At 71.2% G+C, this 56,805-nt stretch carries 46 protein-coding genes, 2 tRNA genes, 1 other RNA gene and 2 pseudogenes (1 of these 51 only partly in view); 23 read left to right on the top strand and 28 right to left on the bottom strand.

The annotated features are described in order from the left end of the window. The 3 genes from ACFQUZ_RS29940 to ACFQUZ_RS29930 all read right to left on the bottom strand — a co-directional run. On the bottom strand, positions 1–510 hold the 5' portion of the coding sequence (locus ACFQUZ_RS29940; protein WP_377448212.1) for a hypothetical protein. It extends 99 nt beyond the left edge of the window; only the first 510 of its 609 coding nucleotides appear in the window; it begins with the start codon at positions 508–510; the stop codon falls past the left edge of the window. An 88-nt stretch (positions 511–598) separates the two neighbouring features. After that, positions 599–2,071 carry an ATP-binding protein gene (locus tag ACFQUZ_RS29935; RefSeq protein ID WP_377448210.1) on the bottom strand — a complete coding sequence of 491 codons (1,473 nt, stop codon included), beginning with the start codon at positions 2,069–2,071 and terminating at the stop codon, positions 599–601. Positions 2,072–2,215: 144 nt separating this feature from the next. After that, positions 2,216–2,303, bottom strand: a tRNA-Ser gene (locus ACFQUZ_RS29930). An 82-nt stretch (positions 2,304–2,385) separates the two neighbouring features. Between ACFQUZ_RS29930 and ffs the strand changes: the two genes are divergently transcribed. From ffs to ACFQUZ_RS29885, 9 genes are all read left to right on the top strand, one after another. Further along, positions 2,386–2,475: signal recognition particle sRNA small type (ffs, locus tag ACFQUZ_RS29925), an RNA gene on the top strand. A gap of 95 nt (positions 2,476–2,570) precedes the next feature. Further along, positions 2,571–5,216, top strand: coding sequence for a DNA polymerase III subunit gamma and tau (locus ACFQUZ_RS29920; RefSeq protein WP_377448209.1), 2,646 nt, complete (start codon positions 2,571–2,573; stop codon positions 5,214–5,216). A gap of 143 nt (positions 5,217–5,359) precedes the next feature. After that, positions 5,360–5,668, top strand: coding sequence for a YbaB/EbfC family nucleoid-associated protein (locus ACFQUZ_RS29915; RefSeq protein ID WP_377448226.1), 309 nt, complete (start codon positions 5,360–5,362; stop codon positions 5,666–5,668). A gap of 7 nt (positions 5,669–5,675) precedes the next feature. Then, complete coding sequence (gene recR / locus ACFQUZ_RS29910) at positions 5,676–6,269, top strand: recombination mediator RecR (protein WP_377448207.1); 594 nt, start codon at positions 5,676–5,678, stop codon at positions 6,267–6,269. A 231-nt stretch (positions 6,270–6,500) separates the two neighbouring features. Beyond that, entirely contained in the window at positions 6,501–8,180 is a 1,680-nt protein-coding gene (locus ACFQUZ_RS29905) for an ABC transporter substrate-binding protein (RefSeq protein WP_377448205.1), read from the top strand. A 123-nt stretch (positions 8,181–8,303) separates the two neighbouring features. Next, on the top strand, positions 8,304–9,311 hold the full coding sequence (locus ACFQUZ_RS29900) for an ABC transporter permease (RefSeq protein ID WP_377448203.1): 1,008 nt from the start codon (positions 8,304–8,306) through the stop codon (positions 9,309–9,311). Between the two features lie 31 nt (positions 9,312–9,342). Continuing rightward, positions 9,343–10,299: an ABC transporter permease gene (locus ACFQUZ_RS29895; RefSeq protein WP_377448201.1), complete on the top strand. Its 957-nt coding sequence runs from the start codon at positions 9,343–9,345 to the stop codon at positions 10,297–10,299. A 26-nt stretch (positions 10,300–10,325) separates the two neighbouring features. Then, the gene (locus ACFQUZ_RS29890; protein WP_377448199.1) at positions 10,326–11,312 is read left to right on the top strand and encodes an ABC transporter ATP-binding protein; all 987 of its coding nucleotides are present in this window, start codon (positions 10,326–10,328) and stop codon (positions 11,310–11,312) included. Then, positions 11,309–12,559 (top strand): ABC transporter ATP-binding protein, encoded by a 1,251-nt coding sequence (locus ACFQUZ_RS29885; protein WP_377448197.1) that lies wholly within the window; start codon positions 11,309–11,311, stop codon positions 12,557–12,559. The genes ACFQUZ_RS29890 and ACFQUZ_RS29885 overlap by 4 nt, the downstream gene beginning before the upstream one ends. Positions 12,560–12,652: 93 nt before the next feature. Here ACFQUZ_RS29885 and ACFQUZ_RS29880 read toward each other — a convergent pair. Further along, positions 12,653–12,895 (bottom strand): annotated as a pseudogene (locus tag ACFQUZ_RS29880) (hypothetical protein); the annotation flags it as partial. Between the two features lie 23 nt (positions 12,896–12,918). Further along, positions 12,919–13,563, bottom strand: a complete 645-nt coding sequence (locus ACFQUZ_RS29875; protein ID WP_377448195.1) for an HNH endonuclease family protein — start codon at positions 13,561–13,563, stop codon at positions 12,919–12,921. A gap of 85 nt (positions 13,564–13,648) precedes the next feature. Here ACFQUZ_RS29875 and ACFQUZ_RS29870 point away from each other — a divergent pair, with 85 nt between their 5' ends. Then, the gene (locus ACFQUZ_RS29870; RefSeq protein WP_377448194.1) at positions 13,649–15,178 is read left to right on the top strand and encodes an MFS transporter; all 1,530 of its coding nucleotides are present in this window, start codon (positions 13,649–13,651) and stop codon (positions 15,176–15,178) included. Between the two features lie 66 nt (positions 15,179–15,244). Here ACFQUZ_RS29870 and leuA read toward each other — a convergent pair whose 3' ends face one another. Further along, a complete protein-coding gene (leuA, locus tag ACFQUZ_RS29865; RefSeq protein WP_377448224.1) occupies positions 15,245–16,930 on the bottom strand; it encodes a 2-isopropylmalate synthase in 1,686 nt (561 codons plus the stop codon). Between the two features lie 380 nt (positions 16,931–17,310). Next, positions 17,311–18,606, bottom strand: a complete 1,296-nt coding sequence (locus ACFQUZ_RS29860; RefSeq protein WP_377448192.1) for an MFS transporter — start codon at positions 18,604–18,606, stop codon at positions 17,311–17,313. 75 nt (positions 18,607–18,681) lie between these two features. On the opposite strand from ACFQUZ_RS29860, the gene ACFQUZ_RS29855 reads away from it, so the two are divergent. After that, positions 18,682–19,674 (top strand): helix-turn-helix domain-containing protein, encoded by a 993-nt coding sequence (locus ACFQUZ_RS29855; protein ID WP_377448191.1) that lies wholly within the window; start codon positions 18,682–18,684, stop codon positions 19,672–19,674. Between the two features lie 8 nt (positions 19,675–19,682). Here ACFQUZ_RS29855 and ACFQUZ_RS29850 read toward each other — a convergent pair whose 3' ends face one another. Then, positions 19,683–20,474, bottom strand: coding sequence for a hypothetical protein (locus tag ACFQUZ_RS29850; RefSeq protein WP_377448189.1), 792 nt, complete (start codon positions 20,472–20,474; stop codon positions 19,683–19,685). Positions 20,475–20,680: 206 nt separating this feature from the next. Between ACFQUZ_RS29850 and ACFQUZ_RS29845 the strand changes: the two genes are divergently transcribed. Continuing rightward, positions 20,681–21,946: an aspartate kinase gene (locus ACFQUZ_RS29845; RefSeq protein ID WP_377448187.1), complete on the top strand. Its 1,266-nt coding sequence runs from the start codon at positions 20,681–20,683 to the stop codon at positions 21,944–21,946. 3 nt (positions 21,947–21,949) lie between these two features. Further along, on the top strand, positions 21,950–23,008 hold the full coding sequence (locus ACFQUZ_RS29840; RefSeq protein WP_377448185.1) for an aspartate-semialdehyde dehydrogenase: 1,059 nt from the start codon (positions 21,950–21,952) through the stop codon (positions 23,006–23,008). A gap of 92 nt (positions 23,009–23,100) precedes the next feature. Here ACFQUZ_RS29840 and ACFQUZ_RS29835 read toward each other — a convergent pair whose 3' ends face one another. From ACFQUZ_RS29835 to ACFQUZ_RS29820, 4 genes are all read right to left on the bottom strand, one after another. Next, a complete protein-coding gene (locus ACFQUZ_RS29835) occupies positions 23,101–24,549 on the bottom strand; it encodes a diguanylate cyclase (RefSeq protein WP_377448183.1) in 1,449 nt (482 codons plus the stop codon). A 324-nt stretch (positions 24,550–24,873) separates the two neighbouring features. Next, positions 24,874–25,503, bottom strand: coding sequence for an O-methyltransferase (locus tag ACFQUZ_RS29830; protein ID WP_377448181.1), 630 nt, complete (start codon positions 25,501–25,503; stop codon positions 24,874–24,876). A 146-nt stretch (positions 25,504–25,649) separates the two neighbouring features. Then, positions 25,650–26,933: an MFS transporter gene (locus ACFQUZ_RS29825; protein WP_377448179.1), complete on the bottom strand. Its 1,284-nt coding sequence runs from the start codon at positions 26,931–26,933 to the stop codon at positions 25,650–25,652. Positions 26,934–27,007: 74 nt separating this feature from the next. Further along, the gene (locus ACFQUZ_RS29820) at positions 27,008–27,916 is read right to left on the bottom strand and encodes a hypothetical protein (protein WP_377448178.1); all 909 of its coding nucleotides are present in this window, start codon (positions 27,914–27,916) and stop codon (positions 27,008–27,010) included. 121 nt (positions 27,917–28,037) lie between these two features. On the opposite strand from ACFQUZ_RS29820, the gene ACFQUZ_RS29815 reads away from it, so the two are divergent. Next, entirely contained in the window at positions 28,038–28,421 is a 384-nt protein-coding gene (locus ACFQUZ_RS29815; protein WP_377448176.1) for a hypothetical protein, read from the top strand. A gap of 89 nt (positions 28,422–28,510) precedes the next feature. Here the strand turns inward: ACFQUZ_RS29815 and ACFQUZ_RS29810 are convergent, their stop codons facing one another. The 4 genes from ACFQUZ_RS29810 to ACFQUZ_RS29795 all read right to left on the bottom strand — a co-directional run bounded on the left by ACFQUZ_RS29810 (position 28,511) and on the right by ACFQUZ_RS29795 (position 31,492). Next, entirely contained in the window at positions 28,511–29,440 is a 930-nt protein-coding gene (locus ACFQUZ_RS29810; RefSeq protein WP_377448174.1) for a diacylglycerol/lipid kinase family protein, read from the bottom strand. Positions 29,441–29,610: 170 nt separating this feature from the next. Next, positions 29,611–30,093, bottom strand: coding sequence for a hypothetical protein (locus ACFQUZ_RS29805; protein WP_377448173.1), 483 nt, complete (start codon positions 30,091–30,093; stop codon positions 29,611–29,613). A gap of 304 nt (positions 30,094–30,397) precedes the next feature. Further along, positions 30,398–30,474 (bottom strand) — tRNA-Pro (locus ACFQUZ_RS29800). Positions 30,475–30,598: 124 nt separating this feature from the next. Further along, entirely contained in the window at positions 30,599–31,492 is an 894-nt protein-coding gene (locus ACFQUZ_RS29795) for a metallophosphoesterase (protein WP_377448171.1), read from the bottom strand. Between the two features lie 25 nt (positions 31,493–31,517). Between ACFQUZ_RS29795 and ACFQUZ_RS29790 the strand changes: the two genes are divergently transcribed. After that, complete coding sequence (locus tag ACFQUZ_RS29790) at positions 31,518–31,973, top strand: GatB/YqeY domain-containing protein (protein ID WP_377448169.1); 456 nt, start codon at positions 31,518–31,520, stop codon at positions 31,971–31,973. Between the two features lie 166 nt (positions 31,974–32,139). Here ACFQUZ_RS29790 and ACFQUZ_RS29785 read toward each other — a convergent pair whose 3' ends face one another. After that, entirely contained in the window at positions 32,140–34,590 is a 2,451-nt protein-coding gene (locus ACFQUZ_RS29785) for a transglycosylase domain-containing protein (RefSeq protein ID WP_377448167.1), read from the bottom strand. 405 nt (positions 34,591–34,995) lie between these two features. Here ACFQUZ_RS29785 and ACFQUZ_RS29780 point away from each other — a divergent pair, with 405 nt between their 5' ends. Further along, positions 34,996–35,292 (top strand): WhiB family transcriptional regulator, encoded by a 297-nt coding sequence (locus tag ACFQUZ_RS29780; RefSeq protein ID WP_377448166.1) that lies wholly within the window; start codon positions 34,996–34,998, stop codon positions 35,290–35,292. Here the strand turns inward: ACFQUZ_RS29780 and ACFQUZ_RS29775 are convergent. The 4 genes from ACFQUZ_RS29775 to ACFQUZ_RS29760 form a co-directional block, all read right to left on the bottom strand. Then, positions 35,279–36,430: an ArsA family ATPase gene (locus tag ACFQUZ_RS29775; RefSeq protein ID WP_377448222.1), complete on the bottom strand. Its 1,152-nt coding sequence runs from the start codon at positions 36,428–36,430 to the stop codon at positions 35,279–35,281. The two genes, ACFQUZ_RS29780 and ACFQUZ_RS29775, sit on opposite strands and share 14 nt — an antisense overlap. Positions 36,431–36,523: 93 nt before the next feature. Continuing rightward, the gene (locus ACFQUZ_RS29770) at positions 36,524–37,495 is read right to left on the bottom strand and encodes an ArsA-related P-loop ATPase (RefSeq protein WP_377448164.1); all 972 of its coding nucleotides are present in this window, start codon (positions 37,493–37,495) and stop codon (positions 36,524–36,526) included. A 27-nt stretch (positions 37,496–37,522) separates the two neighbouring features. Beyond that, positions 37,523–38,167 carry a hypothetical protein gene (locus tag ACFQUZ_RS29765; RefSeq protein ID WP_377448220.1) on the bottom strand — a complete coding sequence of 215 codons (645 nt, stop codon included), beginning with the start codon at positions 38,165–38,167 and terminating at the stop codon, positions 37,523–37,525. A 555-nt stretch (positions 38,168–38,722) separates the two neighbouring features. Continuing rightward, a complete protein-coding gene (locus ACFQUZ_RS29760) occupies positions 38,723–39,127 on the bottom strand; it encodes a GntR family transcriptional regulator (protein ID WP_377448163.1) in 405 nt (134 codons plus the stop codon). 384 nt (positions 39,128–39,511) lie between these two features. On the opposite strand from ACFQUZ_RS29760, the gene ACFQUZ_RS29755 reads away from it, so the two are divergent. From ACFQUZ_RS29755 to ACFQUZ_RS29725, 7 genes are all read left to right on the top strand, one after another. Further along, positions 39,512–39,877: a hypothetical protein gene (locus ACFQUZ_RS29755; protein WP_377448218.1), complete on the top strand. Its 366-nt coding sequence runs from the start codon at positions 39,512–39,514 to the stop codon at positions 39,875–39,877. A 96-nt stretch (positions 39,878–39,973) separates the two neighbouring features. Next, positions 39,974–40,129, top strand: a complete 156-nt coding sequence (locus tag ACFQUZ_RS29750) for a hypothetical protein (RefSeq protein WP_377448161.1) — start codon at positions 39,974–39,976, stop codon at positions 40,127–40,129. An 8-nt stretch (positions 40,130–40,137) separates the two neighbouring features. After that, positions 40,138–40,599 (top strand): RidA family protein, encoded by a 462-nt coding sequence (locus ACFQUZ_RS29745; protein WP_377448216.1) that lies wholly within the window; start codon positions 40,138–40,140, stop codon positions 40,597–40,599. Between the two features lie 32 nt (positions 40,600–40,631). Then, positions 40,632–41,468, top strand: a complete 837-nt coding sequence (locus tag ACFQUZ_RS29740; protein WP_377448159.1) for an MBL fold metallo-hydrolase — start codon at positions 40,632–40,634, stop codon at positions 41,466–41,468. Continuing rightward, positions 41,384–45,130, top strand: a complete 3,747-nt coding sequence (locus tag ACFQUZ_RS29735) for an adenylate/guanylate cyclase domain-containing protein (protein ID WP_377448157.1) — start codon at positions 41,384–41,386, stop codon at positions 45,128–45,130. Before ACFQUZ_RS29740 ends, ACFQUZ_RS29735 begins: the two co-directional genes overlap by 85 nt. A 132-nt stretch (positions 45,131–45,262) precedes the next feature. After that, entirely contained in the window at positions 45,263–46,963 is a 1,701-nt protein-coding gene (locus ACFQUZ_RS29730) for a protein kinase (protein ID WP_377448155.1), read from the top strand. Between the two features lie 83 nt (positions 46,964–47,046). Further along, entirely contained in the window at positions 47,047–47,595 is a 549-nt protein-coding gene (locus ACFQUZ_RS29725) for a GNAT family N-acetyltransferase (protein WP_377448153.1), read from the top strand. On the opposite strand, the gene ACFQUZ_RS29720 is transcribed toward ACFQUZ_RS29725, so the two are convergent. From ACFQUZ_RS29720 to ACFQUZ_RS29690, 7 genes and pseudogenes are all read right to left on the bottom strand, one after another. Next, positions 47,549–48,727: an acyl-CoA dehydrogenase family protein gene (locus ACFQUZ_RS29720; protein WP_377448151.1), complete on the bottom strand. Its 1,179-nt coding sequence runs from the start codon at positions 48,725–48,727 to the stop codon at positions 47,549–47,551. The two genes, ACFQUZ_RS29725 and ACFQUZ_RS29720, sit on opposite strands and share 47 nt — an antisense overlap. 15 nt (positions 48,728–48,742) lie before the next feature. Continuing rightward, complete coding sequence (locus ACFQUZ_RS29715; RefSeq protein WP_377448149.1) at positions 48,743–50,707, bottom strand: biotin carboxylase N-terminal domain-containing protein; 1,965 nt, start codon at positions 50,705–50,707, stop codon at positions 48,743–48,745. 7 nt (positions 50,708–50,714) lie between these two features. Beyond that, complete coding sequence (locus tag ACFQUZ_RS29710; protein ID WP_377448147.1) at positions 50,715–52,292, bottom strand: acyl-CoA carboxylase subunit beta; 1,578 nt, start codon at positions 52,290–52,292, stop codon at positions 50,715–50,717. Positions 52,293–52,314: 22 nt separating this feature from the next. Then, positions 52,315–53,454 carry an acyl-CoA dehydrogenase family protein gene (locus ACFQUZ_RS29705; RefSeq protein WP_377448145.1) on the bottom strand — a complete coding sequence of 380 codons (1,140 nt, stop codon included), beginning with the start codon at positions 53,452–53,454 and terminating at the stop codon, positions 52,315–52,317. Next, entirely contained in the window at positions 53,451–55,229 is a 1,779-nt protein-coding gene (locus ACFQUZ_RS29700) for an acyclic terpene utilization AtuA family protein (RefSeq protein WP_377448143.1), read from the bottom strand. Before ACFQUZ_RS29700 ends, ACFQUZ_RS29705 begins: the two co-directional genes overlap by 4 nt. A gap of 95 nt (positions 55,230–55,324) precedes the next feature. Continuing rightward, positions 55,325–56,104 (bottom strand): annotated as a pseudogene (locus tag ACFQUZ_RS29695) (TIGR03084 family metal-binding protein); the annotation flags it as partial. Positions 56,105–56,119: 15 nt separating this feature from the next. Then, the gene (locus ACFQUZ_RS29690; protein WP_377448141.1) at positions 56,120–56,719 is read right to left on the bottom strand and encodes a TetR/AcrR family transcriptional regulator; all 600 of its coding nucleotides are present in this window, start codon (positions 56,717–56,719) and stop codon (positions 56,120–56,122) included. Positions 56,720–56,805: the final 86 nt, after the last annotated feature.

Raw genomic sequence — 56,805 nt, 5'->3', positions numbered from 1 at the left:
GGCCCGGTCACCCTTGCGGGCCAGCAGCCCGTCGAGTCGGTACGACCCGGCCGGCGCGGTGAGTCGGCGGGCCCGCGGGTAGGCGTCCCGCACCCGCTCCACGGGCGTGCCGGCGCGGATGCCTTCCGGCGTGCGGGTCTGCCCGTTCGCCCAGAGCAGCACCAGCCGATCCTCGGCGAAGACCGGGTCCGCCGTCGGCACGCCGGCCAGGCGGCGTCCGCACGGCGTTGGTTCGCGATCGAGTACGCCGCGACGAGACAGTTCCTTCTCGGTGACGCCGAACGGGATACCCCGCAACCCGGCGAGGCTGACAACGCCGGCCGGGCCCGGTGGCCCGGGGACTGTTGGCGGAGCGGCAGGAGCTGCCGGCCGGTCGGGCTCGGCGTCGAGCGGTGGCCCACCGGGACCAGCGGTTGACGTTGTCGATCTTGGTCGACCGGTCGAACTGCTGGTGACCATCGCGGCGACCACCAGCACCATGGCAAGAAGCGCCACTTTGCGCAGTTTCATCGGAATTCCCCCGAGTGCCTAACGGGTCGGAGGCAAAAAGGTTGCTTGGCGTTGCGTATCCGTATTCGTGGCTTTTGCGCGACGATCATCAGTCGCGGCCGTACAGCATGGGCAGGTCGACCAGCAGGACGTCACCGGCGTCGGCGGCGGTCTCGCGGGCCTTGTCGTTGAACCCCGCACCGCTGAAGCAGAGCAGCCGGGTTCGGGCAGTGTCGTACCGTTCGGTTCGTTGGAGGAGTTCCCTGACGTGGCGCAGCCGGTCGATGTGCGCGGCGCCCATGGTGTCGTTCCACTTGGCCTCGCCGATGGCCAGCAATGGTGGCCTCCCGCTCTCGGTGATGCCGACCACCGCGACGTCGACCTCGTGGCCGGTGCGGGTCGCGGGGTCGTGCACGATCCCGTGTCCAACCTTGGCGGGAAGTCCGCCGAGGGCGTCGGGGTCGGCGTGGTGCAGCGTCCAGTCGCGACAGACCTGCTCGAAGTGTGGACCGAGGACGTTGCTCACGAACCGACGGCGACTCGCCCGCCAGACCCGACCAGCCGCACCAGGCCGCTCCAACTGGTCCCACACCGGACGCATGATGGCGTGGTAGAAGCGGATCAGTGGCTCCGCGATCCGGTAGGTGGGTCGGTTGTCGCGAAAGACGTCCGCGTCCCGGTGCAGCAGGCCCGCGTCCTCCAGCACATTGATCGGATGGGCGATATCGGTGGCTCGTCGCCCAAGGTAGCTGGCGATCCCACCGCGGGTGGCGTTGCCATCTGCCACGGCGGCGAGGACAGAGAGGTACAGCGCCGTGTCGCGCAGGTCCGGTTCCTCGGCGAGCAGGTAGCGAGCCTCGCGAAACAGTGGAGTCTCGGGATTGAGAACGGTCCGCACCACCCAGGCGTCGAAGTCCTTCAAGTCCGTTGGACTGTCGCTCCGGGCGAACTCGCGCCGGTACGCGGGAGTGCCGCCGACAACAGCGTTCACCTGGAGGGCCAGGCGTGGATCGGTGATGTCCCAGAACTCGGCCGCCAGTTGATGGTCGAGGGCGCGGACGACCAGTTCGAGCCCGGCTCGGCCGCGCAGCGGGGCGTTGCCGGACAGGATCCGGCCCATGAACGACATCGCGGAACCGCACAGCAGCAATCGGGCGCGGGAGGCGGTGCGTTGCTCGCGCAGCGTCCGTAGCGCCTCCTGGATGATGGACGGCAGCTCTGGATTCGCTCTGGCCAGGTAGGGGAATTCGTCGATCACCACCGGCGTGGGTCGTTCCGCGCCCAGGGAGAGGATCGCGTCGATCGCCTCCGACCAGTTGGCGAAGTGGTGCGGGGCCGGGGGCCGGCTGTGGGCGGTGAGCGCGGCGCTGAACCGGCGGAGGGACTCCGCGTCTGTCGCCTCGGTCGCGCCGAAGTAGAAGCCACCGGCCGCCCGGCAGGCCGCGTCGAGAAGGTACGTCTTGCCCTGACGCCGTCGACCCGAGACCACGCCGAGGGTGGCTCCGGCCGCGGCGTCGGTGATGAATCGGCCCAGAGCCGACCACTCGTGCTCTCGGTCGAACATCTCGGCGGGCTTGCGCACGCTGGGGCTCCTAGCGCCGAAGATATAGGTGTACGATTTGGTTAACTGTACTCCTACTTTTGCCGTGTCCCCGGGATCAGTCCTTGAGTGCCGACAGAGACGGCACGAGGGCCGGCCCCGGACGGAGCCGGCCCTCGTTTGGCCTGGCGGAGGATACGAGATTCGAACTCGTGAGGGTGTGAACCCAACACGCTTTCCAAGCGTGCGCCCTAGGCCTCTAGGCGAATCCTCCGTCGGACAGGATACAGGTACCTCGACCCACCAACACCGCACCACCCGTCTTGATCCACTTCACCACCGGGTAGAGTGGGCCACACCTCCCGTGCGGCGGTATCTCGTGAACCTCCCCAGGGCCGGAAGGCAGCAAGGATAAGCGAGCTCTGCCGGGTGCACGGGAGGCCTTTCTGTCTCCGGAGCGGGTTGCGGCGGGCCGCCTCCGCGCGGAGGGTGGTCACCTGGGCCGGGGCGGCGCAGAATGGCCCGGTCGAGAGGAGGCGCAGTGGCGCTGGCGCTCTACCGCAAGTACCGACCGCGCACGTTTGCCGAGGTTATCGGGCAGGATCACGTCACCGAGCCGCTGTCGCAGGCGTTACGCAGCGGCCGGCTGCACCACGCCTATCTCTTCTCGGGCCCTCGGGGGTGCGGCAAGACCTCCAGCGCCCGCATCCTGGCCCGGTCGCTCAACTGCGAACAGGGACCCACCCCCGAACCCTGCGGCGTCTGCGAGTCCTGCCGCGCGTTGGCCAACGACGGGGGCGGCTCGATCGACGTGATCGAGATCGACGCGGCCAGCCACGGGGGCGTCGACGACGCCCGGGAGTTGCGCGAGCGGGCCTTTTTCGCCCCAGCGAGCAGCCGGTACAAGATCTATGTGATCGACGAGGCGCACATGGTCTCGTCGGCCGGCTTCAACGCGCTACTCAAGCTGGTCGAGGAGCCGCCGGACTACGTCAAGTTCATCTTCGCCACCACGGAGCCGGAGAAGGTTCTCGGCACGATCAAGTCGCGGACTCACCACTACCCCTTCCGGCTGATCCCGCCGGGCGTGCTGCGGCCGTACCTGGAACAGCTCTGCGAGGCGGAGGGGGTGAACGTCGATCCGGCGGTCTACCCGCTCGTGGTCCGGGCTGGCGGGGGTAGCGCCCGGGACAGCCTGTCGGTGCTTGATCAGCTCATCGCCGGCGCCGGCCCGGAGGGGGTGACCTACCCGCGGGCGGTGGCGCTGCTCGGGGTGACCGACTCCGCGCTGCTCGACGAGATGTGTGACGCGTTGGCCGCCGGTGACGGTGCCGCGGCGTACGCGACGGTGGACCGGGTGGCGGACGCCGGCCACGACCCGCGGCGGTTCGCCGCCGACCTGCTGGAGCGGTTGCGCGACCTGATCGTCCTGCAACAGGTGCCGGAGGCCGCCACCAAGGGACTGATCGACGGCCCGGCCGACCAGGTGGAGCGGATGGCGGCCCAGGCCCAGCGGCTCGGCCCGGCGACCCTGTCCCGATGCGCCGACATCGTGCACAACGGTCTCGTGGAGATGCGCGGCACCACCGCCCCCCGGCTGCTGCTCGAACTGATCTGCGCCCGGATGCTGCTGCCCGGGGCCGACGACTCCACGGGGGGCCTGCTGCAGCGCCTCGAACGAATGGAACGCCGGCTCAGCCTGTCCGCTCCGGACGGGTCCGCGGCGGCACCCGCCGCGCCGCCGCCCGCCCGCGCCGCGCCGATCGATCCACCCGCGCCGCCGGCTGCCGGCACCGCGCCGGTCGATCCACCCGCGCCGGTACGCCCCACGGGCGGGCCGCCCACCGGCGAAGCGGCGCCGGCCGGCGTACCGCCGAACGGGTCCGCTCCCGGGTCGGCGTCGGCGGCCCGGGCGGGAACCGCCGCGCCCGCGGAGTCGGCTGCCCGGACGGAGTCCGCGGTCGGTCCGTCGGGCGGGCCGACCGGGTCCGGGCCGGGACCCGCGGTCGCCGCCCGTAGGCCGGTCTCCCCGGCGGCCGTCATGCCCGATCCGGTGACCCCGGATCCGGTGGTCGACCAGGCGCCGGGTGAGCTGGACGCGGCGGCCGTCCGGCGCGTGTGGGGCGAGATCGTCGCCATGGTGAACCGCAGCAACAAGCGGATCGCCGCACTCGTCCGCGACGCCACGGTCCGGGACCTGACCGGGGACACCCTGACCCTCACGTTCCGCTATCCGGTGCACGCGCAGATGGTCGCGGGTCAGGCGGAGGTGCTGGTCGATGCGCTCTACGAGGAACTGGGCGGTCGCTGGCAGGTCCGCTGCGAGGTGGCCGGCGAGCAGCGGGAGGCCGCTGGCCGACCGCCAGCCGCACCGAACGGTGGCGGACCGGCCGGTCGCCCGGTTCCGCAGGCCGGGAGCGACCCGGGTCGCGATCGCTCGGTCGGCGGCCGGACCGCCGGACCTCCGGGGGCGCCAGCGGGCGGATCGACGCCGGCTGGATCCGCGGCGGTGTCGCCGACCGAATCGGCGGGCTCGTCGGGATCGGCTTCGGCACCGACGGAGGATGACTGGCCCACCCCGGCCCGACCGGGTGGGTCGTCCTCGGGCGGAGCCTCGCCGACTGCCAGTGCCGACGCCGGTGCGGCCGACGACTGGCCCACGCCGGTCCGGCCCGGGGGCTCCGGCACGTCGTCCGGGTCGGTCGCCGGTAGCCCCGGCACGACGCCGGGGTCCGTCGCCGGTGCCCCGGCGGCCGTCCGTCGCGCCGCCGCCCCGTCGGGTGCGGCCAGCGCAGGTACGGTGACGATGCCTCGGACCACCGATCCGCTGCGTACCGGGAATGCCGAACCGACCGTCAAGCGGCCGGTGAGTGGCGGTCTCGCCGCGGCCCGAGCGGCGGCCGCCGCCCGCGGCTCGCGCGCTGGCGGCACGACGCCGGCCCGCGCCACCCCGGCCTCCGGCGCGGCGGTCGCCGACCAGGAGTGGGCTGGCGAACCGCCGTACGACCCCGAGTACGACGGTCCGGCGTCACCGGCCGCGGGTTACGAGGGGTTCGATCCCGGTGACGAGCCGCTGGACGAGGTGGTCGACGAGCGGACCGCCCGGCAGACCAGCGAGCAACAGGCGGTGCAGCTGCTGGAGCAGGCGTTTCGGGCCGAACGGATCGGCGAGGTGGACGCGCGGTAGCCGGCGGATCGGTGACGTACCCGACGGCTAGTGTGGGCGGCGGCCGAGCGACCGACGGTCCGACCTCAGGATTCCGACGACTCAGGATTCCGACGACCCCCAGGACAAGGAGCAGTGCCATGCGCCCCGGTGGACAGCCCAACATGCAGCAGATGCTGAAGCAGGCCCAGAAGATGCAGGAACAGCTCGCCGCCGCCCAGGCCGAACTGGCCGAGGCAGAGGTGACGGGCACCGCCGGTGGTGGACTGGTCACCGTCACCATGGCGGGTAGCGGCGAGGTCAGGTCGATCAAGATCGACCCGCGGGCGGTGGACCCGGACGACGTGGAGACCCTCGAAGACCTGGTGGTGGCGGCCGTGCACAACGCCAGCGAGGCGGTACGCACGCTGACCGAGGAGAAGATGGGTCCGGTGACCGGCGGCATGGGCGGCCTCGGCCTGCCCGGGTTCTGAGCCGTCCGTGTACGAGGGCGCGATCCAGGACCTGATCGACGAGCTGGGCCGGCTGCCGGGCGTCGGCCCGAAGAGCGCCCAGCGGATCGCCTTCCACATCCTGTCGGCGGATCCGGCCGACGTGACCCGCCTGGCCACCGCGATGCGCAAGGTGAAGGAGTTGGTCCGGTTCTGCACGACGTGCTTCAACGTCTCCGAATCGGATCAGTGCCGGATCTGCCGCGACCCCCGGCGTACGGACGAGGTGCTCTGCGTGGTGGAGGAGCCCAAGGACGTGGTGGCGATCGAACGGACCGGCGAGTTCCGGGGCCGCTATCACGTGCTCGGTGGTGCGATCAATCCGCTGGAGGGGATCGGGCCGGACAACCTGCGGATCCGGGAGTTGCTGGCCCGATTGGGCGGCGGCGAGGTTCGCGAGCTGATCCTGGCGACCGACCCCAACACCGAGGGGGAGGCGACCGCGACGTACCTCGCGCTCATGGTGAAGCCGATGGGTATCGCCGTCACCCGGTTGGCGAGCGGCCTGCCCGTGGGTGGCGATCTGGAGTACGCCGACGAGATCACCCTGGGACGGGCTTTCGAGGGTCGCCGGGCGGTCTAGGTCACCCGCGGTCTGTGACAGGGTCGCGACGAAATGCGCCAGCACCGTTATACGTTTGATATTGTCCAAATCAGACATTCAACTCATGCCACAACAAAGATCATCGCTAGGTGTCGGCTTGGTAGAGATTCACCAACCGGCGTTCCGTTCTTGGTCTTGCTGCCGTTACCGTGCCGCTCACGGACCGAGCCAGACCCCGGCGGCGGTCATGCGCAGGACATGAGGTGAGAGATGCAGGCGAGAAGGCTCAAGACGGTAATCGCCGTCGCGGCCGTTGCGGCGCTTGCGGCCGGAGGGGCCGGCTGCGCGGAGAGCGAGCGGGACTCGGGTGGCGGTGAGGCCAAGACGGGCGGCACGTTCGTCTTCGGAGGCGCCGGTGACCCGAAGAACTTCGACCCGATCTTCAATGATGACGGCGAATCGTTCCGGCCGGTCCGGCAGATGTACGAGACGTTGATCGCGCACAAGCCGGGCACGGCCGAACTGGCGCCCGGGCTGGCGGAGAGCTGGGAGAACAGCCCGGACGGCAAGGTCTGGACGTTCAAGCTCCGTAAGGGTGTCAAGTTCCACGACGGCACCCCGTTCAACGCCGAGGCGGTCTGCGCCAACTTCGATCGCTGGTTCAACATGAAGGGCGCCGCGGCCCAGAGCCAGATGATCTATTACGCCGACGTCTTCGAGGGCTTCGCGAAGAACGAGGGCGACGCGACTGGACAGCCCGTCTACAACAAGTGCGAGGCCTCGGACGAGGCGACCGCCGTCCTGACGCTTAACAAGTACAAGGGCGCCTTCCCCGGCGCGTTCGCGCTGACCTCGCTCTCCATGTCGAGCCCCGAGGCGCTCAAGAAGTACGAGGCCGACAAGGTCACGCAGAGCGGTGACTCGTTCTCGTACAGCCCGTACGCCAACGAGCACCCGACCGGCACCGGTCCGTTCAAGTTCGGTGGCTGGGACAAGGCCAAGAACGAGATCACCTTGGAGCGCAACCCCGACTACTGGGGCGAGAAGGCCAAGGTCGACAAGATGATCATCAAGATCATCAAGGACGAGAGCACCCGCAAGCAGGAACTGCGGGCCGGCACCGTGCAGGGCATCGACTTCCCGGCCCCCGCGGACCGCAAGGCGCTCGCCGACGAGGGCTTCCAGGTGCTGAACCGCCCGGCCTTCAACATCCTCTACCTGGGGATCAACCAGAAGAACAACCCGAAGCTGAAGGACCTGCGGGTTCGGCAGGCCATCGCGCACGCGCTCAACCGCGAGCAGCTCGTGCAGACCAAGGGCCCCAGCGGGGCCGCCGTGGCCAGCCAGTTCATGCCGGACACCGTGCTCGGCTACGCGCCGGACGTGCAGAAGTACGACTACAACCCGGACAAGGCCAAGCAGTTGCTGGCCGAGGCGGGCGCCACCGGGCTGACCCTCAACTTCTACTACCCGCCGGACGTCACCCGGCCGTACATGCCGAACCCGCAGGAGATCTTCACCGTTCTCGCGAACGACCTGCAGGCCGTCGGCATCAAGGTCAACGGCGTTCCGCGGCCGTGGAACGGCGGCTTCAAGGACGACGTGCAGAAGGCCGGCAAGCACGACCTGCACGTCCTCGGATGGACCGGTGACTACAACGACCCGGGCAACTTCGTCGGCACCTTCTTCGGCCGTGGCAAGGCCGAGTTCGGCGACGAGGCGATGACCGAGATGTTCGCCGCCATCAGCAAGGCCGACGCGACCGTCGACGAGGCCGGTAAGAAGGCGGCCTGGGAGCAGGTCAACCGGGACCTGGCGACGAAGTGGCTGCCGGCCGTGCCGGTGTGGCACGCGCCGCCCGCCATCGTGCTCGCCAAGGGCGTCGAGGGCGTCGAGGCAAGCCCGCTGACGGATGAGCGGTTCTCCGGGGTTACCGTCCCGCAGAGCTGATCGGGACCAGCGCAATCGGTGAGCGGCCCGGACCGGAGCACCATCCCGGTCCGGGCCGCTCACCGCTCCGCCCCTGAAATCCGGACCACCTCGGTCGGACGGTGAAAGCACGGTGTTCTCAACATGTTTCGAGTGATAGTCCGCCGCCTGTTGCAACTGGTGGTGACACTGATAGCGCTGTCCGCGCTGATCTTCATCTGGCTCCGGAACCTGCCTGGTGGGCCGGTCGACGCGCTGCTCGGTGAGCGCGCGACACCGCAGACCCGCGCGCTGCTGATCAAAGCTCTCGGCTACGACCAGCCGATCTGGGTGCAGTACGGCAAGTTCATGCAGCGGATCCTCTCCGGCGACCTGGGTAACTCGATCCGGACCGGCGACCCGGTGACCGAGGTGATCGGCCGTGCCTTCCCGGCGACCGTCGAGTTGGCGTCGACCGCGATGATCATCGCGATCGTGCTCGGCGTACCGTTGGGTTACCTGGCCGCGCGGCACCGGGGACGGCTGCTGGACACCGCGGCGGTGGCCGGCACCCTGGTGGGCATCTCGATTCCCATCTTCTTCCTCGGCTATCTGCTCAAGGACGTCTTCACTCAGAACATCCACTGGTTCCCGCCGTCCGGCCGGATGAGCACCGGGATCGACAACACCGAGGTCACCGGCTTCTTCGTCCTCGACGGACTGTTGACCAGGGAATTCGACGCCAGCGCCGACGCGCTGTGGCACCTGATCCTGCCGGCCATCACGCTGGCGACCATCCCGCTGGCCGTCATCGTGCGGATCACCCGTGCCAGCGTGCTCGACGTGCTCAACGAGGACTACGTGCGAACGGCGGAGGCGAAGGGCCTGCGGCACTCCACCATCCGGGGCCGGCACGTGCTGCGTAACGCGCTGCTGCCGGTGGTGACCACCATCGGCCTGCAGACCGGTGCGCTGCTGGCCGGCGCGGTGCTCACCGAGAAGGTCTACAACTGGGGCGGCCTGGGCACGTTGATCACCGATTCGATCAGCGGCAGCCGGGACTACCCCGTACTCCAGGCGCTGATCCTGCTGGCCGCGCTGGTCTTCGTGGTGGTCAACCTGATCGTCGACCTGTCGTACGCGTTCATCGATCCGCGGGTGCGGGTCCGGTGACCGGGTCAACGAGCGCGGCGAGGAGCAAGTCATGAGCGAACGAAGCATCGGTCTCCTGGGCGACCGGAAGAAGGCCCGGCTTGAGGAGTTGGCCCAGGCATCCGCGGACAAAGGCGGGGTCAGCCTGCTCCGGGACGCGCTGCGCCGGCTGCGCCGCAATCCGGTGGCCATCGTCGGGGCGGTCATCGTCGGATTGTTCGTGCTGGTGGCGATCTTCGCCCCGCTGATTGCCCCGCACGATCCGGTCCAACGGTTCCCCGAGCTGACGAGCAAGCTGCGGGTGGACGACATCCCGGGGGCTCAGCCCGGGTTCCCGCTGGGCTCCGACCCGCTGGGCCGGGACTTCGCCTCCCGGCTGATCTACGGCTCCCAGCAGACCCTGCTCGTCGGCGTCCTGGCCACCCTCATCGGACTGGCCCTCGGCGTGCTGTTCGGTGCCCTCGCCGGTGCCCTCGGCGGCTGGGTGGACGTCATCCTCATGCGGATCACCGACGTGATGCTCGCGCTGCCCGGACTGCTGCTGGCGATCACGCTTGTCGCGGTGGCCAGCCGGTCCAGCCAGTGGACGGTGATCTTCGCGGTCGCCATCGTGAACGTGCCGATCTTCGCCCGGCTGCTGCGCGGCTCGATGCTGGCCCAACGGGAGAGTGACCATGTGCTGGCGGCCCGCGCGCTCGGGGTGAAGGAACGCAACATCGTCCTGCGGCACATGCTGCCGAACTCGATGACCGCGGTGATCGTGCAGTCCACGCTCACCTTCGCGGTGGCCATCCTGGACGCCGCGGCGCTGTCCTTCCTGGGGCTCGGCGACCCCGACATCAACCGGGCCGAGTGGGGCCTGATGCTCGGCGTCGACGGCCAGCGTTATTTCGAGGTACGCCCGGAGCTGGCCTATTTCCCGGCGCTGGCGATCATCGTGGTGGCCCTCGGCTTCACCCTGCTCGGTGAGGCGATGCGGGAAGCCATCGACCCGAAGAACCGGCGGTGAGGGCGGATGTACCTGGGAGGACCGCGATGAGCCTGCTCGACGTACGGGACCTGAGCGTGGTGTTCGGCCGGCGGGGTGAGACCCCGTTCGCCGCGGTGAACAAGGTCAGCTTCACGGTGGAACCCGGTCAGACGGTCGGCTTGGTCGGGGAGTCCGGCTGCGGCAAGAGCGTCACCAGCCTGGCGATCATGGGTCTGCTGCCCCGGCGCGGCAACAAGGTCAGCGGTGAGGTGCTGTTCGAGGGCACGGACCTGCTGAAGCTGCGCCCCAATGACATGCGGGACCGGCGGGGCAAGGAGATCGGCATGATCTTCCAGGACCCGCTCTCCTCGCTGAACCCGGTCGTCCCCATCGGGCGGCAGGTGGCCGAGGTGCTGGAACGGCACCAGGGCCGGGACCGCCGGCAGGCGATGCGGGAATCCCGGGAACTGCTCGACGCGGTGGGTATCCCGGACCCGGCCCGCCGGCTGAGCGAGTACCCGCACCAGATCTCCGGTGGCATGCGGCAACGGGCGCTGATCGCCATCGCGCTGGCCTGCAAGCCGCGGCTGCTCATCGCCGACGAGCCCACCACCGCGTTGGACGTGACCATCCAGGCGCAGATCCTCACGCTGCTGAAGGAACTGGTGGACGACACCGGCACCGCACTCATCATGATCACCCACGATCTGGGGGTGGTGGCCGGCCTCTGCGACACCGTCAATGTGCTGTACGGCGGGAAGGTGGTGGAGACGGCGGGACGGCACGAGTTGTTCGCCCAGCCGAGGCACCCGTACACGCACGGGTTGCTCGGTTCGGTCCCTCGGTTGGATTCGGAGCGCGGTGAGCGGCTGAATGCCATCCCCGGCTCGGTGGCAGACAACATTCCCTGGTCCGAAGGGTGTGCGTTCGCGCCCCGCTGCGAGCGGGTGGTCGACGCCTGCGTCGGCGCGGCCCCGCCGCTGGAGCCGACCGCGCGCGGCGGCCGGCTCCGTTGCAACAACCCGGTTCCGCAGGAGGTAGCTGTCGTATGAGCGGACAGGACGGAAACATCCCACGTCCGGCGGAGCCGGCCGACAACGCGGCGACGTCATCCAATCCGGCGGGCGCCGCGCCGGTTCGGGACGCGGACGCTGCGGTGTCGCCCGAGCCGGCGGGCGCCGCGGCGGCTCCGGCGGCCCCGGCGGAGGCCGAGGGAGCGCCGCTGATCGAGCTGCGCGACCTCAAGGTGCACTTCCCGATCAAGAGCGGCCTGCTGTTCGACCGGACCATCGGGTACGTCTACGCGGTCGACGGCGTCTCTCTGTCGATCAGGCGCGGCGAGACGTACGGGTTGGTGGGCGAGTCGGGCTGCGGCAAGTCCACGCTCGGCCGGGGACTGTTGCGGCTGACCGAACCGACCGACGGTCAGATCATCTTCGATGGTGCCGACGTGCGGACGCTGGGCGGCGAGCCGATGCGGCGGCTGCGCCGACGTATGCAGATGATCTTCCAGGACCCGATGTCCAGTCTCGACCCGCGGCAGTCCGTCGAGTCCCTGCTCGTCGAAGGGCTCAAGGCGCACGGCCTGGCGAAGGACAAGGCGTCCGTGGCCAAGCGGCTGCGGGAGACGCTGGCCGCGGTCGGCCTGCCGGCGTCGGCGCTGAGCAGGTATCCGCACGAGTTCTCCGGCGGTCAGCGGCAGCGGATCGGCATCGCCCGGGCGCTGGTGCTCGACCCCGATCTGATCGTGGCCGACGAGCCGGTCTCCGCGCTGGACGTGTCGATCCAGGCGCAGGTACTCAACCTGATGGAGGACCTTCAGGGCGAACTCGGGCTGACGTACCTGATCATCGCGCACGATCTGGCCGTGGTACGGCACATCGCTGACACGGTCGGCGTGATGTACCTGGGTGGACTGGTCGAGGAGGCGACAAGCGAGGATCTCTACCGGCAGCCGCTGCACCCGTACACCCGGGCGCTGATGTCCGCGGTGCCGGTGCCGGACCCGTTGGTGGAGGACCGGCGGGAGCGGATCCTGCTCGCCGGCGACCTGCCGTCGCCCGCCAACCCACCCACCGGCTGTCGGTTCCACACCCGCTGCCCGTGGGCCCAGCCGACCCGCTGCGCCGACGAGCGGCCGGCGCTCCGCGAGGTCACCGGTGGGCACCGGGTGGCCTGCCACTTCGCCGAGGAGATCGAGGACGGGCGGCTGCGGCCGCACGAGGTGCAGGCGGAGGTCGTCCGGCCGTCCGACACCGAGTCTCCCGACGAGCCCGGCGAACTCATTCCCACCCCCTGACGAATCATCGCGCGAGGGTGGATCGCGGATTCCTGAGGCCCCGCCAGGGGCAGTAGCAATCCACGATCCACCCCGAACGGGGCCGGACGCCGGTCAGCCCTCCGGGCGGTGCAGCAGGCCGACCGCGATCGTGTGCACCGCCTCGACACCAGCCGGATCGGCCAGCGGTGCCCGACCGCCGGTCACCGCGTACCATTCCGCGGCGTCCTTGTACTGCACGCGGAGGCTGACCTGGCCGTCGGCGTACTCGGTGCGCAGCGTCAGGTCGCCGGTCACCACGCCTACCTCGTCGGTCATCACTCCACCCGGCCCCGGCACGATGTCGGCGCTCCGGGATACGTCCTTCGATGCCTCGGTCATCAGCAGCGCTCCAACATGTCGGCGAGGGCGGTCTTTTCGGCGCTGGTCACCGTGAGCCGCCAGTGATGTTTGACGGTTACCCAGTCCGTGGCGTACTGGCACCAGTAGTCGCGATTCGGGGGTTGCCACTGGGCTGGATCCTGGTCACCCTTCGACCGGTTGCTGGCCGCCGAGACCGCGAACAGCTGTGGCCGGTCCAGGTCATTCGCGAAGTCGCCGCGCTGCTCGTCGGTCCACTTCGACGCGCCGGACCGCCAGGCGTTGGCAAGCGGCACCATGTGGTCGACGTCGACGTCAGCCGGATCGGTGAAGTCCTTGCCGTCGTACACGCTGGTCCAGCGGCCACCGACCACGTTGCAACCGGACAGGCGTACGTCCGTGCCGTCCCGCTTCAGGACGGTGTCCCGGACGTCGCAGTTCTTCCCGGTGTCGCGCCAGTGCGGGAAGCGGTCCCGGCTGTACCCCCGCATGGATACCGCGCTGGCCACGGTGAGCTGGTCTAGTTGCCGGGCCGCCTCGGCGGCCGCGGCCGGATCGCGGGAGGTGTTGGTCTCCGGCGCCGCGACCTGGGTGCATCCCCCGGCGGCGAACGCGAGGGCCGCGACGAACGCGAAAGATCTGGAAGTGGTACGACGAGTATGCACGTTTCCAGCTTGCGGGTTCCCGCCGCCGGACGCGACATTTGCCGATTGCCTGGCGATCGGCGAGGTGCTGCGGAAGATTGGTTCCATGAGATCGGATTCGCCGCCACTCCGGCTCGGCACCTCGGCCGGGAGGGGTACGTTGCTCGCCGCGATCCTGGCCTCGGGCATGGTGTTCCTGGACGGCACGGTGGTCAACGTCGCACTGCCGCACCTGGGACGCGAGCTGGACGCCACCGTCGGAGGTCTGCAATGGACGGTCAATGGCTACCTGTTGATGCTGGCGGCGTTCGTGCTGCTCGGCGGGGCACTCGGGGACCGGTTCGGGCGGCGCCGGATCTTCCTCATCGGAGTGTTCTGGTTCACCGTCGCGTCGCTGCTCTGCGGCTTCGCGCAGAACACCGAATGGTTGGTGATCGCGAGAGTCCTGCAGGGAGCGGGCGGCGCGCTGCTCACCCCCGGCTCGCTGGCGCTGTTGCAGGGCAGTTTCCATCCGGACGAGCGCGGCCGGGCGATCGGAGCCTGGTCGGGTTTGTCCGGCGTGTCGACCGCCCTCGGACCATTCGTCGGCGGTTGGTTGATAGACGCCCTGTCCTGGCGATGGATCTTCTTCATCAATCTGCCGTTGGCCGCCGGTGTGGTGCTGGCCGCGATCCGTTGGGTGCCGGAGAGCCGGGATCCGTCGGCTGAGCGGGGGGCTGGGGAGGCGGCCGGCGGCCCACGGAATCGCTTCGACGTGACCGGCGCGGTGCTCGGTGCGCTGGCCCTGGCCGGCGTCACGTACGCCCTGATCGATGCCCCGCAGCGCGGCCTGGCGTCCTGGCCGGTGCTCGGTGGATTCCTCGTCGGGGTGCTGGGGACCGCGTTGTTCGTGCTGGTCGAGCGTCGCCGGGCCGATGCGGCGATGCTGCCGCTGCGGTTGTTCGGGAGCCGGCTGTTCTCGGTGCTCAACGTCTACACGGTGACGGTCTACGCGGCATTGAGCGGGCTCACCTTCTTCCTCGCGGTCTATCTGCAGAACGTCGTGGGCTACTCGGCGCTGTGGACGGGGGTGGCCACGTTGCCGCTGACCATCCTGCTGCTGATCGGCTCGGCCCGGGCCGGCGCCCTCGCCGCCAGGATCGGCCCGCGGTTGCCGCTGACCGTGGGGCCGGTGGTGGCCGGAACGGGTTTCCTGCTGCTGCGGGGGGTGGACGCGGACGCGAACTACTGGGTCGACGTGCTGCCCGGTGTCTTCCTCTTCGGCCTCGGCATGACGCTCGTGGTGGCCCCGCTGACCGCCTCGGTCCTGGCCGCCGTGGCCGACCGGTACGCCGGCGTGGCCAGCGGGGTGAACAACGCCGCCTCCCGGGCCGGCGGGCTGCTGGCTATCGCCGCCCTGCCGTTGCTCGTCGGGCTTTCCGGCGCCGGGTACGAGCAACCGGCCGAGCTGACCTCGGCGTACCGCTCGGCGATGCTGTGGTGCGCCGGAATGATGTACGTGAGCGCCGTGCTGGCCCTCGTGCTGGTGCACCGGCCGGCCAAGCAGGGGCCACCGTCGCGGCCCTGTCCTTCGCTGCCGCCCCCGGTGTACCCGGCGCAGGAGCGTGCGGAGGCGGCGCCAGAACACCAAGGTTGAGACCAGGACCGGTGTCGGGATGGCCCCTTCCTGTCCCTTTCTAGGGACAGGAAGGGCCCCGTCCCGTTACCGGGCGCGGTTGACGGCGCTTGTCACGGCCCGGATGGAGGCGGTGACGATGTTGGCGTCCAAGCCGACTCCCCACACCGTCCGGCCGTCCACCTCACACTCGACGTACGCGGCGGCCCGCGCGTCCTCACCGGCGGACATCGCGTGTTCGTGGTAGTCGAGCACGCGTACCCGTACCCCCAGTTCCTGGAGCGCGTTGACGTACGCGTCGATCGGTCCGTTCCCGACCGCGGACAGCGACCGGGGCTGACCGGCGAAGTCGACCTCCGCCCCGATCTCCACCTTGCCGTCGACGGTGGCGGTGGCGTACTCGCGCACCCTCAGCACCGGCGCCGGCTGGTGGTCGACCAGGTAGTTGGTGGCGAAGATCTGCCACATCCGGCCCGGCTCCACCTCGCCGCCGTCCTCGGTGACCTGCTGCACCACGCCGGAGAACTCGATCTGGAGCCGGCGCGGCAGGTCCAGGCTGTGCTCGGTCTGCATGATGTAGGCGACGCCGCCCTTGCCGGACTGCGAGTTGACCCGGATCACGGCCTCGTAGGTGCGGCCCAGGTCGCGGGGGTCGACCGGCAGGTACGGCACGGCCCACGGCTGCCGGTCGACGGGCACCCCGGCGGCGTCCGCGTCGGCGGCCAGCGCCGCGAAGCCCTTCTTGATCGCGTCCTGGTGGGAGCCGGAGAACGCCGTGTAGACCAGGTCGCCCGCGTACGGGTGCCGCTCGTGCACGGGTAGCTGGTTGCAGTACTCCACAGCTCGCTTGACCTCGTCGATGTTCGAGAAGTCGATCTCCGGGTCGATGCCCTGGGAGAACAGGTTCAACCCGAGCGTGACGAGGTCGACGTTGCCGGTCCGTTCGCCGTTGCCGAACAGGCAGCCCTCCACCCGGTCCGCCCCGGCCAGCAGGCCCAGTTCGGCGGCGGCCACCCCGGTGCCCCGGTCGTTGTGCGGGTGCAGGCTGAGCACCACGCTGTCCCGCCGGGGCAGGTTGCGGTGCATCCACTCGATCGAGTCGGCGTACACGTTCGGCATGGCCATCTCGACGGTCGCCGGCAGGTTGATGATCAGCGGTCGGTCCGGTGTCGGGTCGATGACCTCGATCACCGCCGCGCAAACCTCCAGGGCGTAGTCCAGTTCGGTGCCGGTGTACGACTCGGGTGAGTACTCGTAGTAGACCTCGGTGTCCGGGGTGAGGATCTCGGCGTACTTCTGGCACAGCCGGGCGCCCTGGGTGGCGATGTCGGTGATGCCGGCCTTGTCCAGCCCGAACACCACCCGACGCTGGAGGGTGGAGGTGGAGTTGTAGAAGTGCACGATGGCCCGCCGCGCGCCGCGCAGCGACTCGAACGTCCGCTCGATCAGGTGCTCCCGGCACTGGGTCAGCACCTGGATCGTCACGTCATCGGGAATCAGGTCCTGCTCGATGAGCTGGCGGACGAAGTCGAAGTCCGGCTGGCTCGCCGAGGGGAATCCGACCTCGATCTCCTTGTAACCCATCTGCACCAGGAGCTGGAACATCCGGCGCTTGCGCTCGGGTGACATGGGGTCGATGAGGGCCTGGTTGCCGTCGCGCAGGTCGACCGCGCACCACCGAGGTGCGGCCTCGATCCGGCGGGTCGGCCACCGCCGGTCCGGCAGATCGATGCCGAACTGCCGGTGGTACGGCTGGTAGCGCCGGTACGGCATGCTGCTCGGCCGCTGCCGCGCGATCGGGTCGGCTGCCGGTTCATCGAATGCGGCGGGTTCGGTGGTGATCGATTCGGTCGTACCGGTGGTGCTGGTGGCCATGGCGAAGGCTCCCGGAGGTCATGTGACGTCAGCGTCGGGTGCGGATCGGCGACGGTGCCGAGGTGCGATGCGGATCTCGCTCAGCGGTCCGGCGGCGCCGCGTCGTGGCGCGTGGGCCGGATCGGCTTGCGGTGCGGGTCTGTGCAGGACGGCGCGTGTCAACTCCGCGACGGGGTGCCGGCCGGATTGGCCCCGTCGCGGCAGCGAAGGAGAAGCGCCTGCCACATGACAGAGATCACCCTACGTGATCGTTCCGAGGTCGGTAAGGAACGTCCGGATTATGGGACGGGCGTCACCGTGGTGATCGGGGCGGTCGGTGCCGAGCCGATCCGTGGGCGGCGCACCGCCCACCCGACCGCGGGACGGGCCGCCATCGCGACTGCCAGGAAGAGAACCACCATCGGCAGCCAGCCCCAGCCGCCGGTGCCCACCGTGAGGGCGGTGAGCGCGACCGGCCCGGCAAGTTGTTGCAGTTGGCGACCGAGGCGGAAGACGCCGAGGTATTCGCCCCGCCGGTCGTCCGGCGGCAGCGTGGCGGCGAGGCCCCAGTCGCCGGCGGACTGGACGAGTTCGGCGAGCGTCAGCACGACCGCGCCGGCGAGCAGAATGGCGATCGTGACGGGACCGGTGGTGAGCGTGGAGATCGGAAGGATCAGGCACGCGAAGGCGAGGAGCAGCCCGCCCCGGCGCAGTGCCCGCCCGGCGCCCGGCGCTGTCTCGGCGCCCCTGCTGGCCCGGACCTGGAGCAGGACGGCGAGCGCGGTGTTGAGCAGGAGGATCAGCGCGACCACGGGGGCGGGCGCGTCGGTGCGGTCGAGGATCCAGAGCGGAAGCACGACGAGCATGAGGGTGTGGTGCGCGCCGAGGATCCCGGACACCAGTGTGACCAGGAGGAATGGCCGGTCGGCGAGGGCGGCGTGCCGGCGGCGGCGGGGTTCGGCGGCGGCGGTCGGCGGCTCGGCCGCTGGAGCCTGCCGGGCCACCCTGGGCAGCCGGCGGACGAACACCGCCGTCACGATCGGCATCGCGGCGGCAAACACAATCATCACCTGGAAGCCCGTCGCGGTGCCCACGGCCAGCGCCAGCCCGCTGATTCCCGCTCCGACGGCGAACCCGAGGTTGAGGGCGGTCCGTTGGTAGGCCAGCGCGCGGACCCGGTCCTCGGATGGGAGCACGGCGATGGAGTAGACCGAGCGCGCCACGTCGGTGCCCGCCGCGGCCACGGCGAGTCCGGTCACCACGACGAGGAAGCCGACAAAGCCCTCGACGAAGGGATAGGCCGCGAACAGAGCGGCCTCGACAAGCAGCGACACCAGCCAGACCTTCTGCGCGCCGAATCGGTCGATCACCGTCCCGAGCGGGACCGAAACCAGCATCGACACACCGGCGGCGGCAGACAACCCCAGACCCACCTGGGTGGGATCGAGCCCCAGCACCTTGGTGAAGAACACCGCGCTGCCAGCCTGGAACACGCCGAAACCCACCGCGTACGCCATTGCCTGCGCGGCCAGGGACCGGATGAGCCCGCGTGGCGGGACAAGCTGACGGAGGGCGACGGCCAGGGAGGTGCGCATGGGACCCAGCGAAACGGCGGCGCGGCGGCCGGAGCAATACTTTTGGTCTGGGCCGAAGCCTCGCGGAGGTGGGGGATGTCGCAGTTGCGGTTCGGGGTGACCGACGTCGCCAAGCTGCGGTTCGCCGTCTCGCCGCTGTGGGAGACGGTGTCCAGCATGTGGGTGGTGGACGATCCGGTGCGCAACGCGGTACATCTGCCCTGGATCGACCGGGCCCGCCGGGCCCTGCGGCGGCCGGAGGTGGCGGTGCGTGTCGCGCCGCTGCGGGAGCTGACCCGCCGGGGAGCCTGGCCGCCGGACTTCCTCACCCCGCCGTCCCCGAGCCCGGCCGCCACCCTCGCCGACCAGCTCACCCAACTCGTCGACACACCCGCGGTGGTGGTGGTCCGGGACACCATGGCGACCGCCCGTATCCTGCCGCTCGGCCCGTTCGGGCAGCGGCTCGTGGACGATCCCGGCACCGCCCTGCCGCACCTGGCCAGCGCGGTGCGGACCTGGTACGACGAGGTCATCGCCGAGGACTGGGCACGGATGCGGACCTTGCTCGAGGCGGACATCGCCTACCGCGCCGGTCTGCTCGCCGAGGCCGGTGTCGGCGGGTTCCTTCCGCACCTGCACCCGACGGTCCGCTGGATCGGTGACCGGGTGATCGTCGACGACCCCTGGGAGATCGACATCGATCTGGCGGGCCGGGGTCTGGCGTTGCACCCGGGTGTCTTCGTCGGCCGGCGGGTGCTGTGGCCGATGCTCGCTGACTCGACACCCACCGGCTTTTATCCGGTACGCGCCGTCGGCACGCTGTGGGAGCGGTCCGTACCGGCGGATGGTGACGCGCTGTCCCGGGTGCTGGGGACCAGCCGGGCGACCCTGCTCGGTCTGGTCCGTACTCCGGCCACCACGTCCGATCTGGCCCGCCGGACCGGCCTGTCCATCGGCTCGGTGTCCCAGCATCTCGGCGCGTTGCTCGGGGCGGGCCTGGTGAGCCGGAGCCGGCGGGGGCAACGGGTCTACTACCGGGGCACCGAGGCGGCCGACGTTCTGCTCCGGTCCAGCGGCGCGGCCGACTGATCTGACGGTCAGTCGGCAAGCGGCGCGGTCGTCGAGGCGGCGGGCGCGCCGACCGGCAGCGGCTCGCCGAGGACCACTGGACCGGGCAACTCGATGGTGGCGGGTCCGGCGGTCGGCGGGCCGGCCAGCCGCAGCGTCCCGAGGTCGAGCCGGGCGCCGGTCAGGGTGCCGTCCGGGTGGTAGCAGTACCTCCCCACGGCCAGCGGCGCGGCCAACGAGGCGGACGTCGAGCCGACCGCGAAGCAGTCGCCGTCGACCCCGGGCGGCGGCTGGCCGACCGACACCGCCAGTGGAGCCCGCCGGTCGAGGAGCGTCGTCTGCCAGTCGGTGAAGACGTGATGCACCTCGGGATCGGCTTCGGTGGGCAGCGTTCCGTCCGGGTCGGCGGGTCGGACGCAGGTTGGCTGTTCCGTGGTCGAGAACAGCGTGCACTGGAATGTCACGGCGCCGGTTCGGATGATCGCCACGTCGACGGTCCCGTCGAGTGCGCCGCCGGGGATGTCGACCCGCCAGCCGCCATCGGTCGCCTCGGCCACCGTCACCACCCGGTCCGGGCGGCCGGCGGCCGACCAGACGTACGACGCGGTCAGCCGCTGGTCGGCCGCGGCGGCTACGCGGGCCGCGAGTTGATCGCGAGCTACCTGGGCCGGCGAATCGACGGCTGCCCGCGGGCCAGCCGGTGGCTGCGCCGGCGCCGGCGCCGCGGCGCAGCCGGCACCGACCGCGAGCATGCTCACCGCGATCGCGCCGGCTGCCGCGGCGCGGCGGTTGGCAGCCACGAACAGGATGGTCATCCCCATCAAGCCATTCTCGGGATGAAAGCGGCAAATATCCCGTTTGCCGGCGCGGACACGCCGTCCCGGATGACAGGGACGCCGGATGGTGGGATCGCCTGTCCCGCCTCGCGGCCACGGCCGGTACCCTGAAATGGTCTCGCACGGCGCCGCCGGCCCTTTCCACACCGGCGGCGCTGGCACGTTCGGCCGTCGGAGGGAGTTGGACCGTCGTGGCACTGGTGGTGCAGAAGTACGGCGGTTCCTCCGTCGCCAACGCCGAACGGATCAAGCGGGTGGCCGAACGGATCGTCTCCGCGCGCAAGGCCGGCGATGACGTCGTGGTGGTGGTCTCCGCCATGGGTGACTCCACCGACGAACTGCTCGACCTGGCCAACCAGGTCAGTCCGCTGCCGCCGGGCCGGGAGCTGGACATGCTGCTGACCGCGGGTGAGCGCATCTCGATGGCCCTGCTGGCGATGGCGATACACAACCTGGGGTACGAGGCCCGGTCCTACACCGGCTCGCAGGCCGGCGTGCTTACCACCTCGACCCACGGCAAGGCCCGGATCATCGACGTGACGCCGGGCCGGTTGCGCAGTGCCCTGAACGAGGGGGCGATCGCCATCGTCGCCGGCTTCCAGGGTGTCTCGCAGGACACCAAGGACATCACGACCCTCGGTCGCGGTGGCTCGGACACCACCGCGGTGGCGCTGGCCGCCGCTCTGGAGGCCGACGTCTGTGAGATCTACACCGACGTCGACGGCGTCTTCACCGCCGATCCGCGGATCGTGCCGGACGCCCGCCAGATCCAACAGATCACCTACGAGGAGATGCTGGAACTCGCGGCCTGTGGAGCCAAGGTGCTGATGCTGCGGTGCGTCGAGTACGCCCGCCGCTTCGGCATGCCGATCCACGTCCGCTCGTCGTACTCGACCAACACCGGCACCGTGGTCGCCGGTTCGATGGAGGACCTTCCCGTGGAGCAAGCACTCATCACCGGGGTCGCGCACGACCGCAGCGAGGCCAAGATCACGATCGTCGCCGTGCCGGACGAGCCGGGGGCAGCGGCCCGGATCTTCGAGACCGTGGCCGCCGCCGAGATCAACCTCGACATGATCGTGCAGAACGTCTCCACCGAGGGAACCGGCCGCACCGACATCTCGTTCACCCTGCCCAAGGACGACGGCCCGACCGCGATGGCGGCGCTCAGCAAGATCCAGGAGACCACCAAGTTCAAGGGCCTGCTGTACGACGACCACGTCGGCAAGGTGTCCCTCATCGGCGCCGGCATGCGGTCGCATCCGGGGGTGGCCGCCGGCTTCTTCGCCGCGCTCGGGGAGGCCGGGGTGAACATCGAGATGATCTCCACGTCCGAGATCCGGGTCTCCGTGGTGTGTCGCGACACCGATCTCGACGCCGCTGTCCGCGCCATCCACGCCGCGTTCGACCTCGGCGGTAACGAGGAGGCCGTCGTCTACGCCGGGACCGGGCGGTAACCGATGACCACGTTGCCCACCCTGGCGGTGGTCGGCGCCACCGGCGCCGTTGGCACGGTCATGTGTGACCTGCTCTCCGCGCGCAAGAACGTCTGGGGCGAGATCCGGCTGATCGCCTCGGCCCGGTCCGCGGGCCGCACGATCCGGTGTCGAGGCGAGGACCTGATCGTCCAGGAACTGTCCGCCGACGCCTTCGACGGCGTCGACGTGGCGATGTTCGACGTGCCGGACGAGGTCTCCCTGGAGTGGGCGCCGGTGTCCGTCGCCCGAGGCGCGGTGGCGGTGGACAACTCCGGTGCGTTCCGGATGGACCGCGATGTGCCGCTGGTGGTGCCGGAGATCAATCCGGAACAGGTCCGCAAGCGACCCAAGGGAATCATCGCCAACGCCAACTGCACCACGCTCGCGATGATCGTGGCGATCGCCCCGCTGCACCGCGAGTACGGGCTGCGGGAGTTGGTGCTCGCCTCGTACCAGGCGGTGTCCGGGGCCGGCCAGGCCGGCGTGGACGTCCTGCACGATCAGCTCGCGAAGATCGCCGGCGACCGGGTTCTCGGATCCCGCCCAGGCAACGTACGCCAGGCGGTCGGCGACGATCTAGGGCCCTTCCCGGCGCCGTTGGCCCTCAACGTGGTGCCGTGGGCCGGATCGCTGCGCGACAGCGGGTGGTCCTCCGAGGAACTCAAGCTCCGCAACGAGTCCCGCAAGATCCTGGGACTGCCGGACCTGAAGGTCTCCGCCACCTGCGTCCGGGTGCCCGTGGTCACCGGACACTCGGTCGCCATCCATGCCGTCTTCGGGTCGGAGGTGGACGCCGAGGGCGCCCGCGAGGCACTCCGCAACGCCCCCGGTGTGATCCTCGTGGACGATCCGGCGGCGGGCGAGTTCCCGATGCCGATCGACGCGGTGGGCACCGACCCGTCCTGGGTGGGCCGGATCCGTCGCTCGATCGATGACCCGCGCGCCCTCGACCTCTTCGTCACCGGCGACAACCTGCGCAAGGGCGCGGCTCTCAACACGGCCCAGATCGCCGAGTTGCTCGCCGCCGAACTGCGCCGCTGAGGAGCCCGTACCGCCGAGGTGCCGAACCGACGACGAGCGTGCCCGGCGGACGGGTGCCCGCGCGCGGACCGCGTCGTCGAGCGGGCTCAGGGTCAGGCCGCCGCGAGCCGGACCCCGTTGCGGCCCCGCCGCTTGACGTCGTACAAGGCGACGTCCGCGCGTCGCAGGGTCGCCTCCGGTGGCTCCCGGTGCCGCTGGACGGCAACTCCGACGCTGATCGTGTGATCCACCCTGCGGGCGGCCTCGGCCAACCGCTCGGCGATGCCGACCGCCTCCTCCGGACTTCGCACCTCGATCACTGCCACGAACTCGTCCCCGCCGATCCGGTACAGCTCGTCGCCGTGCCGCAGCGCCCCCTCGATGGCCCGGGCCAGGTCGACGAGCACCCGGTCCCCAACCTGATGGCCGTACGTGTCGTTCACGTTCTTGAAGCCGTCGACGTCGATGGCGAGCAGCGCGGTGCGGCCCGGGACGCTGTCGGCGAGGCGCTCCCCGAACGGACCGTGGTGACGCAGCCCGGTCAACGGGTCCGAGCTGGCCTGCTCGCGAAGCCGCGCCAGGCCACGCAACCGGTCCAGACACGCCCACGCCTGGGCGGCGAGCAGCTCCATGAGGTTGACCGTGGTCGGATCGGGCTGCCGCACCTGGTCGTCGGCGACCAGCAACACCCCGCCGGTGTCCGGCGGACCGACCGGAACGGCGATCAGCGTGCCGACACCGGTGGCGATGAGCACGGCGGCGTCGGCGGTCGCCGGCAGGTACGGCTCACCCAACGTGTACGCGGTGCCGTAACGGTGGGTGCGGGCGATGAGCCGGTCGACTGCCTCGGTGCCGGCGCCGGCCAGTGCCGCCCGGATCCGCGTCTCCAGATCACCCACGGGCGCCACGGGATCCACAAGTCGAGGGCCGTCCGGCCCGGCGAGCGCCAGCACCGCCGCCGGCAGCCCGGACACGTCCCGCGCGGCATCCATCGCCACGCTCAGCAGTTTCCACTCGGCGGCGGCCGTCGTCATCGCCGCGACGTGTCGGAGCAGCTTCTCGCTCCTGCTCTCGGCGGGCGGCCCACCCAACTCGTCCATCCGGGCACCGAGCTTGACGGCGACGGCCTCGGCGACGCGGGTCCAGGGTCCCAGCTCGACCGGTTCGGTCCACTCCAGGTCGAGCACGCCGACGGGCTGACCGGCCGGATCGCGGACCGGTACGCACACCTCGGCCGTGACGTCCGGCCGCAGGGGAACGTAGTCGGGGTCGTCCGCCACGTCCGCGACCACGGCTGGTCGACCGGTGGACCAGACCCGTCCGGTGATTCCGATCCCCGCCGGTACGCAGGCGTTCGTCTGCCACGAGCCGGTGGCCGCGACGCACCGGAGCCGGTCGTGTACGCGGAGCAGGACCGAGGCCCGGGCCGGTGGCCCGGGAGGCCAGCCGGCCTGGCGGCCGACCAGTGTGGTGACCGCCGACCGGCAGGCGTCGACGGCCGTGGGCGCCGACGCCAGCGCCGCCGATACATCGGCGAACAGTTGTTCATGGTCGAGGAGCAACGGATCCTTCCCACAGGGGCTGGGGCAGGGGAAGTCTCCCAGGTCAGCACCCAGAAGGCTGAGTCCAAGGTTAGTCTCGTCGACGGGAACTAATGGATCTTGTGAGGCGATATGTCCGTTGCGCCGGGGTAGTGCTGCGCGCGGGGGTCGCCGATGTGACCCCCGTTACGGTCCGCCCGTTGGGACCAGGGCGACTCGCGGGTGCGATAGTGATCCACCCGGCCACCTGCCGGTACGCCCCCGGGTGGGCTGGCCATCGTCCGCGACGGCGGGTCGACCCCGGGTCGGGCCGTGGACTTCCTCAGCCGGCGCCTGGGCCGGGGATCAGGGCTTCAGATAAATCGCCGTGTCCCACACGCCGCAGGACGTCCAGACCGTACGCCAACCACCAATGATCGAAAGCACCTCGGCCCACGCGGGGGTTGCCGGCCCATCCGCCGGGCCGCGCGAGAAGGGTGACCTGGTCTGTGACGGCAGGAACCAGTTGACGTTGTCGATTACCAGCAACCCGCCGGGGGCGAGTTTCGGCAACGCGTACCGGGCGCAATGATCTCGATAGGCGCCGTCGACGAGCACGAGGTTCAGGCTGGCGTCGGGAAGTTCCAGTACGGACCGGGCGTACTCGCTGTCGCCTCCCCTGTCCTCGGGCAGATCCCGCGGCGCGAAACGGTAGTCGACATTGTCCAGGGACAGTTCCTTGAGTTGTCGGGAGACCCGTTCGTGCCAACCCGCGTCGTCCTCGACGCTGACCAGGTGGCCGATCCGCCGGGCGAGCCATACCGTGCTGCGACCGGAGCCGAACTCCAGGCCGCGGTCGTCAGGCAACAACATCCGGTCGAGGAACTCGACGGCTCGGGGCGTGAGCCAGGGTGCGGCCGGGTCGAGGCGCTGGAACCTGGCGATGGCGATGCGGTCGACAACGTACCGCGGCGTCCAATGACGGAACGAGCGCATCGTCGGCCTCCATGCCCCGGGCTGCCACCCGACGGACGCCCAACGCGGATGTTGGGCATACATCGTTCAACGAGCCAGCCCGCCACCGGTCTCGCCCCGCCTGCCGGTCGCGACGCCCGGCCCGGGTCTCGCCCGCCCGCCGGTCGCTACGCCCGGGCCGGCTCCGGCTCGAGAACCGGCGCCGCCGGCCGGCCATCCTGTGCCGCGGACAGCAGCCGACGCAACGACAACGCGATGAGTGAGGCCACCAGGCAGCCGCCGGTCACCAGGCAGACCCAGATCAGCCCGCCGCCGGCGCCGATCAACGGGCCCGCGGTGACCGGCCCGACGACACCGCTGATCCCGAAGATCATGGAACCCATCGCGTTGTACCGGCCGCGCAGTTCGTCGGTGGCCAGCGCGTTGGTGATGGCGGGCATCATCGGCGACAGCATGGTCTCGCCGAACCCGAAGATCGCCGAGCAGGCCACCACGCAGACCGCCGCGACGATCGCGTTGGTGCCGCTGACCAGGCCGCCGGCCCCGAGCACCAACCAGGCCGCGGCGAAGACCGCACCCACCACGGCGAGTGCTCCGGAGCGGCTGCGCCCTTCGAGGCGGCGGATCACGACAAGTTGGGCCAGCACGATCATGATCGTGTTAGCCGTGAGGGCGAAGGCCACCACCCGTGGGGTCACCTCCACAACCCGGACGGCGTACGCCGCGAAACCGACCTCGATCTGGGCGTAGCCACAGGTGGTAAGCACCAGGCCAAAGATGATCAACCGCCGGAACGGGCGGTCGCGCAGCACGGTGAGGTAGCCGCCGGCCGGCCGCGTGGCGCCGGTGTCCGCCGGCGCCGCGGCTAGCCGGTGACCGACCGCTGGCAACGACAGCAGGATCACCGCGGGGGCCAGGTAGGTGAGCGCGTCGATGAGATAGACGACCTGGAAGGTGCCCGGTCGGGCGGTGTCGACGATCAACCCGGAGATCAGGCCGCCGATGCCGATACCCAGGTTCAGCAGCGCGAACTGGAGGCCGAAGACCCGCTGCCGCTCGCCGCTGTCGGTCAACGAGGCGAGGATGGTCGCCTGGCCCGACCAGATCGCCGAACCGCCGACGGCGATCACGGTGGCCACCCCGAACGCCTCGGCGGCGGAGTCGACGAGGGCGAGCGAGCCGGTCCCCACGGCCTCGATGACCAGCGCCGGCACCACGACCCGGCGGGCGCCGAAGCGGTCGATCAGAGTGCCGCCGATCGGCGAGAGCGCGAGGGTGACGGCGCCATACCACCCGATCGCCAGGCCGGCCTGGGCATCACTGAGCCCGCGGACATCCGTCAGGTAGATGAACAGAAACGGCAGCGTGAGGCCACGTCCCACCGCCGACAGCAGGGTGCCGACGAGGATCCGGCGGGCCTCCGGGCGGCTGGGCAGGGCTTGGCGAAGCATGACCCCGATTCTGCTGACCGGGTATGACAGGCCGCGAACGAATTTAGCGGTCGCGCGGCTCTCGCGGAGGCCGCTCAGCCGTCCCGGCGCAGCCGGCCGAGTTCGGTGCCAGCGACGTCGCACAGGACCAAGACCTCGCCGTCCAGACCGGCCCGGTGCGCGCCGGAGAGCCAGTCAGCCACCGGCACGTTCGCGCAGCCGATGAGCGTGCTCGCTCCGGTGACGGCCAGCAGCGCGCCCGCCGGACCGGACGTCCACCGGCCGCCCTGCCCGTTGCACCCGTCCGAGCCGCGCCACGCGCCGTCCGCCAGCAGTTCCACGTACGCCTGCTGGACCTTGACCGCCGGACCGCTCGCGGGGACCCAGCGGCCGATCATGGCATCCCGGCCGGCCGGGGTGAGGCCGGCGGGTAGCGGCGCGGCCGGGCGGAACGCCTGCCGCACCTCGTCGGTGAGCGTCGGCGGGGCCGCCTCGGCCGGGTCCACACCCGGGGGCGGGCTGGGCCGAGCGCCCGGGCTCAGCCGGGCCACCGCCTGGCCCTGCGGGTCGAGCAACACCGCCCCGTCTCCGGTCACCTCGAAGCCGGCGGCGTTCACCAACCACGCGGGCAGACTGTCCGCCGACGCGCAGGAACGACGGGTGGTGTCGGCCGGGACGTGCGCGTAGACGTAGCCGACGAACAACCCGCCGGTGTCGGCCCGCCAGGTACCCGAGTGGACGCCGCAGTCATCGAAGATCGACAGCTGATCTGGGGCGAGCCGCAGCACCGTCCCGGTGCCGGTCACGCTCCACGAACCCACCAACGCGGCCGGGTCCTGCGTGGGTGGAACGGTCCCGCCCGGGCCGGAGTCACCGGAGTCTGGCGCTCCGGGTTGCGAGTCGGGTTGTGCGCAGGCCGCGACGAGCAGGCCGACGGCCAGCAGGCTGGCCACGATTCCGGTACGACCGGTCAGCAGGCTGGCCACGATTCCGGTACGACGCATGGTCCCTCGCTCGGCTCGATTCCGTTCCGTCCTTGGACGCTCCACGCCGTCCATCCGGTTCCCGCTATCTGTACCGGCGTACGGGTGTCCATTTCGTACGGACGAAGGCAGGATCGTCGCCATGAGTGCTGCGGATCTTGTCAACGTGTGGCGTCGTGCCGTCAAGGGCGACGCGAAATCCTGGGTGCTGTTCGCGCACGGCACCTGCGTGCTGCTGCCCGATCCGAGCCCGGACGCCGACCTGGCGGCCCAGGCGATCGGGATACTCCGGGAGTACGGGCCGGTGCGGCCCGACGGCCCGGCCGGTGACTTCGGCGTTCTGCCCCTCGATCCGGGGCCCGGCTGGATCGTGTGGGGTCCGCACGGCGAGGTGCTGACGTACGTCGGGCCAGACGAGGTGGAGGACGACAGCGATCTCGCGGTGGGCAGGTGGGGACAGAGCAAGCGCGACTGGGACGGGCACGAACTCGAGGTCATCCACGTCGAGGACCGGCGCGTCGCCTGAGCGTCCAGCATCGATGGCAGGGAGGGCCCGGCGACGTGCCGGGCCCTCCCGTCGTTGCGCCGATCCGCCACTGTGGACCAGGGGGTGCGTCAGCGGTCCAGGGTGCCGGCCGGGGCCATCACCCGCAACGCGTTGGGATCCAGGCCGATCCGGAGCGGGGTCCGGCCACACAATTCGCCGTCGACCTCGACCCGCGCCGGTCGGTCGGTTTCCAGCGAGAGTCCGCCGACGGCCAGGAAGGGTTCGTCGCCGACGCTGCGGCGGTGGCCGGTCGCCGCGTTGCGCGCCGTGTCGCGCAGCAGGCCGCGCCGGGTCGGGCCACCCACCGGGTACGCCACCAGCAGCCGATCGTCGGCGTCGGTGTCCGCCGTGATCGGCCGACCGGCGTGGAAACCGCCGTTGGCGACGTACACCTGGTGCGTGCGGAACTCGTGCGCCGCGCCGTCCGCCCGGACGGTGACCCGCAGCGGGCGGTGCCGGACGAGTAGCGCCAGGGCGGTCAACGGGTACGCGAGCCGGCCGCTGATCCGCTTGAGCCGCCGTGGTGTCTTGAGCATGATGTCAGCGGAGAGGCCGACGCCGACGTGATTCGCGAACCGGACGTCACCGGCGAGACCGAGGTCGACGTCGATCACCGTACCGGTGGCCAGCACACCCACCGCGCCGTCCAGGTCCAGCGGGACGCCGACGGTCCGCGCGAAGTTGTTTGTGGTGCCCAGCGGGAGCAGGCCGAGTGCCATGTCCCGGTGGGCGAGTACCCGGGCGGCAGCGCTGAGCGTGCCGTCACCGCCACCCGCGACGAGCAGGTCCGGGCCGAGGTCCACGGCCGCCGCCAGCGCCGCCTCCAGTTGCCCCGGGCGGTCCACCGGGTACGTACCCAGCAACTCGAAGCCGGCCGCGGTGATGCGGGCGAGAGCGGCATGGTGATGGGCCCGGCCGCGGCGTGAGTGGGCGTTGACGACGAGAGCGGCGCGCCGGTCCTGCCGGATGGCCGCAGCCAACTCCTGCTTCGTCCGCATGAGCCCAAACCATAGCGGAGCCGTCACTCCGGATCGGCCGCCGCACCCTCGAGCAGGTGCTGCTGGACGGCCGATGAACACAGATCTTGGACAGTTTCCGTTCTATCTGGACGGAAACTGTCCAAGATCCGCTGGTGACCAGCGGCCGCCGTGATTCGCGCCGGAAGCACTCACCTACTCGGCTCGCGCTCCGGACAGCCGGCGTACGACCAGGTGGCGGCCAAGTCCTGGCTCGTCACGACAAGCGTTCCTGAGAGGCAAACGATCTCGTGTTGACACCCGTGTTCGTGTGGCAGCACTTCGTCCAGCATCACGGAATGGAATTGGGCCACGTCCATCCCTTGGTCAGCGGGCTCAATCGTCAGGCTCTGCACGCCGCTGTAGCGGATCGTCAGGTCTTCCTCGTGCTTCCAACAGTTGTGCCGTAAGTGCAGCTCAAGCCAACGGCTCCCGCCCGTCTCACCTGACGTCAGTTGCTCGGGCTTAAGGTCCTTGACGCACCGCTGACCAAAGAAGTCGTAGTGGCTGGAGTCCGTGGCGAATCTGCGCGCGCCCTCGGGCAACGACTCGGCGAAGCGCGGCAACTGTCGCAAGTACGCCGTCGGATCCAAGGCCATGCCGGTATTCGTCCGCTCCACGCTGACATATCTCACTCCTGCGCCTCCTTCTCGCATCCGGCCGATGGCGTGCTCGTCAGGTCGGTAACCGCACGAGGTGACCTGGCCCCTATCACTAAGGGCGCCGGACCCCTCCGGGTGCCGGTGCGGGGACGCAACGCCGGCAGCCTTCGTCCCGGGACGGCTGGAACCGGGCTCCCCGGTGCTCACCCTTGACCGGGTGCTGCGGGAGGCGGGGCGAGCCGCCAAGATCTTCTCCGAGGATTCTCCCGAACGGTGTCCCGGACGCGATTCAGGGCCGGTCTCCCTAGCTGGGAAACTGGCCCTGAGCTGCTCTACCTGGTCGGGGTGGCCGGATTCGAACCGACGACCTCTTCGTCCCGAACGAAGCGCGCTACCAAGCTGCGCCACACCCCGAGGCGTGCCGAGCAATAGTAGCCCACCGCCTGCGGTGGTCAAACCGGGTACCCCGGCGCGCCGGGCCGGCCGGCGCTCCGCTTCCGGTGCGTACCGGGGAGGCGGCGGGCCGGCGCCGGCCCGGTCAGCGTGGGATCAGGGTGAGCAGCGTGGCCTCCGGGGGGCAGGCGAAGCGGACCGGCGCCGTCGGGTGGGTGCCAAGCCCGGCGGAGACGTGCAGCCAGGCATCGGAGCCCGGCCACCGGTGCAGCCCTCGCGCCATCGAGCGAGGCAGGTCACAGTTGGTGGTCAACGCGCCGTAGAACGGTACGCAGACCTGGCCACCGTGGGTGTGCCCGGCCAGCAGCAGGCCGAAGCCGTCGGTGGCCATCGCGTCGAGCACCCGCGACTCGGGCGAATGGGTCACTCCGATGCTCAACTCGGCCTCGGCTGACACCGGCCCGGACACGAGTTCGTACTCGTCTCGATCAATATGTGGATCGTCCACCCCGACCAGTTCGACAAGCCGTCCACCCGCCTTGATCGAGGTACGGGCGTTGTTCAGATCAGCCCAGCCGGCGCCGGTCAGCACGTCCCGCAGGTCCTCGTACGGCAGGTCGGCACCGCTGACGTAATCCCGCTCGGGCAGCAGGTAACCGAGCGGGTTCTTCCACACCGGCCCGGTGTAGTCGTTCGAGCCGAAGACGAACGCCCCCGGCAGGTCGAGCAGTGGGTGCAGGGCTCGCAGCACGCCGGGGACCGAACCGGGATCGGCCATGTTGTCGCCGGTCACCACGACCAGGTCCGGGTCGGTGGCCGCGAGTGAGGCCACCCACGCCTGCTTGCGTCGCTGGTCGGGCATCATGTGCAGGTCCGACAGGTGCAGGATGCGCAGCGGTTCGCCGTCCGCGCCGAGCACCGGAACGTCGTACCGCCGCAGGGTGAACATGTTCCGTTCGATAAGTGCCGCGTAACCGAGGGTGGCGGCGCCGGCCACCGCCAGGCCGGCGGTCAGCCGCGATAAGGTGCGCTTTCCCATGCCGCCCAGAGTAGTTTGACCATCCATGAGCGCGTTGAAGGACCGGTTGACCGCGGACATGCGTACCGCCTTGAAGAGCCGTGACGAGGTCACCACCTCGACCCTGCGGATGGCCCTCGCGGCGGTGGGCAACGCCGAGGTCGCCGGGGCCGAGAAGCGGGAACTGACCGATGACGAGGTGCTGGCGGTGCTGACCAGGGAGGCGAAGAAGCGGCGCGAGGCGGCGACCGCGTTCGCCGACGCCGGGCGCTCCGAGCAGGCCGCCAAGGAGCGCGCCGAGGGCGAGGTGCTGGACCGTTACCTGCCACGACAGCTCGGTGACGCGGAGCTGGCAGACGTGGTCGCCGGGGCGTTGTCCGCGGGCGGCTTCACCGGCCGTGGCCAGCTGGGCCCGGCGATGAAGGCGGCTCAGGCCGCGGTGGCCGGACGGGCCGAGGGTGGCCGGGTCGCCGCCGAGGTACGTCGTCAGCTCGGCGGCTGAGCACGCTGGGCGCGGCGGGCGGCGCGTGGCGGCAGCGGGGCGCCGGCCCCGATGGGTAACCCGCCACCCGCCACCCGAGGAACGCGGCAGCGCGTCTGCCGGAGTCGCGAACGCGGGGAGGGGCCCGCACCGACGGTCACCGTCGGTGCGGGCCCCTCCCCGCGGTTCAGCGGCCGGGTGGTCGCCCGTTGCCGTTTCCGTTACCCGGACCGGTGCCGGGCTGTCCGCCCGAGTTGCCCGGCGGCGTGCCGCCGCTGCCGTTGCTGACCTCGATCACCACGAGGCTGCCCTTGGCGGTCCGGCCGTCCGGCGAGGTGCCGGCGGCCGATCCGGCCGGGCAGCTCGACGGCACCCGCTTGTTGTCCACCTCGACCTCGAAGCCGGCGTCCTTGAGTTCCGAGCGGGCCGAGTTCACCGACTGGCACTTGACGTTCGGGATCGACCTCTCGTCACCCTGCACGGTCTTGCTGCCCGGCGGGGTGAAGTCGATTGCGGGTTTGCCCTTCATCGCGTCCCGCAGCGTGTTGTAGACGGCCGGGTTCACGCCGCCGTTGACGTCGTGACCCATCTTGATCCGGTCCTGCTGCGGCCAGTCCGGGTCGGCCAGGATGCCGGCGAAGGCGTACTGCTTGGTCATCGCCACCAGTGACGCGGTCTTGTCGCCGTCGGTGGTGCCGCTCTTGCCGGCGACCGGCTTACCAACGACACCGCGGACATTGCCGGCCGTCGCGGTCTTGCACTTGGTGGTGCTGGAGCGGTCGCCCAGCGGACAGCGGGCCGCGTCCACGGCCGCCCGCGCCACCTCCACCTTGACCGCCTGCTTGCACCGCGTGTTGGCCACGTCGAGCTTGTTGCCCTCCTGGTCGATGATCTCCTGCACCGGGATGGGTTCGCAGTACTTGCCGTCGGCGGCCAGCGTGGCGTACGCGTTGGCCAGGTCGAGTGGGGTGGTGGACGAGACGCCGAGGGTGAACGCGCCCCACGTCTCGGCGTTGGCCGCGAGCCAGGCGTCCGAGTTCTGCTGGGCCGGCGAGCCGGCGAACTTGATGCCCAGCCGCTTCGCCACCTCGACCGCCTTCTCGGCACCGACCCGCTCCTCCAGCGCCACCCAGTAGGTGTTCACCGAGTGGCCGAAGGCGGACCACATGTTGTGCGTGCCGGCCATCGACGGGTTGTCGTTGGTGGGGCAGTAGAAGTGGGTTCCCTTACAGGCCGCGGGGCTGCTGCTGCTGATGACGTACTTGGAGCGGTACTGGTTCGGCGCGTTCATCGTGTGGTTGAGCGAGTAGCCCTTCTCCAGTGCCGCGACCAGAGTGAAGATCTTGAACGTCGAACCAGCCTGGTAGCCGGCGATGTCGCCACCGCCGCTGAGGAGCGGGTTTGTGGTGTTCGGGTAGGTGGCCCGCACCTTCCGCTTCGCCTTGGCGGGGTCGCTCGAATACGGGTTGGTCGGCTTGGTCGGGTTGTCCAGCTTGAAGTTCCGGTTCACCGCCATCGACCGGACCCGGCCGGTGCCCGGCTCCACCCCGGCCAGCATCAGGGCCTGCTTCTTGTTGACGCCCTGGTTCGCGAGAATGTGCTTGTGGGCGGCCTCCTGGGCCTTCGGGTCCAGGGTCGTGACGATCCGGTAACCACCGCTCTTGAGCCGCCGCTCCCGGTCGTACGTGGTGGCGCCGAACGTCTCCTGGGACAGCCACCAGCGGTAGAAGTAGTCGCAGAAGAAGCCCCAGTGGTTCTTGTTGGCCGCGACGCAGCCGTTGGGCGTCGGCCGGGCCTTGACGACCAGGTCGGTGGCCTTGGCCGCGTCTGCCTCCGCGACGGTGATCTGGCCGAGGTCGCGCATGTTGTTGATGATGTAGTTGCGCCGGTCGAGCGCCTTCGGCTTCTTCACCGGGTTGGTGGGGTCGAAACCGTCCGGCGCCTTCACCATGCCGGCGAGCATCGCCGCTTCCTCGATCTTCAGGTCCTTCGGGTGCTTGCCGAAGTAGACCTGGCTGGCCGCGTAGACGCCGTACGCGCCGTTGCCGAACGGGGCGATGTTCAGGTAGCGCTCCAGCACGCCGTCCTTGCCGAGTTCTTTGTCCACCTGCATGGCGTACCGCATCTCCTTGAGCTTGCGGGCCGTGGTGTCCTCGGTGGCCGCCACCACGTCCTTGGGCTTGGTGGCGGAGTAGGAGATGGCCAACCGGACGTACTGCATGGTCAGCGTGGACGCACCCTGCTGCTGGGCGCCGGCGCTGCTGTTGTTGACGAAGGCGCGGGCCACGCCCTTCATGTCGACGCCGTTGTGCTTGTAGAAGTTGTGGTCCTCGGCGGCGATGATCGCGTTGCGCATCACCGGGGGGATGTCCTTCAACGGGATGTCGCGCCGGTTCTCGTCGAACATCGTCGCCACCACGGTCTTGCCGTCGGCGGCGTACAGGTAGCTGATCTGCGGTGCCTTCTTGACGGTCAGCTCGGTGGGTAGCCGGTCGAAGGTCTCGGCTCCCGCCTTGGCCGCGAGGCCGGACATCGCCACCGCGGGGAACGCGGCCGCGGCCACGACGACGCCGGCGAGGAGGCCGCAGATCAGCAGCGATGCGGCGTTGGTCAGCGGGTTGTGGTCACGCTTGCGCATCCAGGTCACTCCGTCAGGGTACGGGAATCCCAACGAAGCCTCGTTCCGGCGTACTTTCCCCATTTCCTGCCGGCGCTGGCTTCGTTGTGCTAGACGCACTATCCCTGACGTGAGGTTGCGCTGCTCCGCTGCCGAGTCTCCCCCATGGAGCGGGTTTCCGTGGCGTTTTCGCGCAACGACGCCGGGTACGCACCGGTCGCGCCCGGGCGAAGAGCCTGGAGTGTCCGGATTGATGGATTTGGCCGACAACGTTGCGTAATCGTATGACTACGGAGCATGATGGTTCTGGCGAGGAAATCGCACGTTGTCCGGCGTGCCCAGGGGGTGGGCCGCGCGGGCGACCGGGGGGTTGCTTGCCGACCGTCGTTCGGGTCGGTGGCGCGAAGTTAGGGGGGACGAGAACAGATGGGCATGATGCCGGATTGGCCCACGATGGCGGCGTGTCAGAACGGGGACCCGGACGCGCTGTTCGTGCAGGGCGCCGAGCAGAACGTCGCGAAACGAATCTGCCGAAGCTGCCCGGTGCGGTACGAGTGCCTCGCCGACGCGCTCGACAATCGCATCGAGTTCGGCGTGTGGGGTGGGATGACCGAGCGGGAACGCCGGGCTCTGCTCCGCCGCCATCCCAACGTGCCGAGCTGGCGGAAGATGTTCGAGGCGGCCATGCGCGACCGCGAGAAGGTCCTGCTCACGAGCGGCTGATCGCGACACCGATCGCTCGCAGCCCGTCGACGTCGTGCACGTCGGCGGGCTGCGCTGTGACTGCCACCATCGGCACCTGCGGGAACTCGTCGGTGAACCCGTGCGCGACCCGGCGCTCCCGGTCGGCGAGCTGGACCAGCGAGGCATGCACCCGCAGCGCGGCAACGGTCGCGTCGTGTCCGCCCAGCGCGGCCAACCGATCGGCCGCGGCCAGGCTCTCCCCGGCCGACGGCTGCTCGACCGCCACCCGGTGCACCCGGTTGAGCACCAGACCGGCAAGCGGCATCCGCTCCGCCCGCAGCCGCCCGGCGAAGTAGGCCGCCTCCCGGACCGCGTCCCGTTCCGGCGCCGCGACCACCAGGAAGGCCGTCTCCCGCGCCTGCAGGATCTGGTACGTCTGCTCGGCCCGCTGCCGGAAGCCGCCGAACATGGAGTCCAGCGCCGCCACGAAGCCGGACAGGTCGGTGAGCAACTGGGCGCCAAGTACCTTCTGTACCACCTTCGAGAACATCCCGAACGAGGCGGTGACGAAGCTGAACATGCTCCGGCCGCCGGTCCGGGCCGGTGCCAGGAGCAGGCGCAGCATCCGCCCGTCGAGAAACCGGGACAACCGGGCCGGCGCGTCGAGGAAGTCCAGCGCCGACCGGGACGGTGGCGTGTCCACCACGATGAGGTCCCACTCGTTCCGGGCGTGCAGCTGGCCCAGCTTCTCCATCGCCATGTACTCCTGCGTACCGGCGAAGGTGGAACTCATCGCCTGGTAGAAGGGATTGGCGAAGATCTCCGCGGCCTTGTCCGGGTCCGTGTGCTGGAGCACCACGTCGTCGAAGGTCCGCTTCATGTCCAGCATCATGGCGTGCAACTCGCCGCCGCTGGCCTCGGCGTCGATCCCCTTCACCTGCCGAGGGGTGTTGTCCAGCTCGGTCAGGCCGAGCGACTGGGCCAGCCGCCGCGCCGGGTCGATGGTCAACACCACCGTGCGTCGGCCGTGCCGCTCCGCGGCGCGCAGGGCCAGCGCCGCCGCCGTGGTGGTCTTGCCGACGCCCCCGGCGCCACAACAGACGACGATCCGGACGGCGGGGTCGGTGAGGACCTCGTCGATCTCCAGCGGGGGTGCGGCGTCATCGGTGGGCACGATTCGAGCGTATCGGCATCCCCGCCCCACCGTCTGGCACCGCGAACGGGTGTGCTGTAGGACGCTCCATCGGTGCCCGCCCGCGGGCAGGTCAGCTCAGGTGACCCGGACCAGCGCCTCGGCCAGCGTGTCGAGACCGGCCCGGTCCACCCCGTCGGGCAGCAGCGGCAGCTCGACAAGCGGACGCCCCAGCTCCGCGAGGTCGGTCCGGAGCGACTCCTCCAGCGACTGGCGGACCAGCTGGTCGCGAACCTCCGCGTACAACCCGGTCACCACTGTCCGGTCCGCCGCCAGTCCCGCCGCCGCCAGGCCGCGGCGCAGCTCGGCCTGGGTGACCCGGCCGACGGCCAGCGGCCGCCGGGCGGCGTTGACCATGATCCGTCCGACCGGGATGCCCAGCCCGGTCAGCTCGGCGATCGCGTCGATGCTCTCCTGGACCGGCATCTCCTCGAGCAGAGTGACCACGTGCACAGCGGTGATCGGCGAGCGGAGCAGCGCGGCGACGCCCTCGCTCTGCGTCTTGATGGGACCCACCTTGGCCAGCCGGGCGGCCTCGGCCGTGACATTGAGGAAGCGCCCGATCCGGCCGGTCGGCGGCGCGTCCAGGACCACCGCGTCGTACACCCGGCGGCCACCGGAGGTGCGCGTGGTCGCCTCCTTCACCTTTCCGGTGAGCAGGACGTCCCGCAATCCCGGGGCGATGGTGGTGGCGAAGTCGATGGCCCCGAACTTGCGTAGCGCCTTTCCCGCGGCACCCAGCCGGTAGAACATGTCGAGGTACTCCAGCAACGCCTCCTCGGCGTCGACCGCCAGCGCCCGTACCTCACCGCCGTCCACCGTGGCGATGCGGCGTTCCTCGTACGGCAGCGGCTCGGTGTCGAAGAGCTGTGCGATGCCCTGCCGGCCCTCCACCTCCACCAGCAGGGTGCGGCGGCCACCGGCGGCGAGGGCGAGGGCCAGTGCGGCCGCCACCGTGGTCTTACCCGTGCCGCCCTTGCCCGTCACCACATGCAGCCGGGCCGGCCAAGCGGCGCCCGCCGGTCCGGCCGGCTCCCTGTCTGCTCGCATCGCCACCAGGGTAACCAGTTCCGCCGGTCACCCCACGTCGCACACCCACCAGCCGCTCTGCTTGACGACCGTGACCCGCAGTTGCTGCTCCGAGAAACGCTCGTCACCGGTGATCATCGTAAGCTTGGTGGTGACAATCGCCCGCTCGGTGTTCTGCTCGGACACGGCGGGCGGGGTCCACCGGAACCGGGGGTTCTGGTATGTCTCCTGGTAGCCCTTGATCTCCTCCACCTTCTTGGCAATCTCGCCCCGGTCCCGGGCGGCGGAACAGACCAGCCCGGCCGCCTTGTCCGCGTCCTGGTCGAGGTAGACGGCCCGGAGGAACTCGTCGGTGGCGACGACCGGTTCGGGTGCCCCCTCGCCGCCCTCGCCACGCAGCAACAGGAACGCGGCGAGGCCGCCCCCACCGCACATCAGGAGGACGGCGGCCAGCACGATGCCGGCGATCAGCGCGCCGCGTCGCTTCTTCGGCCCGGCCGGCGGCGTCGCACCCCCCGCGGACTGCCCGTACGGCGTGGGCTGCCCGTACGGCGTGGGTTGCCCGTACGGCGTGGGCTGCCCGGACGGCGTGGGCTGCCCGGACGTGGGTGAGGTCCCGTACCCGGCGGGCGGTGGCCCGTGACCGGGGGCCGGTGGCGGTCCGTAGCCGGTGGGCGGCGGCTGGCCGTACACGGGGTAACCAGGCGGGGTGGGGAAGCCGGCGTGGCCGAACTCCACGGTGCCCTCGGCGGAGCCGGGCGCGGCGGGTGGCGCCGCCGGGCTGTCGACGGGCAGTGTCGGTGCCGGGCTGCTGACGGGTGGAGGCGGTGTCGGTGCCGGATACGGCGGCTTGTCCGCCGCGACGACGGCGGCCTGCTGTCCGTGCGAAGGGTAGCCCGGCGGGGTGGGGAAACCGCCCCCGCCGAACTCGACCGTGCCTTCGGAGTTGTCCGGTTGCCCGGTGGCGGGTGCGTCCGGTCCCGTCCGGTGCCCAACCGTCCCGTCCTGCGGATCGGCGGATGTCGGCTGCGCGGAGTTCTGCGCGTCGGAGGGCTCCTGCGGGGACGGTCGGTTCGGGCCACCGTCGGGCGGTTGCGTCATCGTTCTCCGTAGCGGGTGTCCGGTGGTTCTCCGCCGCACCGTGGTGAGCGTGCGTGGCGGACGAGCCTACGCTCCGCTGAGCCTAGCGCCCGAAGGCCAACGGTTCGGGGTGGCGGTGCGGTCGCGTCCAGCGACGGCGAGCGATCGTTACGGGCGCAGCAGGAAGACCCGGTCGCCGGGATGAACGGCCGAACGGCCGTCCGGCATCCTGATCTCGATGACCGGCACGCCGTCGTCGATGTCGAGCGCGGCCCGCTCCGGCTCGGAGGGCATCCGCACGATGGCCGAGGCGCCGGCCGGCAGTTCCAGCGGGCGGCGCTCGATTTCGTCCCGCACCCGGGTCCCGTAACCACGGGACGTGGTGATCAGGCCTTCCGACCGCAGCAACGCGATGGCCTGTCGGACCGCCGGTCGGGCCAGACCGTACGTCTGGGCGAGGCTGCTCTCCGAGGGAAGCTGCGAGCCCGGTGCGAGATCGCCCTGGTTGATCTGATCGCGGAGCAGGTCGGCGAGCTGGCGGTAGAGCGCGCGGTCCCGCCGAGGATCGATCATCGCATGACGATATGTCATCATGAGGGCGCGTCCTGTTGTCATCTCAACAGCATGTGCTTACAGTTCGCGTAGTCCCACCGAGTGGACGGTCGCTGGCCGTACCGGCGGTGGGACCCGACCCGACGGTGCGGCGACCCGGAGGCCGTGATGCGCGACCACCTGCACAACTCCGCGCGGACCAGATACGACACGACCCAGCCGCGGTCTCCCGAGGTGGTCGAGGCGTGCGACACGGCTCCCGCTGCCCGGTCCGGCCCCGTCCGGCCGCCGACCGACCGCCGCCCCGGGCGGAACGAGCGGTACTACCGGCGGCCGGATGGCGACGGTTGCCCCCGGCCGGCGGCGGACCGTCCCGACCCGCCGCGTCCGACCGCACCCGACCCGATGGAATCGGCCCCCTTCCATCGGCAGCGTGCGGAACCGCTGCGCCGGGAGTCGGCCGGCACGGCACGCCCGGAATGTGCCGGTGACGTCGAGGACGATCCGGGCTATGTCATCCACCTGCCGGTGCGGGTGGGCAACGTCGACTCAGCCCTGCGGCTGGCCAGGGCCGTGGCCGGAGCGCTGGACTTCCTTCCCGAACTCGACCCGGGCGAGACCACCGTTTCCATGGTGGACGACCAGAACAACAGGCGCCGCGTCTTCTGTGACCTACTGCTGCCGGACCGCTCCCGGTGCCCGCAGTGGTACGCCCACCGCGGTCCGTGCGGTCCGGGCCCCGCCGCGCCAACCCCGGCGGGCGGCCGTTGACTCGGGTGACCCCGGTCGGTCCGGGTATCCCGGTCGGGTGGGCCAGCCCGGTCGGGCCGGTCGCTCCGGTCGCCGCACAGGTTCTAGGCTGAACGGATGCAGAAATGGGAGTACGCCACCGTGCCGTTGCTGGTGCACGCCACCAAGCAGATCCTCGACAACTGGGGCGAGGACGGTTGGGAACTGGTGGCCGTGGTACCTGGTCCCAACCCGGAGCAGCTCGTCGCCTACCTGAAGCGCGTGAAGGCGTGAGCGCCCCGATCGTCGACGGGCCGTACGCGAGGCTTGAGGAACTCGGCCTGAGCCTGCCCGAGGCGGTGCCGCCGCTGGCCGCGTACGTCTCCGCCGTCCAGTCCGGCCGGCACGTCTACGTCTCCGGTCAGCTTCCCATCGCCGACGGTGAGTTGCTGGCGACCGGAAAGGTCGGTGCCGAGGTCGGCACCGAGCGGGCCGCCGAGCTGGCCCGGCAGTGCGCGTTGAACGCCCTCGCCGCGGTGCACACCCTGGTCGGCCTGGACCGGGTGGTCAAGGTGGTGAAGGTGACCGGATTCGTCGCGTCGGCACCGGGATTCACCGACCAGCCGTCGGTGATCAACGGCGCGTCCGAGCTGTTCGGCGCGGTTTTCGGCGAGGCTGGCCGGCATGCCCGCAGCGCCGTCGGGGTCAGTGAGCTGCCCAAGGGCGCACCGGTCGAGGTCGAGATCATCGTCGAGGTCGAGTAGGGGTCAGCGCCGGGAGTCGTACCATCGCAGGCATGACCGGGCACGTGACGGCGCCGGCCGCGGCGCTGGCCGACCAGTTGCCGACCTGGGTGACGCTGCTGCGCGCGCCGAACCCGGGTCCGATGACGCTGGACGGCACCAACACCTGGCTGCTGCGTGCTCCGGCGGGTGACTACGGGATCGTCATCGACCCCGGTCCGGCCGACGAGGGCCACCTGTCCCGGATCGCGTCGCACGGGCCGATCGGGCTGGTGCTGATCACGCACGGGCACCCGGACCACGTCGAGGGTGCCCGCCGGCTGGCCGAACTGGTTGGCGGGGTGGCCGTGCTCGCCGCCGACCCCGCCCACGCGGTCGGCGCCGATCCCCTGGACGCGCCCCGCGAGAGTCTCGGCGGAGCCGGCCTGGAGATCGAGTCCGTGGCCACCCCGGGGCACACAAGCGACTCGGTCTGCTTCGTGGTGGACCACGACGACCAGCGGGCGGTGTTCACCGGCGACACCATCCTGGGCCGGGGGACCACCGTGGTGGCCCATCCCGACGGCGACCTCGGGGACTACCTGGCCAGCCTGGCGGCGCTGACGGCGTACGAGGACATTCCGGCGCTGCCCGGCCACGGCCCGCCGCTGGCCGACTGCGCCGCCGCGGCCCGGTTCTACCTGGCGCACCGCCAGGCCCGCCTCGACCAGGTCCGGCAGGCTGTCGCGGGTGGGGCGCGGACGGCGGAGGCCGTGGTGGCGACGGTCTACGCCGACGTCGACCGCTCGCTCTGGCCGGCCGCCGAGTGGTCGGTCCGCGCACAACTTGCCTATCTGAAACGCGAGAACCGGGAATCCAACCGGCGGGTCGGCGGGTTGGACCGAGAGTGACCTGCCCGGTGTGTGGAACCGTCGCCGTGCCCGGCGCACGGTTCTGCCACAACTGCGGAGCCGCGCTGCCGGCCGCAGCGACCCTGCCGGCCACCGAACGACGCGTGGTAACGGTCCTCTTCGGTGATTTGTCCGACTTTACCTCCTGGTCGGAGGACCTCGACCCGGAACGCGTGGGAGCGGTCACCGACCGGGTGCTCGCGGCGCTCGCCGGCGCAGTCAAGACCTTCGGCGGCCACGTTGACAAGCTCACCGGTGACGGGATCATGGCAGTCTTCGGTGCTCCCGTGGCCCACGAGGACGACGCCGAACGGGCCGTCCGGGCCGCGCTGTCCATGCAACGCGCGGTCCGTCGGGTGCTCGACGACGAGCAGGGCGGGGGCGCGCCACTCGGCCTGCGGGTGGGCCTCAACACCGGTCCGGTCGTCGCCGGCATCCAAGCCGCCATCGAATACACGGTCATCGGGGACACGGTCAACACCGCGGCCCGGCTGGCCGACGCGGCCGCCATCGGCGCGGTGTACGCCGGGGCCACCACCTCCGCCGCCACCCGGCACGTCGCCTCCTGGCGAAAGCTGCGGCCGCTGCGGTTGAAGGGCAAGCGCGATCCGGTCGAGGCGTACGAACTGCTCGGCCTCCTCGACGCGCCCGGCACCCGGTCCGGTCTTGGCGACGAGGCACCCTTCGTCGGCCGGGAGACCGAGATCGGGCGGGTCGCCGGGCGACTCGCCGAGGTGATCGACCAGGACATGCCTCGGGTGTTGCTGATGACCGCCGAGGCGGGTATCGGTAAGACCCGGTTCGCGGCCGAGGTGCAGCGGCTGGCGGCCGGGTACGACGTCGGCGCCGGCCGGTTCGCGGCGCACACGGGGGCCCGGGTGCTCTCCGTGCGGTGTGCCGCCTTCGGTGAGCGACGCCGGCTGGCGCCACTGGCCGATCTGGTCCGCGCCGCGGTCGGGCTGCCCGCCGACCCGGCCACCGCGGTCACCCGGCCGGTGGTCGAGGAGCGGCTGCGGCGGCTCGGGCAGCGCCTGACCCGGGTCCGGCCGGATCCGCCGCCGGTAAACGTCGACCTGCTGCTCGGCCTGCTCGGCTACGCCGATCCGGCTCCGGTCCGCGCCGTGTCCGCCGAGCCGAGCGAGTGGTCGGCCGCGATCGGGGCGACCCCGGACGCGGAGGCGGTGCCGGGTGCGGTCGCCGAACTGCTCAGCGCGATGGCCGCCGAAAGCCCGCTCGTGGTGATCGTCGACGACCTGCACGACGCCACCCCGGAAACACTCCGGGCGCTCGGGACGACGCTGTCCCGGCTCGCGGGACCGGTGCTGGTGCTGCTGCTGGGCCGGCCCGAACTGGTCCGCACGGCGGGCGCCTTCACCAGGCTCGCGGACGCCGAGGTGCACGCCCTGCCGCCGCTGCGTGGCGCCGACGCGGCCCGGCTGCTGACGACGTACCTGGGCGGCGGTCGGCTGCCCCAGGCGGACACCGACCGGCTGCTGGCCACCGCGCAGGGCAACCCGTTCTATCTCGCCGAGTTGGTCACCCTGCTCACCGAGCGCGGCACCCTGACGACCGTGCTGGGTCGCCAGGGAGCGGCGGGCACGGCATCCTGGCGGCTGGCACCCGGCTCGCTGGGCAGCCGACTGCTCTCCCGGGACCTCGCCGCAGTGCTGGCGGCGCGGATCGACGCGTTGCCGACGGAGGCCCGATCGGTGCTGCGGGACGCCGCGGTGGTGGGGGACACGGTGCCGGCCGGCACGCTGGAGGCGCTGCGCGCTGGTCGGGCCGACGGCATCGCCCGCCCGGCCGCGGTGGCCGGCGTCGAGTTCGAACGGGCCGTCGAGGAACTGCTGCAACGCCGGATGCTGCACCGGGCGCGGGAGGGGTACGTCTTCTCCACCCCGCTCATGCGGGAGGCCGTGTACGCCGGGATCGGCAGGGCGGACCTGGCTGAGCGGCATGCCGTACTGGCCAGGTGGGCGGCGCCCCCGACCGACACCGGCGCGCCCGAGGTGCCGGTGCCGGTGAACATGCCGGAGGTCGTCCGGGACGTGTTCGTCGCCGAACACGTCGAGAAGGCCGTGGCGCTCGCCGACGCGGTCGGCCTGCGGACTGACGCGCTGGCTCGCGGCGTCGCCCCGCTGGGAGCGGCGGCGCTGGCGCGGGCCGCCCGCCGGACGCTCGCCGCCGGGGAACCGGCTTCCACCGTGGAGTACGCGGAGCGGGCCGCAACGCTCGCCGGCGGAACCCTGCCCACCGCTGACCGGCTGGTACACGCCCGGGCGTTGCTCCAGGTGGGACGGGCCTCCGACGCCCTCGCCTTCGCCGAGAAGATCGGTGCGAACGCGGGCGACGACCTGGCGAGTCGAGCCGGCGCGCTGTTGCTGGCCGGCCAGGCCTACCTGGCACTGGGCGACCGGCAGCGGTCCGTGGCCAGCTGGCAGGAGGCGCTGCAGGTGGCCACCGACGCGGGGCTGGCGCCGCAGCGGGCGTCGGCGATGCGCCGGCTCGGCATGGCCGACTTCGTCGGCGGTCGGCTGGCCGAGGCGAGCAGCCGGTTCGCCGCGGCGTACCAGGTCAACCTGGCCGCCGACGATCGGCGCGGGCAGGCCTGGTCATTGCAGAACCTGGCCTGGGTGACCACCACCCGGGGCGACTTCGCCGGCACCGATGCCGTGCTGGGACGGGCCGCCCGGCTCTTCGCCGAGCTGGGTGACCCCGTCGGCCGGGCCTGGATGCGCGGCACCACGGCGTTCGCCCGCATGCTGGCCGGGCGGTTGCGCGACGCGCGGCGGTTGGCGAAGGTCTTCCTCCCGTTCGGTGAGCGGGTCGGCGAGGCGTGGGCGGTCGGCACGCTTCGGGCGGTGGAGGCGTTCGCCGCGGCCGAACTGGGGGAACTGGCCGAGGCCGACCGCGAGGCTCGCCGGGCCTACCGCGACTTCGCCGCCGCCAGCGACGACTGGGGTCGCGGCTTCGCCCTGGTGGTACGGGGTGTGGTGGCCCGCGGCCTGGGCGAGCCCGATCACGCGTACGACCTGCTGAGCGATGCCCTGGAGTACGGTTCGCGGACCAGCCACCCGCTGCTCACCGGGATGGCCGGCACGATGCGTGGCTTCGTGGCGCTGGACGCGGGAGACCCGGTGGCCGCCGAGCGGGACGCCCGCGCGGTGCTGGCCGCGGTCGAACCGCACAACCCGTTGACGCCGGCCCAGGTGGGACCCCGGGTGCTGCTCGCCACCGCGCTGCTGACCAACGGCGACCCGGCGGCCGCCATCGGGCTGCTGGAACCGGTCGCCACCGGTCCGGACACCCCGTCACTGCTGTTCTCCCGCCGGCAGACGCTGGCCAGGTACGCCGCCGCGTTACTCGCCGCCGGGCGTTGTGCCGAAGCGTTGGACTGGGCTCGCCGGGCTGCCGGGGCGGCGGCGGAGGATGTGCGTAGTCACGTGACGGCCACCGTCGTGCTGGCGGAAGCGCTGGCCGCCACGGGCTGGCGGGACGAGGCCCTGGCCGCCGCGGACGAGGCGGTGCGGCTCGCGTACTCGACCCAGCAGGCCAGCGAGAGACCGGGCGCGGACGCGTTACGGAGCCGGCTCTCGGGGTCCCTGGCCGTCGCCGCCCCGCCCCCCGCGATCGTGACCTCTGGGCCCCCGGGAAAGGGGTAAAGCGGCCAGAACGGCAGCCCAAACTGCAGGATTGTCATGTGTGTCGGTCGACAGGGCTCGCGGAGTCGACGCCCCGGTAGGTATGTGAGCCGCGCGATGAGGCGTGTCGGGGCCATTAGGTATTTTCATGCCGTGACCGAGACGCCGCCGGGCCCGTTGCCCCTGCCCGAGGTGCCTGGGTTGACCGACTTGTCACTGTTTGCGCGTGGCGGTTACGCCACCGTGTACCGGGCGACGCAGTTGTCCGTGGGACGCGAGGTCGCGGTCAAGGTGGAGAACCGCACCCTGGACAGCGAGCGCGACCAGCAGCGGTTCCTCCGCGAGGCCCGAGCCGCCGGGCGGATGTCGTCCCACCCACACGTGGTCGACCTGTTCGACGTCGGGGTCACCGCCGACCGGCATCCGTATCTGATCATGGAGCTGTGCGACGGCTCGTACGCGGAACGGATGCGCACCTCCCCACTCGGCCCGCGCGAGGCGCGCGACCTGGGCGTGAAGATCGCTGACGCGTTGGCCCACTCGCACGCGAGTAACGTGCTGCACCGGGACGTGAAGCCGGCCAACATCCTCTACTCCGGTTTCAACTCCGCGGTGCTCGCCGACTTCGGACTCGCCGTGATCGGCGAGCACCGCGACCCGTCGGTGATGCTGGAGGTGCTCACTCCCGCGTACGCGCCGCCGGAGATGTTCCGGCACAGCCCACCCGCGCCGGCGGTGGACGTGTACGCGCTCTGCGCCACCCTGTACGCGGTGATGCACGGCAAGCCCCCCCGCTGGCCCGCCGAGCAGGACCCGAGCCTGGTCATGCTGCTCGAACTGTTCTCTCATCCCGTCCCCGGTCTGCCCGGGGTGCCGGACGCGCTGCTCGACGTGCTCAGGTCCGGGATGGACAACGATCCGGCGCGGCGGCCGACCGCCGCCGTGCTCCGCGACATGCTGTCTGACGTGTGGTTGGGCCGTTCGACGGCGCCTACCTCCGGCGCTCCGGTCTCCGGCGGCGCGGCTCCGATCTCCGGCGCCCCGGTGTCCGGCGGTGCCGCTCCGGTGTCCGGTGCTCCGGTGTCCGGCGGTGCCGCTCCGGTGTCCGGTGCTCCGGTGTCCGGCGGCGCCGCTCCGGTGTCCGGCGCCGGATTGCTGGATCCGGACGTCACGCCGCGGGTGCCGCCCCGACCGCCGGCACAGTGGCCCGCCGGCCTGTCGGGGACGCCGGCCCGCCGGCCCACCTGGCAGGTCGTCCTCGGCGTGGTCGGCGCCGTCCTGCTCCTGGTCACGGTCGGCGCGGTGTCCTGGTGGGTCGGGCGGCATCCCGGTGACGAGTCCCGCTCGGCACCGGTGAGCAGCGCGCCAGCCGCCCCCAGTGGAGCGACCTCGCCGGCCGTCGCCGGTCCAGACACCACACCGTCCGGCGTCGGACCCGGTGCCACCGCCTCCGGTGCCGCCGGGGCCCTGCCCGGGTGTCCGGCTGGCCTGCCGGCCGGTGCTCGGTGCCCGACGGAGTTGGAGTGCTACGGCCCGGTGCGGATCCGGGGCAGCGCGGCACAGGCGGAGCGGGTGCCCTGCTCCGGCCGGCACACCTGGGAGAGCTATGCGGTCGGCGACCTGCCGGCCGAGGTCGACGCCGGTAACCACGCGTCGGTGGTTACCGAGCCCACGGTTGCCCGGATCTGTGCCGCCACCACGTTCACCGCGGTGAGCGGGCAACCCGTGGTCGACGGTTGGCGGTTCGAGGTGCTGCCGCCCGACCGGTCCGCCGTGGCGACCGGTGACCGCGCCTACCGGTGCCTCGCCGGCAAGGGTGTGGACTCGCTGGTCGGGCCGACCCTGGCGCGCTGACCGGGCCGGATCGGTGGCTGACTCGGCGGACCGCGGGCCGGGTAAATCGTTGTCGGCCGGCTGTGGGTTCATAGACTCGCCGCGTGGCGTTGAAGATCATGGTCGTTAGTAGTCCCGATCGGGTGGATGCCGCCGCACGGATCTGGGCCGAGAGTACGGCCGCGCGGGACGGCGCGGAGAACGTCGCACCGCTCGACCTGGCTCGTCCGCTGATCCAGGCCGTGCTGGACAGTTCACCACGGTCGATGCTGCTCGTTGCCGACGACGCAGGGCAGACAGTCGGGTTCGCCGCCGTGCAGCCGTGGGGGAGGGCGCGCGAAAACGAGCCGACCGCGGAGATCCGGTATGTCGGCGTCAGCCCTCGCGTCTGGCGCAGAGGCGTCGGACGACAGTTGATGGCGGGTGTCCCGGGCGTGCTGGCGGAGGCAGGGTACAAGCAGGCGGTACTCATGGTTTACCTGGACAACACCGGGGCAGTGCGGTTGTACGAAGGACTCGGCTGGCGTGCCGAGGGGACATCGGTACCGCATCCACGCACCGGCAGACGCGAACAGCTGTACGTCCTCGACTGCCTCAACACTGGAATCAGTACGACTTGTCCTGGCCGAGCACGTGCTGGGCGACGAAGTTGAGGATCATCTCCCGGCTGACCGGGGCGATCCGGCCGGCCCGGACCGCGCCGAGCAGGGTGGCGACCCCGTACTCGGTGGTCATGCCATTGCCGCCGTGCACCTGGATGGCCGTGTCCACGGCCAGCGCGGCAGCCTCGGCCGAGGCGTACTTCGCCATGTTGCCGGCCACCCCGGCCTCCAGATCGCGTCCCGCGTCGTACAGCGTCGCCGCCTTGTAGATCATCAGCCGGGCCAGCTCGACCTGGATCGAGGCGTGCGCCAGGGGATGCGCCACCCCCTGATGGGAGCCGATCGTCCGGCCACCCCACACCGTGCGGCTGGCCGTGTATGAACTGGCCCGCTCGATGGCGTACCGGCCGGTGCCGGCGCCCATCGCGGCCACCGTTATCCGTTCCGGGTTGAGCCCCGCGAACAGCGCCGGCAGCCCCGAATCCGGACCACCGACAAGCGCGTCCGCCGGCAGCCGGACGTCGTCCAGGTAGAGCAGGAACTGGTTCTCCGGAGACAGGATCTCCATGTCCAGCTTGGACTTCTCCAACCCGGGCGCGTCGGTGGGCACGATGAACAGGGCCGGCCTGAGTCGCTGCCGACCCCCGTCAACGTCGACGCTCTCGTCGGCGATGCGCGCCACCACCAGCACGTACTGCGCCTCGTCGACCCCGGAGATGTAGCACTTGCGGCCGGACAACAGCCAGTCGTCGCCGTCCCGGCGGGCCACCGTGCCGAGCCGGTGGAAGTTGGAGCCCGCCTCCGGCTCGGTGATCGCGAACACCACGGTCTGCGACCCGTCGGCGAAGCCCGGCAGGAACCGGGCCCGCTGCTCCTCGGTGCCATGCTTCTCGATCACGGTTGCGGCGATGGCCGGCGACACCACGAGCAGCAGCAGCGGGCAGCCGGCCGCGGCCAGCTCCTCGCAGACGATGGTCAGCTCGGTGATCCCGCCGCCGCCCCCGCCGTACTCGGTGGGGATGTTGACGCCGAGATAGCCCAGCTTGCCGGCCTCCCGCCACAGCTCGGTGGTGTGTTCGCCGGCCCTGGCCTTGCGCACGAAGTAGTCGTGGCCGTACCGCCGGGCCAGCGCCCGGACGGCGTCGCGGAGCTGGTCCTGCTCGGGGGTGAGGTCGAAGTCCACGGGGCGCCTCCAGGATCAGTCGGGGTTGACCACGGCCAACACGGCACCCGTGTCGACCTGGGTGCCGGCGGCCACCGGCAGCTCGGCCACCACGCCGTCCGCCGGAGCGAGCACGGGATGTTCGAGCTTCATCGCCTCCAGGGTGAGCAGCGGGTCACCGGCGGAGACCCGCTGGCCGACCTCGACGTGCACCCGGGAGACCGCGCCGGGCAGCGGCGCGAGCAACGACCCCGCGGCCAGCTCCGGCTCGGGCAGCGGGAACCGCGGCAACTCGGTGAGGCTCGCCGCCCCGGCCGGACCGTCCACGAAGACCTCCGACCCCACCCGACGTACGCGCAGCTGCCAGCGGCTCTCCAGCACGGTGAGCACCACCCGGTCCGGGCCGGCCTCGTCGAGCCGGGCGGGAATCTCGCCGGCCGGCTCGCTTGACCACTCGGCCAGCGCACCGTGGCGGTCCAGCCGGTAGCGGATCTCGACCTCCCGTCCGGCCCGGTCGGCGTACCGGACGACCTGCGGGAATGCGGGCACGTTCCGCCAGCCGGAGGGGAGCCCGCCCAGCACCGGAGCGGCCAACCGGCGTTCGGCGGCCGAGGCGAGCGCGGCGGCCAACGCCGTCACCGGCAGCAGGTCGGCCGGGAGCAGCGGGGCAAAGACCTCGGCGTTCCGGTCCAGGAAGCCGGTGTCGACGTCCGCCGCGCCGAACTCCCGGCTGCGCAGCGTCCGGACCAGCAGGTCCCGGTTGGTGACCACCCCGTGCAGTTCCGCGCGGGCCAGCGCACCCGCGAGGGTCCGGGCCGCCTCGGCGCGGGTGGGTGCCCAGGCGACCAGCTTGGCGAGCATCGAGTCGTAGTGGACGCTCACCGTCGAGCCGTCAACCACCCCCGAATCGAGCCGCAGACCCTTGGTCGGAGTGAACTCGCCGGCCACCCCGGGGATCGCGAAGCCGTGCAGGGTGCCGGTGGCCGGGCGGAAGTTCTGCGCCGGATCCTCGGCGCAGAGGCGGACCTCGATCGCGTGACCGTCGACCGGCGGGGTCACCGCCAGCGGCAGCGGCTCGCCCTCGGCGACCAGCAGTTGCAGCCGGACCAGGTCCAGCCCGGTGACCGCCTCGGTGACCGGGTGTTCCACCTGGAGCCGGGTGTTCATCTCCAGGAAGGAGAACTCGCCGTCCGGCGCGAGCAGGAACTCGACGGTGCCGGCGCCGACGTACTCCACCGCGCGGCCGGCGGCCACTGCCGCAGCGTGCAGCCGCCCCCGCAGGTCAGGGTCGAGGACCGCCGGGGCCTCCTCGATGATCTTCTGGTGCCGGCGCTGGATCGAGCAGTCCCGGTCGCCGAGAGCCAGCACCGTGCCGTGGGTGTCACCGAAGATCTGCACCTCGACGTGCCGGCCGCGCTCGACGTACCGCTCGATGAAGACCGTGCCGTCGCCGAACGCCGCGGCCGCCTCGCGGCGCGCGGAGGCGACGGCCTCGCCGAGTCCGGCGGCGTCCCGCACGATCCGCATGCCGCGACCGCCACCGCCCGCGGACGCCTTTACCAGCACCGGGAAGTCGGTGACCTGATCGTCGTCGGTCCAGGTCGGCAGCATCGGCACGCCGGCGTCGGCGAGCAGCGCCTTCGCCGCCATCTTGTCTCCCATCGCGGCGATCGCCTTGGCTGGTGGCCCGACCCAGGTCAGCCCGGCGTGGTCGGCGACCCGCATGGCGAACTCGGCGTTCTCGGCGAGGAAGCCGTAGCCCGGGTGCACGGCGTCCGCGCCGGTCCGGCGGGCCGCCCGCAGGATCTGCGCCATGTCCAGGTACGTCTCGGCAGGTGTGTGCCCCGGTAGGCGGGTGGCCAGGTCGGCCTCGGCGACGAACGGCGCGGCGGCGTCCGCGTCCGAGTACACGGCGATCGTGGTGATCCCGAGGGTGCGGCAGGTGGCGAAGATCCGGCGGGCGATCTCCCCGCGATTGGCAACCAGCAGTCGTTGAATCATCTCCGCCTCACATCCGGAAGACGCCGAAGCCGTCGGCGCCACTGATCGGTCCGTTGTGGACAGCCGACAGACAGAGCCCCAGGACCGTACGGGTGTCCCGAGGGTCGATCACACCGTCGTCGTAGAGCTTCCCGGAGAGGAACAGCGCTCCGGACTGCGACTCGATCTGCTGTTCCACCATCATCCGCATCGCGGCATCCGAGTCCTCGTCGTACTCCCGGCCCCTGGCCAGGGCGGCCTGCCGGGCCACGATGGACAGCGTGCCGGCCAACTGGGCCGGTCCCATCACGGCCGACTTGGCGTTCGGCCAGCTGAACAGGAACCGCGGCTCGTACGCCCGGCCGCACATCCCGTAGTTGCCGGCGCCGTACGACGCGCCGAGGTTGACGGTCAGGTGGGGGACCGTCGAATTCGACACCGCATTGATCATCAAAGCGCCGTGCTTGATGATGCCGCCCTGCTCGTACTCGGCGCCCACCATGTAACCCGTGGTGTTCTGGAGGAACACCAGCGGCGTGTCGGCGGCGTTGGCGAGCTGGATGAACTGGGCGGCCTTCTGCGCCTCCTCGCTGAACAGCACCCCCCGGGCGTTGGCCAGCACACCCACCGGATAACCGTGCAACTCGCCCCAGCCGGTCACCAGGGCGGTTCCGTACGCCGGCTTGAACTCGTCGAACTCGCTGCCGTCCAGCACCCGGGCGAGCACCTCGCGCGGATCGAACGGCACCTTGAGGTCGGCGCTCGGCACGTCCAGCAGGTCCTCCGGGTCGTACACCGGGGGTGCCGGCACGCTGGTTCGCGGCGGCGGACCCTGCTTGCGCCAGTTCAGCCGGCGGATGACCTGCCGGGCCAACCGCAGTCCGTCCCGCTCGTCGACCGCGAGGTAGTCGGCAAGACCGGACCTGGTGGCGTGCATCGTCGCGCCGCCCAGCGACTCGTCGTCGGTGACCTCGCCGGTGGCCATCTTCACAAGCGGCGGACCGGCGAGAAACACTTTCGCCCGATCACGCACCATGATCGTGTAGTCGGACATCCCGGGGACGTACGCCCCGCCGGCCGTGGCGTTGCCGAACACCACGCTTACCGTGGGGATCCGGGCGGCCGACAGTCGGGTCAGGTCGCGGAACACCCGTCCGCCGGGAATGAAGATGTCCGCCTGGCTCGGCAGATCGGCTCCGCCGGACTCCACCAGGTTGACCATGGGAAGCCGGTTGGCCAGCGCGATATCGCCGGCCCGCCGGGTCTTAGCCAAAGAGATCGGGTTGACCGCGCCGCCGCGTACGGTCGGATCGTTGGCGATCAGCAGGCACTCCACGCCCTCGACCACTCCGATGCCGGTGACCACGCTGCCGCCGACCGGAAAGTCGGTGTCCCAACCGGCCACCGGAGACAGCTCCAGGAACGGAGAGTCCCGATCCAGCAGCAGCTCGACGCGTTCCCGGGCGAGCAGCTTGCCGCGCCCGTGATGGCGGGTCACGTACTTCTCCCCGCCGCCAGCCCGGGCCTGGTCGAGGGCGGCGTCCAGTTCGGCCAGCCGGTCCAGCATCGCTCGCCGGTTCGCCTGGCTCGCCTGGCTCGTGGTCATTGTGGAGCGCAACACGGTCACCTCAGACCCCCAGGCCCTTCGCGATGATCTCGTTCATGATCTCGGTAGTGCCGCCACCGATGCCGAGGATCCGGGCGTCCCGGTAGTGCCGCTCGACCTCGGCGTCCCGCAGGCAGCCGAACCCGCCGTGCAACTGGACCGCCTGGTCCACCACCCAGTCGCAGGCCGCCACCGCGACGTTCTTCGCCATGGCGACCTCGGTGACCACCGGCTGGCCGGCTGCCACCCGGGTCGCCACCTCGTGCACCAGGCAGCGGGCCGCCTCGGCACGGGTGGCCATCTCGGCGATCCGGTGCCGGACCAGCTGCCTGCTGGCCAGCGGGCGGCCGAACGTGTTCCGGGTCCGGCACCAGTCCACGGTCAGCTCGACGCACCGCAGCGCCGTCGCGTACGCCTGCGTCGCGAGCGACAGCCGCTCACCGGCGAAGTGCTGCATGATGGCGAGGAACGCGGTGTCCTCCGGGCCGATCCGGTTGGCCACCGGCACCCGTACGTCGGAGAAGGACAGCTCGGCGGTGTCTGAGCAGTGCCAACCCAGCTTTTCCAGCCGCCGGCCCACGGTGAAACCCGGCGTTCCCTTGTCGATCACCAGCAGCGTCAGATCCCCGGTGCGGGGGGCGTGCGCGCAGACCGCGGTGGTCACGAAGTCGGCGCGGCACCCGCTTGTGATGTACGTCTTCGCGCCGTTTACCACGTAGTGGTCACCGTCGCGCCGGGCGTGGGTCCGGATGCCGGCCACATCGGAACCGCCGTCCGGCTCGGTGATCGCCAGGGCGCCGATCTTCTCCCCGGCCAGGGTGGGCCGGACGTACCGGTCGATCAGATCCGGATCCGTCGTGCTGATCATGTGCGGCAGCGCGATGCCGTGCGTGAACAGGGCCGCCACCAGGCCGGATGAGCCACCGGCCCGGATCAGCTCCTCGGTCACCACGATGGAATCGAGCAGGTCGCCGCCGCTGCCCCCGACCGCTTCGGGGAAGCCCACCCCGAGCAGGCCGATCCGGGCGGCGGTTCGGTGCAGGTCGCGGGGCACCTCGCCGGCACGTTCCCAGTCCGCGAGGTGGGGCCGCACCTCGCGGGTGACGAAGTCCCGGGTCAACTCGCGAAGCTGCCGCCGCTCCGGCGTGTCCACGATGCTCATCCGGACGCCGCCGGCGGGTCCGGTGCCGCCGGCAGATCCGGCAGGTCGACCACCCGGGACCGGAGCAACTCGCCCAGCGCCTTCGCCTGCGGGTCGAACCGGGTCGAGGCGGCCACCCCCTCGCCGAGCAGGCCGCGCAGCACGAAGTTCACCGCCCGCAGGTTCGGCAGCTCGTACCGGTCGACGACCAGCTCGGCCGTCTCCGGCAACAGTTCCCGCAACCGATCGGTGGTCAGCCAGCCGCTCAACCAGTCGAAGCCGGCGGCGGACCGGGCCCACACGCCCAGGTTGGCGTCGCCGCCCTTGTCGCCCGATCGGGCGCCCACCACCTCGCCCAGCGGCCCTCGCCGTCCCACCTGTGCGGAGTGACCACCGGTTGCCGAAGACCGTATCGGAGGCGGACCCTCCAACCGCCCAGGCAGCGGGGCGGCACGCGTCGGCGGCGGTTCGCTTCCCGTTGGCGGCGGTGCGGCACGCGTCGGCGGCGGTTCGGTTCGTGTCGGCGGTGGCACCGCGACCCGCTCGCCGCCGGGCAGCACCGCCACGTGCGCCACCTCCTCCTGCGGCACGACGTCGGCGGAGAAGACACCGTACGGCCGGGCGTCACCGGGCAGGGTGGTCAAGGTGCAGCCGGGGTACGACGCCAGGGCCAGCTCCACCGCCGCCGCCGAGAACGCCCGCCCGACCCGCCGTTGATCCGTGTCCCGCAAATTGACGTGCAGCAACGCGCTGGCCACCTCGGTCTCGCTGGCGTCCGGGTGGTCGGTGCGGGCCAGCGTGAACTCCAACCCGTCCGGCCCCACGGCGTCGGTGACCTGCCGGCGTACCAGCTCCGCTTTGGCCGCGATGTCCAGCCCGCACAGCACGAACGTCATGCCGTTGCGGAAGCCGCCCAGGTTGGAGACACCGACCTTGAGGGTGGGCGGCGCGGGCCGGCCACGGACGCCGCTGACGCGTACCCGGTCCGGTCCCACCCCGCTCAACGTCACGGTGTCGAGCCGGGTCACCACGTCGGGGCCGAGGTAGTCGGGGCCGTCGATCTCGTACAACAACTGGGCCGTGACGGTCTCGACCGTGACCGCGCCGCCGGTGCCCGGATGCTTGGTGATCACGGCGGACCCGTCGGCGTGCAGCTCCGCGATCGGGAAGCCGGGCCGGCGCCCGCCGTCGGGCAGCTCGGTGAAGAAGCTGAAGTTTCCGCCGGTCACCTGTGCGCCGCACTCCAGCAGGTGTCCTACGACGGTGGCACCGGCGAGCGCGTGCACATCATCGTGCCGCCAGCCGAAATGCGCCACGGCCGGCCCGACGACCAGGGACGCGTCGGTGACCCGACCGGTCACCACGACGTCGGCGCCTCCGTCGAGACAGGCGGCGATGCCGTACGCACCGAGGTAGGCGTTGGCGGTGAGCGCGTCCGGCCGGTCGACGGCGTCACCGTCGACGTACCCGATCCGGGTGGAGAGGCCGAGTCGCGCGGCGAGTGACTCCAGCGCGGTGGCCAGCCCGGCGGGGTTCAACCCACCGGCGTTCGTGACGATCCGGATCCCGCGCTCGGCGGCGGTGCCCAGGCAGGTCTCCATCTGCCGCAGGAAGGTCCGCGCGTAGCCGAGACCGGGGTCCTTGAGTCGGTCCCGCCCGAGGATGAGCATGGTCAGCTCGGCCAGGTAGTCACCGGTGAGCACGTCCAGCTCACCGCCGTCGAGCATCTCCCGCCAGGCGTCGAACCGGTCGCCGTAGAAGCCGGAGGCGTTTCCGATCCGGAGCGGTGTCGTCATGGCGCGACCGCGGCGACGGTGCCGGCGCCAGGGCCGGCGGCGCGGGGATCAACGGTGCCGGGATCAGCGGCGCGGGGATCGGTGCCTCCGGCCGCCGTCCGGCCGGTGCCGGATGGCCCGGCGAACGCCTGGGCTACGTCCAGCCAGGCGTCGGCCACCGGTCCGGTCGCCGACAGGGCGAGGTCGGAGCGGTGCCGGCGCTGGGTGACCAGCAGGCAGAAGTCGAGCGCGGACCCGGTGACCCGATCGGCGGCGTCGGCCGGACCCCAGGTCCAGGCGTCGTCCGGCTGGCCGGTGGGCGGGATCAGCTCCACCCGCACCGGCTGGTCGGGCAGGTCGAGGCCGCGGGCGGCGAAGCCGTTCCCGAGGGTACGCACGCCGAGGTGCGCGATGTGGCGCAGCCGGTCGGTGGGTTCCCGGCGGACGCCGAGCGTGTCGGCCACGTCGAGGCCGTGTGCCCACGTCTCCATGATCCGTGCGGTGATCATCGAGGCGACCGACATCGGCGGCCCGTACCAGGGGAGGCGGGTGCCGGCCGGCACTTCGGTGAGGGCGGTGGCCAGCGCGGCCCGGCCGGTCCTCCAGCGGTCGAGCAGGTCGGCCGGCGCGGCCAGGAACTCCTCGGCGCCCCGGTCGACGAAGCCATCCGGGTCGCTCGCCGCACCGCTGACCGAGGCGATGAAGGCGGTGGTGTCGGTGGCGGCGAGCAACGCCACGTGGTCGGTCCAGGCGAGGTGGGCGACCTGGTGCGCGATGGTCCAGCGAGGTGCCGGGGTGGGGCGTGCCCAGTCGGCGTCCGGCAGCGGGGCGACCATCCTGTCCAGGTCGGCCGACTCGGCGGCCAGGTCGGTCAGCAGGCGGTGGGGGTCGGCCATGGGGTCCTCTCTCGGTCAGCGGGACAGGATGGTGCCGAGTTGCTGCTTCCAGGTGTCGAGCAGGGCGGCGCGGCGTGCCGAGTCGTCGGAGAGCAGGTTCGCCACGCCGAGGCCACGGAGGAGGTCCAGGGTGGCTTGCACGGATTCCCGTACGCCCGGTCGCCGCTCGTCGGCGCCGAGCAGCTCCACGGTCATCCGATGCATCTCGCGGCCGACGCGGGCCTCCAGCGGGACCAGGGCGGCGCGCAGCTCCGGATCGGTGCGGGCGGCCACCCACAGCTCCAGGGCCGCGGCGAACAGCGGCCCGGTGAACAGAGCCGCAAGCATGTCGACCACCCGGCCGGCGCGGTCCGGGCCGGCAGGCAGCGCGGCTGCCTCGGCGCGGATCTCGGCGGCCCGCCGCTCGGCCAGGTGCTCGACCGCGGCCAGCACCAGGGCGGCCTTGGTGGGGTAGTGGTGCAGCTGGGCGCCCCGGGAGACACCGGCCCGGGCCGCGACGACGGTGGTCGTGGTGCCCGACCAGCCGTGCTCGACAAGCGCGTCGACCGTCGCCTCCAGCAGCCGGGCCTGAGTCGCCCGGCTGCGCTCCTGTTGGGGCACTCGGGTCGGCGGCACGAAAACAGCCTGCCTCCCACAAAACAAACAGTCAAGCCTGACTTTTTCAACCTCTTCCCTTCCTCTCCCTCCCTCCTCCCCCTCCC

The sequence above is a fragment of the Plantactinospora sp. GCM10030261 genome (assembly GCF_042666615.1).
Classification (GTDB): domain Bacteria; phylum Actinomycetota; class Actinomycetes; order Mycobacteriales; family Micromonosporaceae; genus KBS50.
This window is presented reverse-complemented; position numbering and strand designations above follow the sequence as displayed.

Excerpts from the sequence above, each read along its gene's own strand:
- ACFQUZ_RS29915 (WP_377448226.1), top strand. The coding sequence starts at position 5,360 with ATGCAGCAGATGCTGAAGCAGGCCCAGAAGATGCAGGAACAGCTCGCC.
- ACFQUZ_RS29905 (WP_377448205.1), top strand. The coding sequence starts at position 6,501 with ATGCAGGCGAGAAGGCTCAAGACGGTAATCGCCGTCGCGGCCGTTGCG.
- ACFQUZ_RS29900 (WP_377448203.1), top strand. The coding sequence starts at position 8,304 with ATGTTTCGAGTGATAGTCCGCCGCCTGTTGCAACTGGTGGTGACACTG.
- ACFQUZ_RS29895 (WP_377448201.1), top strand. The coding sequence starts at position 9,343 with ATGAGCGAACGAAGCATCGGTCTCCTGGGCGACCGGAAGAAGGCCCGG.
- ACFQUZ_RS29890 (WP_377448199.1), top strand. The coding sequence starts at position 10,326 with ATGAGCCTGCTCGACGTACGGGACCTGAGCGTGGTGTTCGGCCGGCGG.
- ACFQUZ_RS29885 (WP_377448197.1), top strand. The coding sequence starts at position 11,309 with ATGAGCGGACAGGACGGAAACATCCCACGTCCGGCGGAGCCGGCCGAC.
- ACFQUZ_RS29870 (WP_377448194.1), top strand. The coding sequence starts at position 13,649 with ATGAGATCGGATTCGCCGCCACTCCGGCTCGGCACCTCGGCCGGGAGG.
- leuA (WP_377448224.1), bottom strand. The coding sequence starts at position 16,930 with ATGCCGTACCGGCGCTACCAGCCGTACCACCGGCAGTTCGGCATCGAT.
- ACFQUZ_RS29860 (WP_377448192.1), bottom strand. The coding sequence starts at position 18,606 with ATGCGCACCTCCCTGGCCGTCGCCCTCCGTCAGCTTGTCCCGCCACGC.
- ACFQUZ_RS29855 (WP_377448191.1), top strand. The coding sequence starts at position 18,682 with ATGTCGCAGTTGCGGTTCGGGGTGACCGACGTCGCCAAGCTGCGGTTC.
- ACFQUZ_RS29850 (WP_377448189.1), bottom strand. The coding sequence starts at position 20,474 with ATGGGGATGACCATCCTGTTCGTGGCTGCCAACCGCCGCGCCGCGGCA.
- ACFQUZ_RS29840 (WP_377448185.1), top strand. The coding sequence starts at position 21,950 with ATGACCACGTTGCCCACCCTGGCGGTGGTCGGCGCCACCGGCGCCGTT.
- ACFQUZ_RS29830 (WP_377448181.1), bottom strand. The coding sequence starts at position 25,503 with ATGCGCTCGTTCCGTCATTGGACGCCGCGGTACGTTGTCGACCGCATC.
- ACFQUZ_RS29825 (WP_377448179.1), bottom strand. The coding sequence starts at position 26,933 with ATGCTTCGCCAAGCCCTGCCCAGCCGCCCGGAGGCCCGCCGGATCCTC.
- ACFQUZ_RS29820 (WP_377448178.1), bottom strand. The coding sequence starts at position 27,916 with ATGCGTCGTACCGGAATCGTGGCCAGCCTGCTGACCGGTCGTACCGGA.
- ACFQUZ_RS29815 (WP_377448176.1), top strand. The coding sequence starts at position 28,038 with ATGAGTGCTGCGGATCTTGTCAACGTGTGGCGTCGTGCCGTCAAGGGC.
- ACFQUZ_RS29810 (WP_377448174.1), bottom strand. The coding sequence starts at position 29,440 with ATGCGGACGAAGCAGGAGTTGGCTGCGGCCATCCGGCAGGACCGGCGC.
- ACFQUZ_RS29795 (WP_377448171.1), bottom strand. The coding sequence starts at position 31,492 with ATGGGAAAGCGCACCTTATCGCGGCTGACCGCCGGCCTGGCGGTGGCC.
- ACFQUZ_RS29790 (WP_377448169.1), top strand. The coding sequence starts at position 31,518 with ATGAGCGCGTTGAAGGACCGGTTGACCGCGGACATGCGTACCGCCTTG.
- ACFQUZ_RS29785 (WP_377448167.1), bottom strand. The coding sequence starts at position 34,590 with ATGCGCAAGCGTGACCACAACCCGCTGACCAACGCCGCATCGCTGCTG.
- ACFQUZ_RS29780 (WP_377448166.1), top strand. The coding sequence starts at position 34,996 with ATGGGCATGATGCCGGATTGGCCCACGATGGCGGCGTGTCAGAACGGG.
- ACFQUZ_RS29770 (WP_377448164.1), bottom strand. The coding sequence starts at position 37,495 with ATGCGAGCAGACAGGGAGCCGGCCGGACCGGCGGGCGCCGCTTGGCCG.
- ACFQUZ_RS29760 (WP_377448163.1), bottom strand. The coding sequence starts at position 39,127 with ATGATCGATCCTCGGCGGGACCGCGCGCTCTACCGCCAGCTCGCCGAC.
- ACFQUZ_RS29755 (WP_377448218.1), top strand. The coding sequence starts at position 39,512 with ATGGAATCGGCCCCCTTCCATCGGCAGCGTGCGGAACCGCTGCGCCGG.
- ACFQUZ_RS29750 (WP_377448161.1), top strand. The coding sequence starts at position 39,974 with ATGCAGAAATGGGAGTACGCCACCGTGCCGTTGCTGGTGCACGCCACC.
- ACFQUZ_RS29740 (WP_377448159.1), top strand. The coding sequence starts at position 40,632 with ATGACCGGGCACGTGACGGCGCCGGCCGCGGCGCTGGCCGACCAGTTG.
- ACFQUZ_RS29715 (WP_377448149.1), bottom strand. The coding sequence starts at position 50,707 with ATGATTCAACGACTGCTGGTTGCCAATCGCGGGGAGATCGCCCGCCGG.
- ACFQUZ_RS29710 (WP_377448147.1), bottom strand. The coding sequence starts at position 52,292 with ATGACCACGAGCCAGGCGAGCCAGGCGAACCGGCGAGCGATGCTGGAC.
- ACFQUZ_RS29705 (WP_377448145.1), bottom strand. The coding sequence starts at position 53,454 with ATGAGCATCGTGGACACGCCGGAGCGGCGGCAGCTTCGCGAGTTGACC.
- ACFQUZ_RS29700 (WP_377448143.1), bottom strand. The coding sequence starts at position 55,229 with ATGACGACACCGCTCCGGATCGGAAACGCCTCCGGCTTCTACGGCGAC.